59 protein-coding genes and 2 other annotated features (2 of these 61 only partly in view) are annotated in these 57671 nt (G+C 37.3%); of the genes, 7 read left to right on the forward strand and 52 right to left on the reverse strand.

Features of this window, described 5'->3' with window-relative positions:
* Positions 1-149: the final stretch of an orotate phosphoribosyltransferase gene (gene pyrE / locus GYM71_RS06630; RefSeq protein ID WP_220219907.1), read on the forward strand. Its footprint begins 490 nt before the window's first position; 149 of the gene's 639 nt are visible here — the last part of the coding sequence; the start codon falls outside the window, past its left edge; the stop codon is at positions 147-149.
* Positions 150-193: 44 nt separating this feature from the next.
* On the opposite strand, the gene GYM71_RS06635 is transcribed toward pyrE, so the two are convergent.
* The 10 genes from GYM71_RS06635 to GYM71_RS06680 form a co-directional block, all read right to left on the reverse strand.
* Positions 194-1372: an MFS transporter gene (locus tag GYM71_RS06635; protein ID WP_220219908.1), complete on the reverse strand. Its 1179-nt coding sequence runs from the start codon at positions 1370-1372 to the stop codon at positions 194-196.
* A gap of 246 nt (positions 1373-1618) precedes the next feature.
* A complete protein-coding gene (gene glnA, locus GYM71_RS06640) occupies positions 1619-2956 on the reverse strand; it encodes a type I glutamate--ammonia ligase (RefSeq protein WP_220219909.1) in 1338 nt (445 codons plus the stop codon).
* Positions 2957-3141: 185 nt separating this feature from the next.
* Complete coding sequence (locus GYM71_RS06645; RefSeq protein ID WP_220219910.1) at positions 3142-4389, reverse strand: methionine gamma-lyase family protein; 1248 nt, start codon at positions 4387-4389, stop codon at positions 3142-3144.
* A complete protein-coding gene (miaA, locus tag GYM71_RS06650; protein ID WP_220219911.1) occupies positions 4382-5302 on the reverse strand; it encodes a tRNA (adenosine(37)-N6)-dimethylallyltransferase MiaA in 921 nt (306 codons plus the stop codon). The genes GYM71_RS06645 and miaA overlap by 8 nt, the downstream gene beginning before the upstream one ends.
* Positions 5303-5380: 78 nt before the next feature.
* Entirely contained in the window at positions 5381-5785 is a 405-nt protein-coding gene (locus GYM71_RS06655) for a rhodanese-like domain-containing protein (RefSeq protein ID WP_103751849.1), read from the reverse strand.
* 49 nt (positions 5786-5834) lie between these two features.
* Entirely contained in the window at positions 5835-6053 is a 219-nt protein-coding gene (locus tag GYM71_RS06660; protein ID WP_220219912.1) for a YqgQ family protein, read from the reverse strand.
* Positions 6050-6733 (reverse strand): rhomboid family intramembrane serine protease, encoded by a 684-nt coding sequence (locus tag GYM71_RS06665; RefSeq protein WP_220219913.1) that lies wholly within the window; start codon positions 6731-6733, stop codon positions 6050-6052. Before GYM71_RS06665 ends, GYM71_RS06660 begins: the two co-directional genes overlap by 4 nt.
* A gap of 11 nt (positions 6734-6744) precedes the next feature.
* On the reverse strand, positions 6745-7317 hold the full coding sequence (locus GYM71_RS06670) for a 5-formyltetrahydrofolate cyclo-ligase (protein ID WP_220219914.1): 573 nt from the start codon (positions 7315-7317) through the stop codon (positions 6745-6747).
* A gap of 54 nt (positions 7318-7371) precedes the next feature.
* Positions 7372-7521, reverse strand: a complete 150-nt coding sequence (gene rpmG / locus GYM71_RS06675; RefSeq protein ID WP_081945351.1) for a 50S ribosomal protein L33 — start codon at positions 7519-7521, stop codon at positions 7372-7374.
* 84 nt (positions 7522-7605) lie between these two features.
* Entirely contained in the window at positions 7606-9633 is a 2028-nt protein-coding gene (locus GYM71_RS06680) for a peptidoglycan D,D-transpeptidase FtsI family protein (protein ID WP_220221194.1), read from the reverse strand.
* 326 nt (positions 9634-9959) lie between these two features.
* On the opposite strand from GYM71_RS06680, the gene GYM71_RS06685 reads away from it, so the two are divergent.
* Positions 9960-10874 (forward strand): N-acetylglucosamine kinase, encoded by a 915-nt coding sequence (locus GYM71_RS06685; RefSeq protein ID WP_220219915.1) that lies wholly within the window; start codon positions 9960-9962, stop codon positions 10872-10874.
* A gap of 68 nt (positions 10875-10942) precedes the next feature.
* Here GYM71_RS06685 and greA read toward each other — a convergent pair whose 3' ends face one another.
* The 5 genes from greA to GYM71_RS06710 form a co-directional block, all read right to left on the reverse strand.
* A complete protein-coding gene (greA, locus tag GYM71_RS06690; protein WP_103751854.1) occupies positions 10943-11419 on the reverse strand; it encodes a transcription elongation factor GreA in 477 nt (158 codons plus the stop codon).
* A gap of 77 nt (positions 11420-11496) precedes the next feature.
* Positions 11497-13914: a phenylalanine--tRNA ligase subunit beta gene (gene pheT / locus GYM71_RS06695; protein ID WP_220219916.1), complete on the reverse strand. Its 2418-nt coding sequence runs from the start codon at positions 13912-13914 to the stop codon at positions 11497-11499.
* Positions 13914-14963, reverse strand: a complete 1050-nt coding sequence (gene pheS, locus GYM71_RS06700; protein WP_103751856.1) for a phenylalanine--tRNA ligase subunit alpha — start codon at positions 14961-14963, stop codon at positions 13914-13916. The genes pheT and pheS overlap by 1 nt, the downstream gene beginning before the upstream one ends.
* A gap of 40 nt (positions 14964-15003) precedes the next feature.
* Positions 15004-15207, reverse strand: a binding site (T-box leader).
* 52 nt (positions 15208-15259) lie between these two features.
* A complete protein-coding gene (locus GYM71_RS06705; protein WP_103751857.1) occupies positions 15260-15610 on the reverse strand; it encodes a winged helix-turn-helix transcriptional regulator in 351 nt (116 codons plus the stop codon).
* A gap of 77 nt (positions 15611-15687) precedes the next feature.
* Positions 15688-16455, reverse strand: a complete 768-nt coding sequence (locus GYM71_RS06710) for a TrmH family RNA methyltransferase (protein ID WP_220219917.1) — start codon at positions 16453-16455, stop codon at positions 15688-15690.
* A gap of 104 nt (positions 16456-16559) precedes the next feature.
* Between GYM71_RS06710 and GYM71_RS06715 the strand changes: the two genes are divergently transcribed.
* Both GYM71_RS06715 and yidC read left to right on the forward strand, forming a co-directional pair.
* Positions 16560-16889: an acylphosphatase gene (locus GYM71_RS06715; protein ID WP_220219918.1), complete on the forward strand. Its 330-nt coding sequence runs from the start codon at positions 16560-16562 to the stop codon at positions 16887-16889.
* A gap of 36 nt (positions 16890-16925) precedes the next feature.
* Positions 16926-17894, forward strand: coding sequence for a membrane protein insertase YidC (gene yidC / locus GYM71_RS06720; protein WP_103751860.1), 969 nt, complete (start codon positions 16926-16928; stop codon positions 17892-17894).
* Positions 17895-18079: 185 nt separating this feature from the next.
* Here the strand turns inward: yidC and GYM71_RS06725 are convergent, their stop codons facing one another.
* From GYM71_RS06725 to GYM71_RS06895, 35 genes are all read right to left on the reverse strand, one after another.
* Positions 18080-19651 (reverse strand): HAMP domain-containing sensor histidine kinase, encoded by a 1572-nt coding sequence (locus GYM71_RS06725; RefSeq protein WP_220219919.1) that lies wholly within the window; start codon positions 19649-19651, stop codon positions 18080-18082.
* The gene (locus tag GYM71_RS06730; protein WP_103751862.1) at positions 19629-20342 is read right to left on the reverse strand and encodes a response regulator transcription factor; all 714 of its coding nucleotides are present in this window, start codon (positions 20340-20342) and stop codon (positions 19629-19631) included. The genes GYM71_RS06725 and GYM71_RS06730 overlap by 23 nt, the downstream gene beginning before the upstream one ends.
* A gap of 144 nt (positions 20343-20486) precedes the next feature.
* The gene (locus GYM71_RS06735; protein WP_220219920.1) at positions 20487-21050 is read right to left on the reverse strand and encodes a DUF177 domain-containing protein; all 564 of its coding nucleotides are present in this window, start codon (positions 21048-21050) and stop codon (positions 20487-20489) included.
* Position 21051: 1 nt separating this feature from the next.
* The gene (locus GYM71_RS06740) at positions 21052-22206 is read right to left on the reverse strand and encodes a nucleotidyltransferase (RefSeq protein ID WP_220219921.1); all 1155 of its coding nucleotides are present in this window, start codon (positions 22204-22206) and stop codon (positions 21052-21054) included.
* Positions 22207-22212: 6 nt separating this feature from the next.
* Entirely contained in the window at positions 22213-22560 is a 348-nt protein-coding gene (gene rsfS / locus GYM71_RS06745; RefSeq protein WP_220219922.1) for a ribosome silencing factor, read from the reverse strand.
* A gap of 12 nt (positions 22561-22572) precedes the next feature.
* Positions 22573-23169, reverse strand: coding sequence for a bis(5'-nucleosyl)-tetraphosphatase (symmetrical) YqeK (yqeK, locus tag GYM71_RS06750; RefSeq protein WP_103751866.1), 597 nt, complete (start codon positions 23167-23169; stop codon positions 22573-22575).
* Complete coding sequence (locus GYM71_RS06755) at positions 23162-23803, reverse strand: nicotinate-nucleotide adenylyltransferase (RefSeq protein ID WP_103751867.1); 642 nt, start codon at positions 23801-23803, stop codon at positions 23162-23164. The genes yqeK and GYM71_RS06755 overlap by 8 nt, the downstream gene beginning before the upstream one ends.
* A gap of 8 nt (positions 23804-23811) precedes the next feature.
* The gene (yqeH, locus tag GYM71_RS06760) at positions 23812-24927 is read right to left on the reverse strand and encodes a ribosome biogenesis GTPase YqeH (RefSeq protein ID WP_103751868.1); all 1116 of its coding nucleotides are present in this window, start codon (positions 24925-24927) and stop codon (positions 23812-23814) included.
* Positions 24920-25444, reverse strand: a complete 525-nt coding sequence (locus GYM71_RS06765; RefSeq protein ID WP_220219923.1) for a YqeG family HAD IIIA-type phosphatase — start codon at positions 25442-25444, stop codon at positions 24920-24922. The genes yqeH and GYM71_RS06765 overlap by 8 nt, the downstream gene beginning before the upstream one ends.
* Positions 25445-25550: 106 nt before the next feature.
* The gene (gene rplT / locus GYM71_RS06770) at positions 25551-25907 is read right to left on the reverse strand and encodes a 50S ribosomal protein L20 (protein ID WP_103751870.1); all 357 of its coding nucleotides are present in this window, start codon (positions 25905-25907) and stop codon (positions 25551-25553) included.
* 36 nt (positions 25908-25943) lie between these two features.
* Positions 25944-26144 (reverse strand): 50S ribosomal protein L35, encoded by a 201-nt coding sequence (rpmI, locus tag GYM71_RS06775; protein WP_103751871.1) that lies wholly within the window; start codon positions 26142-26144, stop codon positions 25944-25946.
* 27 nt (positions 26145-26171) lie between these two features.
* Positions 26172-26681, reverse strand: coding sequence for a translation initiation factor IF-3 (gene infC, locus GYM71_RS06780; RefSeq protein WP_103751872.1), 510 nt, complete (start codon positions 26679-26681; stop codon positions 26172-26174).
* A 37-nt stretch (positions 26682-26718) separates the two neighbouring features.
* Positions 26719-26832 (reverse strand) — a sequence feature (ribosomal protein L20 leader region).
* Between the two features lie 72 nt (positions 26833-26904).
* Positions 26905-27561: a putative bacteriocin export ABC transporter gene (locus GYM71_RS06785; protein ID WP_220219924.1), complete on the reverse strand. Its 657-nt coding sequence runs from the start codon at positions 27559-27561 to the stop codon at positions 26905-26907.
* Positions 27562-27569: 8 nt separating this feature from the next.
* Positions 27570-29585 (reverse strand): DUF1430 domain-containing protein, encoded by a 2016-nt coding sequence (locus tag GYM71_RS06790; RefSeq protein WP_220219925.1) that lies wholly within the window; start codon positions 29583-29585, stop codon positions 27570-27572.
* A 249-nt stretch (positions 29586-29834) separates the two neighbouring features.
* Complete coding sequence (locus tag GYM71_RS06795; RefSeq protein WP_103751875.1) at positions 29835-30491, reverse strand: amino acid ABC transporter permease; 657 nt, start codon at positions 30489-30491, stop codon at positions 29835-29837.
* A gap of 17 nt (positions 30492-30508) precedes the next feature.
* Positions 30509-31147 (reverse strand): amino acid ABC transporter permease, encoded by a 639-nt coding sequence (locus tag GYM71_RS06800; protein WP_103751876.1) that lies wholly within the window; start codon positions 31145-31147, stop codon positions 30509-30511.
* Positions 31144-31971 (reverse strand): transporter substrate-binding domain-containing protein, encoded by an 828-nt coding sequence (locus tag GYM71_RS06805; protein ID WP_164715354.1) that lies wholly within the window; start codon positions 31969-31971, stop codon positions 31144-31146. Before GYM71_RS06805 ends, GYM71_RS06800 begins: the two co-directional genes overlap by 4 nt.
* 3 nt (positions 31972-31974) lie before the next feature.
* Positions 31975-32712, reverse strand: a complete 738-nt coding sequence (locus tag GYM71_RS06810; protein ID WP_272876715.1) for an amino acid ABC transporter ATP-binding protein — start codon at positions 32710-32712, stop codon at positions 31975-31977.
* 215 nt (positions 32713-32927) lie between these two features.
* Positions 32928-34859, reverse strand: coding sequence for a threonine--tRNA ligase (gene thrS / locus GYM71_RS06815; RefSeq protein ID WP_220219926.1), 1932 nt, complete (start codon positions 34857-34859; stop codon positions 32928-32930).
* A gap of 385 nt (positions 34860-35244) precedes the next feature.
* Complete coding sequence (dnaI, locus tag GYM71_RS06820; protein WP_220219927.1) at positions 35245-36138, reverse strand: primosomal protein DnaI; 894 nt, start codon at positions 36136-36138, stop codon at positions 35245-35247.
* Positions 36139-36146: 8 nt separating this feature from the next.
* Entirely contained in the window at positions 36147-37496 is a 1350-nt protein-coding gene (locus tag GYM71_RS06825; protein WP_220219928.1) for a DnaD domain protein, read from the reverse strand.
* Between the two features lie 2 nt (positions 37497-37498).
* Positions 37499-37966, reverse strand: coding sequence for a transcriptional regulator NrdR (nrdR, locus tag GYM71_RS06830; RefSeq protein WP_103751882.1), 468 nt, complete (start codon positions 37964-37966; stop codon positions 37499-37501).
* Positions 37953-38570, reverse strand: a complete 618-nt coding sequence (coaE, locus tag GYM71_RS06835) for a dephospho-CoA kinase (protein WP_220219929.1) — start codon at positions 38568-38570, stop codon at positions 37953-37955. The genes nrdR and coaE overlap by 14 nt, the downstream gene beginning before the upstream one ends.
* Positions 38567-39397: a bifunctional DNA-formamidopyrimidine glycosylase/DNA-(apurinic or apyrimidinic site) lyase gene (mutM, locus tag GYM71_RS06840; RefSeq protein ID WP_103751884.1), complete on the reverse strand. Its 831-nt coding sequence runs from the start codon at positions 39395-39397 to the stop codon at positions 38567-38569. The genes coaE and mutM overlap by 4 nt, the downstream gene beginning before the upstream one ends.
* Before the next feature lie 13 nt (positions 39398-39410).
* A complete protein-coding gene (gene polA / locus GYM71_RS06845) occupies positions 39411-42086 on the reverse strand; it encodes a DNA polymerase I (RefSeq protein WP_220219930.1) in 2676 nt (891 codons plus the stop codon).
* 209 nt (positions 42087-42295) lie between these two features.
* Positions 42296-43567 carry an SLAP domain-containing protein gene (locus GYM71_RS06850; protein WP_220219931.1) on the reverse strand — a complete coding sequence of 424 codons (1272 nt, stop codon included), beginning with the start codon at positions 43565-43567 and terminating at the stop codon, positions 42296-42298.
* A gap of 150 nt (positions 43568-43717) precedes the next feature.
* Positions 43718-44473, reverse strand: coding sequence for a DeoR/GlpR family DNA-binding transcription regulator (locus GYM71_RS06855; protein ID WP_220219932.1), 756 nt, complete (start codon positions 44471-44473; stop codon positions 43718-43720).
* An 80-nt stretch (positions 44474-44553) separates the two neighbouring features.
* Positions 44554-45930 (reverse strand): PTS transporter subunit EIIC, encoded by a 1377-nt coding sequence (locus GYM71_RS06860; RefSeq protein ID WP_220219933.1) that lies wholly within the window; start codon positions 45928-45930, stop codon positions 44554-44556.
* A gap of 33 nt (positions 45931-45963) precedes the next feature.
* Positions 45964-46902: a sugar phosphate isomerase/epimerase family protein gene (locus GYM71_RS06865; RefSeq protein WP_309505890.1), complete on the reverse strand. Its 939-nt coding sequence runs from the start codon at positions 46900-46902 to the stop codon at positions 45964-45966.
* A 549-nt stretch (positions 46903-47451) separates the two neighbouring features.
* On the reverse strand, positions 47452-48762 hold the full coding sequence (murC, locus tag GYM71_RS06870) for a UDP-N-acetylmuramate--L-alanine ligase (protein WP_220219934.1): 1311 nt from the start codon (positions 48760-48762) through the stop codon (positions 47452-47454).
* Positions 48763-49093: 331 nt separating this feature from the next.
* Positions 49094-49741: a YtpR family tRNA-binding protein gene (gene ytpR, locus GYM71_RS06875; protein WP_220219935.1), complete on the reverse strand. Its 648-nt coding sequence runs from the start codon at positions 49739-49741 to the stop codon at positions 49094-49096.
* Positions 49742-49761: 20 nt separating this feature from the next.
* Positions 49762-50082 (reverse strand): thioredoxin family protein, encoded by a 321-nt coding sequence (locus GYM71_RS06880; protein ID WP_220219936.1) that lies wholly within the window; start codon positions 50080-50082, stop codon positions 49762-49764.
* A gap of 32 nt (positions 50083-50114) precedes the next feature.
* On the reverse strand, positions 50115-50774 hold the full coding sequence (trmB, locus tag GYM71_RS06885) for a tRNA (guanosine(46)-N7)-methyltransferase TrmB (protein ID WP_220219937.1): 660 nt from the start codon (positions 50772-50774) through the stop codon (positions 50115-50117).
* Positions 50775-50777: 3 nt separating this feature from the next.
* The gene (locus tag GYM71_RS06890; RefSeq protein WP_220219938.1) at positions 50778-51977 is read right to left on the reverse strand and encodes an ABC transporter permease; all 1200 of its coding nucleotides are present in this window, start codon (positions 51975-51977) and stop codon (positions 50778-50780) included.
* A complete protein-coding gene (locus GYM71_RS06895) occupies positions 51970-52710 on the reverse strand; it encodes an ABC transporter ATP-binding protein (protein ID WP_103751892.1) in 741 nt (246 codons plus the stop codon). Before GYM71_RS06895 ends, GYM71_RS06890 begins: the two co-directional genes overlap by 8 nt.
* Positions 52711-52800: 90 nt before the next feature.
* Between GYM71_RS06895 and GYM71_RS06900 the strand changes: the two genes are divergently transcribed.
* The 3 genes from GYM71_RS06900 (at position 52801) to GYM71_RS06910 (ending at position 54609) form a co-directional block, all read left to right on the forward strand.
* Positions 52801-53232 carry an HIT family protein gene (locus GYM71_RS06900; RefSeq protein ID WP_103751893.1) on the forward strand — a complete coding sequence of 144 codons (432 nt, stop codon included), beginning with the start codon at positions 52801-52803 and terminating at the stop codon, positions 53230-53232.
* A 9-nt stretch (positions 53233-53241) separates the two neighbouring features.
* On the forward strand, positions 53242-53583 hold the full coding sequence (locus GYM71_RS06905) for a hypothetical protein (protein ID WP_103751894.1): 342 nt from the start codon (positions 53242-53244) through the stop codon (positions 53581-53583).
* 126 nt (positions 53584-53709) lie between these two features.
* Positions 53710-54609: a peptidylprolyl isomerase PrsA gene (locus tag GYM71_RS06910; RefSeq protein WP_220219939.1), complete on the forward strand. Its 900-nt coding sequence runs from the start codon at positions 53710-53712 to the stop codon at positions 54607-54609.
* 49 nt (positions 54610-54658) lie between these two features.
* Here GYM71_RS06910 and GYM71_RS06915 read toward each other — a convergent pair whose 3' ends face one another.
* Both GYM71_RS06915 and GYM71_RS06920 read right to left on the reverse strand, forming a co-directional pair.
* A complete protein-coding gene (locus tag GYM71_RS06915) occupies positions 54659-55636 on the reverse strand; it encodes a 3'-5' exoribonuclease YhaM family protein (protein ID WP_220219940.1) in 978 nt (325 codons plus the stop codon).
* Positions 55629-57671 carry the 3' portion of an AAA family ATPase gene (locus GYM71_RS06920; protein ID WP_220219941.1) on the reverse strand. It continues 459 nt past the right edge of the window, so 2043 of the gene's 2502 nt are visible here — the last part of the coding sequence; the start codon falls outside the window, past its right edge; the stop codon is at positions 55629-55631. Before GYM71_RS06920 ends, GYM71_RS06915 begins: the two co-directional genes overlap by 8 nt.

The raw sequence follows: 57671 nt of genomic DNA on the forward strand, positions 1-57671 counted from the left end.
AAGCTGATGTTAATTTCAGTCCCTTATTAACTTATCCTGAACTATTAAAAAAAGAGCAAGAAATGAATTATATCAGTGTTAAGGAATATGAAGCATTAAAAACCTGGCACGAAGACCCGTGGGCATGGGGTGAAAAATTTAATCACTAAAATAAAAATCCGATTACCAATTGATATTGGTGATCGGATTTTTATTAATGATTGTTAATGGCATTATTGAGCCGTTTACGGTAACGGAAATAGACCAAGAGCATGAGCGGCAGTAAAATCAATTGAATAGAGTAAAAGTACTTTACAGGTAAGATATCATTGACAAAGCCCATGATAATTGGGCCAAAGGACATCCCAACATCCAGTCCAAGATAAAATGTACTACTTGCCAGCCCCTGCTCACTGATCGGAGCTAATAGTAACGCGGTCGACTGTAAGATTGAGTAAATGACACCGTACCCAATAGCCATAAACGCCGCTGCCAAGGCCATGATCCAGTTATTTTTCATCACAGATAGCAACATAATGTAAATAAAAGTAGAAGCTAAACTAATCCAGAACCAGACCCCAAAAGGCACAGTATCAAATAAGTTCTTTAGCACAACCCTAATTAAAAGGAGTACAAGCGCATAAATTAAAAAGAATGAGCTGACAGCAACATGTAAATGCCTCTGTTCAGCATATGTAACCAAATCAGCTTGGGTGGCAAAATAAGGAAAAGCAAACAAAGTAGTTAACAGTGCAATCGGTAATACATTTTTCTGAATAATTTTAAGATGGTGTGGTGAGCCCTGTTTTTTGACTCGCTTTTGCGGATTCGCCCGATTACCAACAAATTGAATCATGATTACCATTAAAAAAGATGAAACAGCAGACGCAATTATGGCTGCCCGGTAGCCAGTCTTTTGGTAAATATTAATTGCTAAAGCTGGTGCAACCGCCATTGCCAACGCATTCATCAGACCATAAAAACCCATGGCCTGACCGACATGTTGCCGCGGAACTAAAAATGCTAGCCAAGTAGTCATACAAACAGTACATAAGACAAAGCCGGTTCCATTAATAATGCGCAACAGTAACAGCCAACCGCTAGCCGGTGCAAAAACATAGCCAATGACACCGATCATAATCAAAATTCCACCAATAAAGGAAAGTTGATATTTTGAAAATTTATCGGTTAAATTACCAGCAATTGGTCTTAAAAACATTGCTGCAATACTCATAATACCAACAATAATACCGGCAAATGCGCTGCTTGCACCTAAGCTTTTGGCATAACCATTGATTAATGGGTTAACGAACATCGTACTAAACATAAAGAAGAACGATGCTGCCATCACTAATATAACATCCTTAGTATAAATCGATTTTCCTTTAGCCATTTTCTCCTCACTATCTCTTAAAAAATAGTTAATATTAATATTCTAGCACTTCTAGGCCCTATAAGTAATGGGTTCTACCTAAATAGGCGGTTCTTTTTTGCTAATACAAGTAGCTAAATGGATGAAACTGTGCTCTTCTTTTAGAAAATTGGTCTACCTCGTAATACACAAAAAAACACTGAATCAATTAGATCCAGTGTTTTATTATTTTATATTTACCAGTAAGAAAGTCTTTGGTTTTCTTAATTAGTAACCCATGTATCTGTTTCTTTCCCAATCAGAAACAGTTTCAGCATATTGTGACCATTCAAGTTCTTTAGAGCTTGTAAAGCTTTGGGTCAAGTGCTCTCCAAGAGCATCTTGAATTAACTTGTCTTCCTTAAAAGCTTTAAGAGCATTGTGCAAAGTTGAAGGCAATGGCTTAATTCCCATTTCATTTCTCTTCTCTTCACTGACATCAAATAAGTTGCAATCGATTGGATCCATTGGCATCTCTTCTCTCTTGATGCCATCAAGACCAGCAGCTAGGCATGCGGCCAATAATAAGTATGGGTTAGCCGTTGGGTCAGCTGAACGCATTTCCAATCTGGTATTAACCTCTTCAGCTGAAGGTACGCGAACCATTGGTGACCGATTCTTTGAAGCCCAAGAAATATATACGGGTGCTTCATAGCCAGGAATCAATCTCTTGTATGAATTGACTGTTGGGTTAGCTACAGCAGTGATTGCACGTGCATGATCTAAAATACCATTTAAAAAGTAGAGCGCTGTATTGGACAAGTGGAATTTATTATTCTTGTCGTAAAAAGCATTTTTACCATTTTTGAATAATGACATGTTCGTGTGCATTCCGTTACCAGCTTGTCCCTGTAATGGTTTAGCCATGAATGTAGCGAATAATCCATGCTTTTTAGCAATTTCACGAACAACCATCTTAAAGGTTTGAACCCGGTCGGCTGTGGTTAATGCGTCATCAAACTTAAAGTCGATTTCTTGTTGACCGTCACCAACTTCATGGTGCGCTGCTTCAACTTCAAACCCAATACTTTCCAAAGTTTCAACGATATCACGTCTGCAACTAGCACTTTCATCATTGGAAGTAAGATCAAAGTATGAAGCATGATCAGGAACCTTTGTGGTCCAGTTGCCATTTTCATCAAGCTTAAGTAAATGAAATTCAGCTTCAAATCCAATATCAAATGCGGAAAAGCCCATATCCTTCATTTGTTCAACAATCCGCTTCAAATTGTTCCGCGGATCCCCTGCAAATGGCTTACCATCTGTCATATGAACAGAACAAATTAAGCAGCCAATCTTACCGCCCTGGCTATCTGTCCAAGGTAATACTGACCAAGTCGAAAAGTCTGGATATAAAACCATATCGCTTTCTTCTAAGCGAACAAAACCATCAATTGAAGAACCATCGAACCGAACATCATTAGTGAGTACTTTTTCCAGTTGACTATTAGGTACTTCAACTGCCTTGAGTGTCCCATTAATGTCAGTAAAAGTTAGTCGAATAAAACGAACATCGTCATTAGCGACGCTTTTTCTTATATCATCTGCTGTAATTTTCTTTGTCATGCTTTTCCACCTAAAAAAATATAAACAACTTATAATTGGTATAGCCCAGGCAAGTACTCAACTACCTGCCTAAAACTTGATTAATAGATTAGCAAAACATTAAATAAAAGTCAAAGTGGTCTAACCACTTTTTGCTAATCTTTACCAAAGTTTTACTTTAATTAAAGCCCTTTTCAATGCAAAAATTAATTTTGGAAAAAGAGCTCATTAACTGCATTAGTGATAGCAATCTTGACATGAGCATATGTCAAGCCACCTTGCATATAAATCGCGTATGGCGGCCGAATTGGTCCATCGCCTGAGAATTCGATGCTTGCACCTTCGACAAATGAACCATCTGCCATGATTACCTGATCCTCATAACCTGTATCATTACTTGGGACAGGATCAACGAATGAGTTAATTGGAGAATTTTCTTGCAGTGCTTTAGCAAATCTAATCATCTTATCTTTATCATGGAAGATAACTGCCTGAATTAAGTCTGTCCGATCATCATCCCACTTTGGTGATACTTGAGCACCCATTCTGGCCAATAAGGCAGAAGAATAAATTGCCCCTTTAATCGCATTACCAGTGACACTTGGTGAAATAAACAAGCCCTCAAAATAATCAAGGTTGTTGTTAAGACTGGCACCTTCTTCTCTACCAATTCCTCCAGCCGTGAGTCTGGCGGCAGTATTTTCAATTAATTCATGTTTACCAACAACATAACCACCAACTTTGGCCAATCCACCGCCAGCATTTTTAATTAATGACCCAGCCATTAAGTCGGCCCCAAACTCAGTCGGTTCATGCTTTTCGGAAAATTCTCCATAGCAATTATCAACAAAGACAATACTATTAGGACTAACTTCACGAATCATCGCAATCATCGGCTTGATTTTTTCAACCGTAAAGCTTTGACGTGTGTCATAGCCACGAGAGCGCTGAATGACAACCATCTTAGGTTGGTGCTCAGATAACAACTTGCGAGCTGCTGCAAAATCAACGTCTCCGTCTTTTAAAGGAACATGGGAAAACTTAACGCCATATGACTTTAAGCTTCCTCGGCCGTCGCCCGCAATTCCGATTACTTGTTGCAGTGTATCATATGGCATACCAGTAATATAAGTTAGTTCGTCTCCTGGCAGCAAATTGCCAGCCATCGCTGTTGCTAAGGTATGAGTACCAGAGACAAATTGTGAGCGAACTAAGGCATCTTCAGTATGAAAAATTTGCGCGTAAATGCGATCAAGCTTATCGCGACCACTATCATCCGATCCATAACCAGTACTTCCGATTAAGTCAGCTTCAGCAACTGCTTCATCCTTAAAGGCTTGTAAGACCTTATTTTGGTTAAAAAGGATATTATCATCAATTTTACTTAATTGCGGTGCAATCTGTTGATCAATTTCGTTAACAATTTGTTGTAATTCTTGCGGCCAATTATTCATTCAACCATTCCTTCACTTTCTGTTCTATCTTTATCTGACATTCTGGGTCGTCTAACGGGTCAAACCAGACAACGGGCAATTGATTTCTAAAGTATGTTAGCTGTCTTTTGGCATAGCGCCGAGATGCAGCTTTAACTTTTGCGATACAATCCTCTAATGTGCTTTCACCAGTAAAATACGGAAAAAATTCTTTATAGCCAATCGCTTGCAAAATCTGGTACTCTTTTTCCCGATTTTGATAAACAAATTCTGCTTCGCCTAACAGTCCCTCTTGCATCATCTGATCTACCCGAAGATTAATTCTGCGATAAATTTCCTGTCTGTTTGCATTAAGACCAATAATTAAATAATCATACCGTGGCATTATTTTTTCCTGTTGTTCAGAAAACTTTTGTCCGGTTCGGTCAATAACGGTCAACGCCCGTAGTACACGTCGGGTATTATTAAGTGGGATTTTCTCGGCCGCTGCTTGATCTCGCTGGTTTAATTCCTGCCATAATTTTTCCGCTCCATTTAAAGCTAAGAATTGTTGCCACTTTTCATCAATTGCCTGCTGCTGTTCCTTTTTCTCACCTAATTGCATCTGGTTTAACAGTGCATTGACATAAAAGCCAGTTCCACCTACGAGCATTGGTAACTCTTTTTTGGTCGCAATTGTATTGACCGCCGTTTCGGCTTGTTTAACAAAATCAACAACGGAGTATGGCTCAAAGACCGAGCGCGTGTCGACTAAGTAATGATGGACTGCTTTTTGCTCTTCAGGTGTTGCTTTGGCTGTCCCAATTGCCACTTCACGATAAACCTGCATCGAATCGCCCGACACAATAGCCGCATTAAGCTTTTGTGCCAAAGAAATCGCCAAACTGGTTTTACCAATCGCTGTTGGTCCTACGATTGCTATGATTTTCTGCATTTTTCGCTTCCCTTTTGTACTTTTTTAATTATATATTAAAAAAACACGTTTGAAAAAAATGACAAACATGTTCCTTAATTAATATTTAGATGATTTCGTCCGTCCATTCCACTCATCAAAGCCATTTTTAAGCCATTTAATTGAAGAGAAGTGCTTTTTTTGTAAAAATCTTGCTGCACGAAGAGTTACAGATAACGAATCTGAATAAAGGTAAACCGGAAGATCTGCTCTTAATTCAGTATATTGGTACTTCAACATGGTATAAGGCAAATTCCGTGCCCCATCAATGTGCTTTCTTTTGAAGGGAGCTTTTTCCCGTAAATCAACAATCTGAGCCTTTCTCATGCCCTGATTGAACTCATCATTAGTCAAATCACCGTTACCTAAGCGCTTAGTTTGAATTTTATTCCATAGCCAAACCAGAACAAAGGCAAGGATGATAACAACCAATACCACGTCTACAATAATTAAAAAAGTTGACATAAATTTTCTTCTCTCCTATCAAAGTTTATAAAAATAATATACTCCTAAATTAGGAGTGATGCTTATTTTTCTCAAGCTTTTCTTCATATTCGTGTTCCCGGCGAAGAATTAGCTTAGCAATTAAATAGTCATGCTGATCAATTAAATGCGCACGATTAATATTATCAAGCTCCAGCGCCATTAATTCAATATCCCAAATTCTTTTGCCAACATGGACCATAATGCCATATTTTTCAAGAAGTTGTTGAACATCGTATAAAGTTTTCATGATAATTTGATAACCATACCCATTCTGACAGTAGCCACACAATAGACAATTAATACGGTGGCTGCCACCACTCTTTCCTTAACAGAGTAATGGTGGGTTGTCCGATCTCCGAGGATAATTGCAATTAGAAAGCCGACTGCTAAACCGCCAATATGGCCTTGAATATCGATATTAGGCGAAAACAAATCAAGCACAATATTAATCACAGCTAGCCAAAAAGCCTGCTTACCTAAATAAGAAATAACTGGATTGGCACGATTCTTAACTGCAACTGCAGTCATGGCACCAAAAAGGCCAAATAACGCAGTCGATGCACCAGCACTTAAAGAACTGTCACTACCAAGAGCCAAGCTAAGCAAATTGCCCCCAACACCAGCGGATAGATACAGAAGTAAAAAACGCCAGTGGCCCAATAATGGTTCAATATAAGTACCAATGTAATAGATCATCACCGCATTAGAAGCTAAATGCATGATCCCAATATGTAAAAACTGAGCCGTAAATAAACGCCACCATTGGTTTTGTCCCACAACAGCAAGATTATTCATTGCGCCCATTTTTACTAAAACATAGGCATTCTCTGATCCACCTTGCATCACTTCAATTAAAAAGACTACCAAAAGTGTCAGTAAAATGGCAACAGTAATATAACAGTTTTTCAAATATTGTCGTTGATTCATCTTAACCTCATTTATTTTTGCAAGATTGAATTAGGCGTAATAATAGTTTGAATCGGGATATCTGTTTGTTCAACATTCCAAGTCGCGGTTTCAAAAATCATTTGTGAGTTTGCCAAAGCAACAGTTGCTGCATTCGGATGTTTAGCTAAAAATCTGTCGTAGTATCCCCCACCAAATCCAACACGTTGATGGGAATCGCGAGCAAAGGCCAAACCAGGAACAATGACTAAGTCAAGCTGGTTATTGACTTTTGCCTTAGGATCTTCAACTTCCTCAACACCAAATTTTGTTTTACCAAGCTTCGTAGTGTAATTATATGAAAGAAAATCTTGTGAACGTTCAGGATTGTCATTAGCGCGGGCTAAATAGACATCCTTACCCTGATCCCATAAATAGGCAATTAATTTAGAGGTATCGACTTCATATGATAAAGAAGAAGTTACTCCAATACTTTCCTTGCCATCTAAAATTTGTGAATTAATGAAATTCGTGAGCAAAGCTTGATCTTCAGTATCTTTTTCAGTACTATCCGCAAAACTGCTCAATCTTTCTTTTTGTTTTTGCCGTAGTTCTTTTTTATTCATGCTTATTCCATACAAAAAATAGCAGGAGCATAGGCCCTTGCTATAGTTAGTTTATTACTTAGTTTCACGATGAAGAGTCGTATGTCTTTCAACTGGGCAATACTTCTTCAAACTTAAACGTTCCGGATGCTTACGCTTGTTTTTCTTAGATAAGTAACTTCTATCTCCACATTCGGTGCATTCCAAAATGATGTTATCTGCCATTTCTTTCACCACCTAAATTCTTTATTCTGACTGTATAAGTTTAGCATTTCTCTGGACTTTTTACCAGCGATAATTACCAAATTTCTATTTTTTATGTAGTTTAAAGTAATCTTGAACCATTGCCTTAGTCATTTGCAGCGTATAAGACCCTTCTAATTCTGGGTCTAAACCTGGAAAGACAACAGCCGTAGCAATTTCCGCATTGTTAGAAGGTGCATACCCGACAAAGGTGGCATTAACCAATTCCGGCGGATTTTTCTGGTTAGGGTGATCAGGATCATAGTAAAAGGTTTGCGCCGTACCAGATTTACCTGAAATCGATGGTTTGACATCCTTTAGTTTGTGGGCCGTTCCCCAAGAATTGGTTCCATGAACTACCCGCCAAAAACCTTGCCGCACAACATCCAATTCACTTGGGGTCCAAGGAATTTTCAGCTGGACATTAGGCTTTTTATTATAGTCAATGTAAACCTTTTTGCCATTACTTGCTGTTCGACCAATTGACTGCACAACATATGGCTGCATCCTATAGCCACCGTTGGCAATAGTTGAAACATATTGCACCATTTGAATTGGCGTGTAGGCGTCATAGTTACCGTATGACAGGTCAAGAACAGAACCAGAAAGAATATTTCCGTGTTCATCAAAAGACTTACCCTGAATACCTGATATTTCACCCGGCAAGTCAACGCCGGTTTTTTGACCCAACCCAAACATGTTAAAGTTATGCCGCAAAGTATCAAATGCGGTCGAAGGCATATGAATGTATTGTTTAGGAATGTATTTTGCATGTACCCAGTTCATCGCCAAGTGCATCATGTAAATGTTACTGGAAACTTCCAAAGCGGTCGAAGCATCAAGAGCACCAAAGGTTCCAACCGGATAAACTGATTTTTTAATCGGTGTTCCTGGAAGATAAACTGGCGTATCCGGTAAGACATTATTAGTTGGCGTGATTACGTTATTGATTAAACCGCCACTAACCATTGCTCCCTTAACAGCAGACCCCATAACAAATGCTTGGTTAATTACACCGAGAGCATTGTTAGTTGTTTTATTCTTCTTCGGATCACGACTAATGCCGGCTACAGCTAATAATGCACCTGTTTTAGGATTCATTGCAACCGCATAAGCACCATTAGAATAGCGAGCCGCACCAGAAGCAATTGCTGAAGAATATATTTGTTGTAAAGAGTTCTGCACTTCTTTTTGATATTTGGCATCTAAGGTCAAAACTAAGCTTGCTCCAGCCTGACCAGAGTAAACTGACTTAGTTTGTTCAATGTTGCCTGAACTCTTAGTCCAAATTTTGCTAGTGGATTTAGTTCCCTTTAATAAAGGCTCATATTCTTGTTCTAAGTAGGAAGTACCCACGCGATCATTACGAGAATAACCGTTAGTTAAATAATATTGTAAATTATCACTTGGCAAGCCGGCCTTTTCTGTTGATACAGATCCGATAATACTCTGAATTGAAGACCCGTTAGGATATGATCTCTGCCAATCTGTTCCAATTCCAACACCGGGTAAATCGGATAAGTGCTCCCCAACTTCAGCTATTTCTTTATCAGTCAAATCGCTGTTTTTTAAATAAATTGTCGATAAAGTATAGGCACCCGAGATTTTGTTATAAATCAGAGCCGCCGTTTTTTCCCGATCGGTTAATTTAATGTGTTCAGCCCGCACTTGGTCATGAATTCGATTATTGATTAGTTCATCATCTTCTGTTGCCCTGATTGACTTGGGCACTTTAGCGGTTTCTTTTGTACTATTTTTCTTATCACCCAAGTAATAATCAATCACTTGTTGTTCAGTTGGTTTTTCGTTCTTGATGCGAATATACTGGCTAAGCTTATTTGAAATAGAATAAATATCATCAGCAGTTGTAGAAACACTTTTAGTATAAGTAATAGCATTTTTGGCTTTATTACCAACCAAAATACGGCCCTTGCTGTCATACATCACTCCCCGAGGTACTTGGCTGGAAACGACGGCGGAATTTGATTTTTGTACTTCGGCTTTAAACCGCGACCCATAGCCAATTTGCAGATAAGCCAGCTGCCCAATTAAAGTCGCAAAAAGCACAAAAATAATCGCCAAAATGATTTTCATTCTGATTGGCGTTGAAGGTTGATTTTTTGTACTATTAGATTTAGTTTTTCGATTATTCTTAAAAAATTTCACGTAACTCAAACCTCACTAAACTAGTGGTTATTTTACCAAAAACTAGGGTGCAATTCTATTAGTTGGACATTGCTTTGACAAAATTTTACCAGATTTTAGTTAATCCGCATAATTGCGCTGTTTTAATTATCATCATTCTCTGTCAGGATAGAAGAACTTGAAAGCCTTTTGCTAAAATATCTTCTGTATTTATTTCTTTTGTAATAAAATAAATAATATAAAGACTTAGATTAAAATGGAAAGAAGAAACAAAAATGACACTTGAATACCAAATTGGTGTTGATGCTGGTGGTACTCATACTACCGCAATCGCCTATGATATGAGCGGTCAAGAAATTGAACGCAGTGAAGCTGGCCCCGGACAAGTTAATACAGATTACGACAATGCAATTAGTAATATTACCGGAGCTATTAACCAACTAATTGACCAAATTGACGGTGATTGCCAACGGATTTTATGTGGTATGGCTGGACTTTCAGTAATCGGGCATGCACCTGAAGTAGCTGCAGAAATTTCTGCCAAGGTTAACAATTTGCCTACTAGAGCTGTAACAGATTCACTACTTGCCCTGTATAGCGGGCTTGAAGGTGAAGATGGTGGACTAGTAATTGCTGGTACTGGTTCAGTCTTTAATGGCCTGCAAAAAGGGCGAATCATTACCACTGGTGGTTATGGCTCAATTTTAGGTGATGAAGGTTCTGGTTATGCAATTGCCTTAACTGCCTTAAAAGCCGCACTTTTAAGCTGGGACAAACGCGAAGAAAATGCCTTAATTCCAATGTTTAATGACCTATTTAAGACTGATAATATTGTTGATGGGACCGCTAAATTTTACCAAATGTCCAACCCAGAAGTTGCCTCAATGGCCGTTAGCGTGGCAAAGCTTGCCGATAATGGTGATCAAGATGCTATTGCTGTAATTAAAGAGCAAGCTGAATTGCTTGCCCGCGATATTATTATCGGAATGGATCGCTATGAGGAGCCTAAGCCAATGCGGATTGCTCTGACCGGATCAGTTCTAGCTAATAATGCAATGCTACGCAACTTTTTAGAAGAAAAGGTTAAGGAGCATTACCCTAATGCGGAATTCTCTATTTCAAACGGCGAAAATGCTCGCGGCGTTATTTACGATAAAAGTAAGGATTACCGCTACTTTACAAGTCGGTAATATTTACTAAAAAATACTAAAAAACAGATTACTGGTTGCAGTAATCTGTTTTTTTTAATTAAAGAGTTTTATTCTTCAACCTTGTTGATAACAACGTCAAACTTACCACCTGGGGTGGCAATAGTGACTGTTTCGCCTTTTTTCTTGCCTAAAATTGCTTGTGCAATTGGTGAATCGTTAGAAATCTTTCCACTTAATGGATCAGATTCATCACTTCCGACAATGGTGTATGTTTCTGGTTCGTCTTCACCAACCTCAGTATAAGTAACAGTCTTACCAACTGCTACTTCATCGGGGTCACTTGAATTAGCATCTACCACATGAGCATACTTTAACATTTCTTCAACAACGTTAATCCGATCTTCAAGATGACTTTGCTCATCCTTAGCAGCATCATATTCTGAGTTTTCAGATAAGTCACCGTAAGAACGCGCAACCTTAATTCGCTCAATTACTTCAGGACGTTTAACAACTTTTAAATTTTTTAATTCTGCCTCAAGTTTTTCTTTTCCTTCGGCAGTCATTGGATATGATTTCTCAGGCATAAAATTTCCTACTCCTTAAAGTTAAAATTCTTTTTGCACTGGTCTATAATATTGATTTCTGTGCTTAAAGTCAACCTCTAACGAATTTCCGCACCAAGTTGATTCTCTAAGCTACTTGTAATTTGAGCCGTTACTTTATTAACAACTTCATCAGTTAACGTATCTTGCTCATTTAAGAAATGAAGTCGGTACGCGAGACTCTTCTTATTATTTTCAATATGTGACCCTTGATAAACATCGATTACGCGCAAGTCGTGCAAATACTTGCCGCCATTTGCTTCAATTACATTTTCAATTTCTTGATTGGTAATATCTTGCTCAACTAAGATTGAGAGGTCGCGATCAATTGCCGGGAATTTAGGTGCTGCTTTGGAAACAGTCTTAGGATTAACAATTAACGGCACAATCAGATCAAGGTCTAATTCATAGCCATATAATTCGCTACCTCTCATTACCTTGCTTGAACGGGTAACGTCATGACTAATCATACCGATCATCCCCACGTACTGCTTTTTGATATAAATTCCAGCGGTCCGAGTCGGATGCATCTTGGCAATTACCTCTGCTTTATATTCAACATCACTAGAATTGATACCAATAGCAGTGAATAAATTAGTTAATTGCCCCTTCACATAATAAAAATCAATTTTTTCTTTATTATGTTGCCAATTTTCAAAATACACATTACCAGAATATAACGCTGCAAGATGCTCATGCTCATTGTAGGTATTGTTTTCAAAGTCATAAACACGGCCTTGCTCAAAAATTGCTAGTTGATTCTGCTTCCGCGCCATGTTGTAACTGGCAGCATCAACTAAACCAGTTAGCAAGTTTTGCCTTAATGTAGAACGACTTGAATTCAGTGGCATCTGAACTTGAACCATTTTTTGGGGTTCTCTCATAAAAGATACAGCCTTTTCAGGTGAGGTTAGCGAATAAGAAATTGCTTCAATTAATCCCTGTCCCTGAACAACATTTTTAATTCGTCTGATAGCTTCTTCTTTTTCAGAATAGCCCCCAAGAGTTTCTGCTAAAACTGGCTGGGTTGATTTAATATTATCATAGCCATAAAGTCGGCCGACTTCTTCAACTAAATCAGCAGCAATAGCCACATCCCAACGTCTTGCAGGTACTTCAACAGTTAAATTATCGCCATCGATTTGTGCGGCAAAATTAAGTCTTTCAAACAAGTGTTTAATTTCAGCGGCAGAAATTGATGCGCCAAGTGTCTTATTTAAATATGAAATGGTCGTATGAATAACATCTTGCTTACGCTCAGTTTCAGTAGCGGTAACGACACCTTCATTGATTGTTCCGTTAGCATCATTGCGTAATAATAAGGCAGCTATATCAAGCGCTCTTCTAGTTGCATCCCAATTAACGCCCTTTTCATAGCGACTGGAAGCTTCAGTTCGATTAGCGTGGCGTAATGCTGCTTTTCTGATCAAAGTTGGATCAAAAATTGCTGACTCCAGAATAACATCTGTAGTGTCGTCCTTAATTTCTGAATTAAGTCCACCCATTACACCGGCCATCATAACCACTTCGTTTCCGTTCGTGATTACAATATCTTCTGGATCAAGGTCAACATTTTTATCATTAAGGAGCGTGAGTTTTTCGCCCTTGTTAGCTTTTCTAACTACCAGCTTGTTAGTTGCAAATGCTCTGGCATCATACGTATGCATCGGTTGGCCAGTTAGCAGCATCACGTAGTTAGTAACATCAACGACATTATTAACTGGGCGAATTCCGGCATTCCACAAGCGTTTTTGCAGCCAAAGCGGACTGTCAGCAACTTTTACTCCGCTAATCTTGCGTAGGTAAAACTTCGGGGCAAGCTGAGAATCAACCTCGGTGTTAAAATTGCTTGTCCAATCAGGACCATCTACCCTTAAAGTTACGTCTTCAATTTTAACCGGCTCGTCGACAATGGCACCTACCTCGTAGGCAGAACCTTCCATTGACAGCGTATCTGCCCGGTTAGGAGTGATATCAAAATCAAAAATATAATCATCCATTCCGAGCGGTGCAAAAGCAGCTTCACCAGGCTTAACATCAGCATCTTGAGGGAAAACATAAATGCCATCGGTATATTTTTCTGGAACAAGATTATCAGCAAAACCAATTTCTTGTAAACCACAGATCATACCATCAGATTGATAACCACGTAATTTACCCTTTTTAATTTTAACGTTGTCGGCAATGCGGGCCCCAGGAAGGGCTACAACAACATCTTCGCCTGCAGCAACATTAGGAGCACCACAGACAATTTGATGAGGTTCATCTTCACCAACATCAACGTGAGTTAAATTAAGGTGGGTGCCCTCAATTGCCTCACAGTCTAAAATATGACCGATGACGATTTTTTTCAAACCTTCTTCAGGGTGCTTTACTTCAGCGACTTCGACACCTGTCCTAGTAATTTTTTCACCTAATTCATTTGGATCCTGATCCAATTTTAGAAAATCTTGTAGCCATTGATATGAAACTAGCATTATCTTTCCTCCCTACTGAATTGTTCTAAGAAACGGACATCATTGGTATAGAAATCACGAATGTCATCAATGCCATATTTAAGAATCGCAAACCGGTCGAGTCCAACACCAAAAGCAAACCCGCCATATTTATTTGAATCAACACCAGCATTTTCAAGTACATTAGGATGAACCATTCCTGCTCCCAAAACTTCGATCCAGCCAGTATATTTACAAATTGGGCAGCCCTTGCCGTCACAGTTGAAACAGGAAACATCCATTTCGACGGATGGTTCAGTGAATGGGAAGTAACTTGGACGCAAACGGGTCTCACGATCCTGACCAAAAACATGTTTAGTCATCAATTCTAGCGTTCCCTTCAAATCACCCATTGTAATATTTTCATCAACAACGAGCCCTTCCATTTGCATGAATTGGTGTGAGTGCGTTGCATCATCATCATCACGACGATAAACCTTACCTGGGCCAACCATTTTTAAAGGACCTTTAGTAAAATCATGTTTTTCTAAAACTCGCGCCTGATCACCAGAAGTTTGCGACCGTAATAGGTCTTCCTTATCAACATAGAAGGTTTCTTGCATATCGCGAGCTGGGTGATCCTTAGGCAAGTTCATCATTTCAAAACAGTAATGGTCAGTTTCAATTTCAGGACCTTGAACAACTTGATAGCCCATTCCAATAAAATAATTTTCCAAATCATCAAGAATGATATTAATTGGATGCTTTACGCCCAAATGAGTTACCCGACCTGGCAAAGTAACATCAATTTGCTCCTTTGCGAGCTGCTCTTCAACCAACTTTTCAACGATTTCATTTTTGGCATCATCTAGTTTTTGGTTAAATAAATCCCGGACTTTGTTGACGTTTTGCCCAACTTCTCGTCTTTTTTCAGGTTCAACCTCTTTCATTGAATGCAAAATTTCAGTTAATTCACTTTTGCGTCCGACAAGTTTAACCCGAACATCATTCAGCTTTTCCTCAGTCTTAGCTTGAGAAATTTCGCTTAAGCCCTGCTCACGCAGCTCCTTCAGCCTTTCAAATAAATCCATAAATAACTATTTCCTTTCAAATAAAAAAGCTCCGTCCCCTAAAAGGGACGAAGCTTCGCGGTACCACCCTAGTTTGGGCATTAATAACCCACACTTAAGTTTTCGATAACGGCGAATACCGGAATTGATTAGATCCTACTAGTAAGATGAAATTCACAGATCCGTTTAAACTTTTCTTTCAGCTTAATAAAAAAGTCTCTCTGAATAAATGATCGCTGCTACTAGTCTTACTTTCTGTAATTAACTATAAGAATAATTCATTTCACTCAAACTTGCAAGTAAATATCAAATTCTCATTAAACCCATTTATCTGCCCAATTATGAATTTGATCAAAGACTGGCTTGAGATCTTCGCCTTTTTTAGTTAGACCGTATGAAATGATTTTGGTTTTACTGTCAACTGAACGCTTGACAATTTTTGCTTGCTCTAGTTCTTTCAGACGCTCAACTAAGACACGGTCAGAGCATGCCTTAACGCACTGAGCCAAATCCTTAAAACGCATATAATCACCAGCACAAAGGGAACTAATAATTAGCCCATTCCACTTTTTACCAATGATTTTAAATGCATTTATAAAATGCTGACAGTGCTCATAATCTGTCCCTAAACAGTCAGAACAACCCTTAGTTTTATCGTCTTTAGCCATAATCCATTCCTCCCACAGCAAAGCAATGATATCAACTTATTATAAAAAAAACACTTACTAAAAACAAGGACAATCCATTATGCAAAGTGGTAAATAATAATACCAGCCGCTACGGCGGCATTCAAGGATTCTGCTTGGCCTTTAATCGGGATATATAATTTTTCATCACAAATTGCCGCAATCTCGTCACTAACCCCATGTGCCTCATTGCCAATAACCAAACCAAGCTGCGCTACTTTGGCAAACTCTTGTAGCTGCTTGGCAGTTTTATCTAGCATACTGCTATAAACCGGTATGGCATTGTCATTTAGTGCATTGATTACTTCAACTAAGTCAGCATTGATGATATTGATATGGAACTGGCTTCCCTGCATTGCACGCTGCGTCTTGGGATTATAAATATCAACACTATTGGGCGATAAAACTACGCCGTCAAAACCAGCCGCATCCGCAGTTCTAATTATTGTACCGGCGTTGCCAGGATCTGATACATTATCTAGCAAAACCCATTTACCAAAATTAAAAGGGTATTGCTTGGGTTGCGCTATCTTTAAGACCATAAAGATGTTTTGTGAATTTTTGGTACTAGATAAATGATGAGCAATGGCTGAATTAATCAAATAAATATTTTTACCATCTAGGTCAACCTGATAGTCTTCTGCTACTTGATTTAACGCCTGCTCGGTTCCCAGCAAATCGACAAAATTTAAATTAGCTTTAAACGCTTCTTCAATTAAGTGAAAACCCTCAATTAAATATAAGCCAGTATCTTCACGGTATTTCTTTTGTTTTAATTTAGCTAAATCTTTAATCAGTTTATTATTAACTGAACTAAGTTGTTCCATTTAGTAAGCATCTTCTTTCAAACTTTATTATAATGTAATATCTATCAAATAAAATGGTAAAATCGACTTAGACTGAGTTTAATTTTTATTAGAAAGGAACCATCATGGCATTTTTCAATAATCGACACGAAAAACAGTCACAATCAGCGCAAGATTCATTTGAAACATGGAAACTAACCGCTTCAGGTGTAGTTCAAGGCGTTGGTTTCAGGTGGAGTGTTCTAAATCTTGCCAACAAAATGGGGCTTACGGGTAATGTTTGCAATAATAGCGATCAAACCGTAACAATCACTTTACAGACAAGTCTTGACCACGTCAACCAATTTATTAAGGAGCTGCCCCAAAATGTATCTCCTTATGCCCAAATCTCAACGATTAAAAAAGAAAAGCTGGCAAATGTAGCCAAAATGCATGGTTTTCATGTATTATATTAAGTATTGACTTTAAAAATAAACATTATGGTGAATTGAATGAAGAAATTTCGCAAATATATTGGATTGGCTGCACTTTGTTTTGCAGTCATGTTAATTGTTACCGCTTGTGCGCAAAATGGCAAAGGAGTTACTAAACCTCCTACAGACTTTTTCTATGGCACAATCTATAATTTTATTGGAAAACCATTACAAAATGTCATGCTCTATTTTTCCCACGTTATCGGTGGTGCTAACGGAGCTGGTTGGGCCATTATCTTAATGACCTTTGTTGTTAGAATGGTTCTTCTTCCTCTAATGCTTAACCAGCAGAAGAAGTCGACGACACAACAGGAAAAAATGGCTCGCGTTCAGCCGCAAATGAAGCTAATTCAGGAGACAATGAAGCGCAAGGACTTAACTCAAGACCAGCAATTGACTCTTGGCACTTGGCAACGCGAATTGTATTCGCAGAATAATCTTTCGTTAACAGGCGGAATGGGCTGTCTGCCACTGATTATTCAGTTTCCAATTATGATTGGGATTTACCAAGCTGTAATGTATTCCAAGCCACTTGCCCATTCATTTTTCTTTGGCATTTCACTTAGTGAAAGATCTATTTCGGTAACAATCATTGCAACAATTTTTGCCTTTTTACAAGGATATATTTCTTTAATTGGCATTCCGAAAGAACAGAAGAAACAAATGCAATCAATGATGCTGATGAATCCGCTCATGACACTATTTATTTCACTGTCTGTATCAGGTTCAGTTGCATTATATTGGGCAGCCGGTAATATCTTTTCAGTTATTCAACAATTAATTGTTACCTTTATCATTATGCCAAAAGTTAAAAAAGAAGTTGATGAAGAATTAAAGCACGAGCCAATTAAGGCCGTCGTTACTCAAGAAAAAATTGATGAGTTGCTCAATCAATCTTCTGCGGCACCTAAGGTTAATAAACAGACGCAAGAATTACATCAAAATCTGCGTAACCGGAATAAAGGAAAACAGCATCATAAACATTAAGTAGCTTGCAAGCAAAAGATAGCTTGCGGTAAAACGATAAAAGCCTCGGAGTTAGAAACAACTTCGAGGTTTTTATATGGGTAAATTATCTAAGCAAGAAAAAATTAAAGTAAAACTAAGAGGACTAATCCCGATTAAATATCGGCTATTAGTCCTCAATTAAATTTATTAAACTGTCCTAGTTTCTATTTACCCTTTTTAGCTTTCTCAGCTTGATCACGTTCACGCAACTTTTGGGCTTGCTTCTTCGTCAGAGATGGGAATGCAATTATAAATTGGCTTCCTTGTCCTTCAACTGAATCAACGCCAATTTTGCCGTGATAACTATGTACTAATTTTTGAGCAATCGATAAGCCTAAACCGTTACCGCCCTTTTCGCGCGTCCGTGCCTTGTCAACGCGGTAGAACCGGTTAAAGATCTTGCTTTGATCTTCTTTAGAAATTCCTTCACCAAAGTCCTGAACAATAATATGAACCTCGTTTTGCGCTAATCCAGCAGAAATGTTGATTTCCTTGCGATCAGTTGAATACTTGATGCCATTATCAACCAAGATAACAAGTAATTGTTCTAAGTGTCCCTGATAAATTTGAATTTGCGTATCTTGCGGCATATCATCCATATCAAGTCTGATGACAAAGTCTTTATGAACCATTGACATGTCGCCAGCAACACGTTTCAAGACATCAGCGACATTGGTAACAGCATTCGGGTATTGAACATTAATCTGTTCAGCTCTAGTTAAATCTAGCATTTCCTGAATTAAATGCTGCATTCTCTTGGCTTCCTGAAGAGAAGCTTTAATTGACTCCTCAAGAATTTCCGGATCATCTTTACCCCAGCGTTCAAGCATATTCAAGTGCCCTTCAATTACCGCCACTGGAGTTCGCAACTCATGCGAAACATCCCCAACAAATTCTTTTTGCTGGTCAATATAACGCTGCATGCGATCAAGCATTTGATTAAGCGAAACCGCTAATTCCTGCAGTTCATCATGCCGGTGAAAGTCGCTGATTCGGGCAGTACTGTTTGGATCCGCATTAACTTCCAGAGCAACTCGCGACATTTCCTTAATTGGCTTCACGATCCCACGTACAATGATAAATGCAATTAACGTGAAAAAGATAATTGCAACTGCAGATATGCGAATCATCCATTTGAGAAGGTCCTTCATCAAGCCGTTATAGTAAGACATTTTATTGGCAACAACAATGTAACCAGTTACCTTACCCTTATGCGCATCACGAACCTTCTGGTAAGTTAGCAATTCTTTTCGCCGGCCCTTATAGACGGTTTCTGAATGAAAATTACCCTTAAATTGTTTAAATTTAGGAATTACGCCGCCGTTATCAAATACATCTTCTTTTTCAAGGTTATAAACGACCACGTTTAAATCTTTGTTTGTTAGTGAAGATAACAAGTCATCATTGAAGGCGTTATTGGGATGCTCATCAGGATTAATTGGCGGATTGCCTTGCAAAATTTTTCGTGCCGATGGTGTAAGCGCAGGAACAACATTAGATATCTGCAATTCGCCATGAATTTGGTTTAAACTGTCATTAAGCTTAACCACCATTTCACGCGAAGTTTCTTTTTGCTGCACCATTGATTGCTGACCAACAATCGAATAAATAATGACCGAAAAGATAATAAAAGAGACCATAATTGTCAAAGCGACAATACTGACCCAACGTACAATAATAGATGAGTGCTTGGTCCCTAATTTTTCCTGTTTCTTACTTCTTTTCATCATCTTCATCTCTTACCATATATCCGGTACCCCGAACGGTCTTGATATATGATTGTTGACCAGGGATGTCGATTTTATTTCGAAGGTATCTAACATAAACTTCAACAACATTGGTTTCAATATTAGAACCTGGTCCCCAAATCTTGGATAATAATTGGTCGCGACTTACAACATTGTTCTTGTTCTTAATTAACGTCATTAACAAGTTGTATTCACGTTTAGTCAAGTCAACAGCCTTACCGTCACCGCGACGAACGATCCGGTTTGCAGTTTCAATTGTTAAGTCCTTAAACTTGATGACCTTCTTTTCGATTGTGTCATCGGAAGCTTCTTTTTCGATCTTAACTCGGCGTAAAACAGCACGAAGCCGTGCCAATAATTCTTCAATCGCAAATGGCTTAACAATGTAATCATCAGCACCATGATCAAGTCCAGAAACACGATCAATAACAGAATCACGCGCCGTCATCATTATAATTGGCGTACTCTTAACTTGACGTACACGACGAGCAATTTCCAAACCGTTTAAGTCAGGCAACATCAGGTCAAGCAAAATTGCATCAAAGTCTTCGTTAAGTGCAAGGTCTAAAGCTTTACGTCCGTTGCTCTCAACAACTGTGTCATACTTTTCGTGTTTTAACTCCAACTCAACAAAACGAGCTAAGTTTTTTTCGTCCTCAACAATTAAAATTCTTGCCATTCTTCTCATCCTCTATATTCACTATTAAATGCTTAATCAAGTTAAATTTCTTTTAATAAGTTAAGCATACTTTAAAAAAGCTCTTAAAACAAGATTAATAAATCAGGATATGAATATCACTGATTTTTGCACTATTTTATACTATTATTTATCTTTATTTTCACCGTTATTATTTTCATCAAATAATGTCTTTAGCTTTGTAAAAGCTGGGTTTACGCGATCTTTTTTGCTCTTATCAAACGCTTCTTCTGAGATAACAGACCAACCATCGCCTTCGGGATAAACATTTTCTTTTTCTTCCTCCGGAGTCAAAATGGTAATTGGAATATTAAGCAAAATATTGTCCTCAATTGCAGTCTGTAAATCGATTTTATCATCGTCCACTTTAACAATTGGAATCTCACTCTCGTCTAGCTTTTCCTTAGATACTTCATCTTCGGTGTAATTTTCCGTAAAATGAAAATCTTGCTCGAAATCAACCGGTGCTAAACTGCGGCTCGAAGGAACGACGAGCTTCGTTTTAACCTGAAAATCTCCTGTTACATATGGCGAATTATAAAATAATTGGCCAGTAACAAGCACATTTTTTACTTCGTAAACCAAATCTTTACTGCGCTCTAAAAATTCAGGACGCACTTGGACTTCCTGCTTAAGTGAAGTGATTGGTTCCCTATTATTCTTAATCTGTGAAAAGTTAATCGTAAGCATCTTAAACCTCCAACGGACGTCGACCAAAGTTCTGATCAACCTGCATTATTTGTTCAAATAAGCGGTCAACCCGTAATTGTAAGTGCATTGAGCCCTGACGGCTATTTTTTTGATCAACCTTAGAAATGATATTAGCAGCTGTAGCTTTTCTAATCTGCTTTAAGTAATTTCGCCCTAATTTGCTATACCCTAACAAAAATAATGCTTCATCATTGAAACTGGCGATAATATCATCCTGTGTAACGTTTAGCAGCGTATAAAGTGCAAGACGGCGCAATCGCGAATAGGTATAGCGCTTGGACTTTATCCGTCGTAAAAATTCCGTAAAGTCACGTGCTAAATGAATTTCCTGCTTAAGCTTATATTCAAGCCCTTCACTCATTTGATAAATATCATGTAGCTGCTCAACCGACGAAGACTCAAGCCGATATTTTAGAAACGGAAACAAAATATTCCAATTCGGATATGCCTTTTGCTGGTATAAGTTTTGAACTTCTTTCTTAGGCATCCACTGCTCTAATTCAGCATTTACCTGACTATGCAAGATGATATTGCGAATTGCGCTCGCGCTTTGAACTACACCATTACTTTGCAAGTCATCATCATGACCAGCACCAATTCGGTTAATTGGGTGCAGAGACAGTGGCGTACCCAAATTATGATTAGCTACGGCATAAGCCAAAGCCAAGATAGCATTGGGCTCGTTAACTTCATGGCCGACTTCACGGGCAACCATTTGATTATATTGCGTCGAATATGTCTGACTATAATCGTTAAAGTCCATGTGACTTTGTGGTATTTCAGCAATCTTACTGCCTAAATAAGCAAAATTTTGCGTTGCATCTTCTACACCAAAGACTAAGTCAGTCACACCTAACTTAGCCAATTGATCAATACTACCTAAAGAAAATAGGTCAGCAGGCTGCACCGCCGTCGAAAAAGGTAGTTCAAAGACTAGATCAGCACCACTTTCAAGTGCAGCTTTTGCTCGCGACCATTTATCCATGATCGCCATTTCGCCTCTTTGAACATAATTACCAGACATTATCACCACTATTGGATCTTTGTCTCCCGCAATATAACGAGCTTGGTTCATTAAAAACTCATGTCCACTATGAAAGGGATTATATTCAGCAATGATCCCGACTACACTCATGCTTTGCTAATCTTCCTCTAACTCTAATTTTTTACCACTAGTCCATAACTTTTCAACATTGTAAAAGTCACGCGCCTCTTCGGTAAAGACATTAACAACAACATCGCCAAGATCAAGCAAAAGCCAGTTAGACTCGCTAGATCCTTCAACACGATAATCATAAAAGTCAGCTTTATGTGCTTCGTCAATAATTGCATTGGCAATCGCATGTAATTGGCGATTTGAGCCTGCACTGGTAACAACATAATAATCAGCTAAAATGCTGTAGCCTTGCATATCATAAGCTGCAGTATCCTCACCATGGCGATCGCTGATTGCTTTTAACGCAAAAGCTAAGATTTCTTTACTAGTCAATTTTTCTCCTTACTATTTTTTGATACTCCACACATTATAGGAATCTAATGTAAGTGGATAGATTTTACTTCGTTTACTAATTAAAAATTCGAGGGTATGTGCTAACTGATAGCCTACGCCTTCATCAAGATTGGCATAGGTTACATCTCTTGCTTCTTGCACTCCTGCAAAAGTTCTTCCCGGTTCAATATAATCAGCCATGTAAACTATTTTATCAAGCGTGGTCATTTGCGTATCAGCGGTTGTATGCCGCCTCACAGCAGTCAATATCTCTTCATCCGTAATTTTTAAATCACGTTTAATAAAATATGTTCCTACGATGCCATGCCAAATTGCGGGGCCCCAGTTGAGTAAATCGAGATCAAACCCTTGTGTTTTAATGGCAGTTTGAAAATCTGCAGGTGAAACCTGCTTAGCATAGTCATGAATAAAGCCAGCTAAAGCTGCTTTATCTTCGTCATAGCCATTTAAGTTAGCAAGTTTTCGTGCAGTTTGACTAACACCAATGCAATGATCAAAACGGTGCTGATCCATATTATTTTTTTCCCGGTTAACAATCTCATCGCTACTTAGCGGCGAAAACGTTTTTTTAAAAAACAACTCATTCATGGTATAAACCCTTTTTTTGAATATAATTTCTAACTGAATCAGGTACAAGATACCTAATTGAGCCACCCATTGCAATAGTTTGCCTAATTGAAGTTGAACTCACGTCCAATCCGGGTACATCAACCCAAATCATCGGTAATTCAGCTGATTGTGGGTAGCCAGCACGCTTTACACCAACTAAGGTAGCTAATTGCGCAATTTTGGTTGGTTCTTTCCATTGCTGGAAGTTATTAACTTGGTCACTTCCCATAATCAAGAAATATTGATTTTCAGGGTGTAACTCATGCAAATAACGCAACGTATCAACGGTATAAGAAACCCCGCCACGGGTTAATTCAAACATTTTTACTTGAAAATGCGGATTATCTTGTGTGGCTAATTCAAGCATGTTTGCCCGATCTTGCGCTGAAACGACCGGAGCATCTTTTAGTGGGGGAATATTAGTTGGAATAAACCAAATTTCATCAAGATGTAGTTTACTCAAAACTTGTTCACCCACAATTAAATGTGCTGTATGTACCGGATTAAAAGTTCCGCCTAAGATACCAATCTGTTTACCTTTTTTAGGCTCAATTTTTTCTTCTTTTAGCTCAACCGCCGGAGTTTTTTCAAAACTTTTTGCAATTGCAATCATATTTTCCTCTAAATTAACGCACGTCTAATCCCTAAGCCAATTTTACCAGGAGTATAGATTTTAACTAAACAATCTGCCGGAACCGTCACAAAACCAATTCCACCAAAAAGTAAATCACTCTTATAAGAAGTATGCAATTCCTGACCCTTAAGTTCTGGTAATTCGCTGGCTTCTTCTGGCGGATTAAGCAATTCTCCTACATGCCTTTGGTAAAATTCTGTAGCGTTTTCTGTTTTTGTCCGGTGAATATATAAACCACGTGCAGCATAAACAGTAAAGCTAGCAGGGTTACCCTTTAAAAAGTCAATTCGGCCCAAACCCGCTAAAAACAGCGTATTACCAGGTTTTAATTGGTAAGTAGCCGGTTTAAGAGGCTTTTGCGGTGATATTACTGCCAATTCTTTAGCATTTAACCGCGTAGCCAGTTGATTTTCCGTCATTATTCCCGGTGTATCAACCAAAAAATGACCATTTTCCAACGGAATTTCAATTTTGTCTAAAGTAGTACCAGGAAAACGGGAAGTTGTAATCAGATTCTTCACGTCTCCCATTTCATCAATAATCGCGTTTAATAAAGTCGACTTACCAACATTTGTCATTCCGACAAAATAGACATCTTTATCTCGTGAACCCTTATTTAGATATGAAATTAACTCAGTTAGGTTCTTTTTGTTTTTAGCACTAACTAAGAAAATCTTTTTGGGAAATAGTCCAACTCGATTAGCTTCTTGACGCATCCAATCCTTAATTTTACTTTGTTTTGAATTTAGGGGAAATAAATCAAATTTATTTCCAACCAAGATGAATTCATTATCACCCACAAATCTCTTTAATGAAGATAAAAGTGAATTAGTAAAATCAAAAAGGTCGACCACATTGACAATCAATGCTTTTTTAGAAGCTAGTGAATTGAGTAAGGCCAAAAAGTCATCGTTATCAGCATCCACTGGCATTATTTCATTATAATGCCGTAAACGAAAACAACGCTGACAATAGATGTCGTTACCCTCATCTTCACTTTCGATTGCCTTTTTTAAACGCGATGCAGGCAAGTAGCCCGCTTCTTCGGGGTTATCGGATTGTAAAACAGCTCCACAACCGATACAAATAATATTATCATCCATTTTTTAATGTCTCCTTGAATGTAACTGGATGTGAAATAGCTAAAAAGAAAAAGATAATTTTCTCAAAAAAACGATTTATTCTGGTATTCCATTTATCTGTTTGAATTAATGGCTTAACCAAAACTGATTTTACTCCAGCTAAATTTCCAGCTTGAATGTCAGTAATTAATTGATCGCCAACCATCATTACCTGCTTTTGTGAAAGATTCATTTTCTCCCGCTTTTTAGTTATAGCAAAGGGTAACGGCTTTTTAGCTTTTGCGACATAAGCAATGTGATAAGGATCTAGCACTTTGCCAATTCGCTCAGCATTATTATTAGAAATTACCACCAATTTAATATCAGCAGCAGCCAGGCGGCGATTAAGTTCATCCATCTTCTTGGCTGTTTCGAATTCATTCCATGCAAGAAGCGTGTTATCTAAATCTGAGAAGACAGCTTTAATTCCCATCTGTTTAAGCACGTCAGTATCTAAATGATAGATTGTGTCAATTGTATAACGTGGCCTGAATAACATTCAACTTCCCCTTCATTTAACATTTCCCTAATCTAATATATCAAAAAAATAGCACGAAGTGATAAATTTTGACATAAAAAAATGGCGCTAATGCGCCATTTTTAAATTAATTTAAAGCCTTTTTAGCAGTTTCAGCTAATTGTGCAAAGGTCTTTGAATCGTTATAAGCAATATCAGCTAACATTTTACGGTTAATGTCAACACCAGCTACTTTCAAGCCGTGCATTAACTTAGAATATGAAAGATCATTTTGTCTTGCTGCCGCATTGATTCTAGCAATCCATAATTTTCTAAAGTCGCTCTTGCGTCTTCTACGGTCACGGAATGCATATCTGTAAGAAACAAATAATTGTGTACTTGCAGCTTTAAATTGCATGTGCTTTGCGCCACGGTAACCCTTGGCAAGCTTCATAACCTTCTTACGACGTTTACGTGTAACTGTTCCACCCTTAACTCTTGGCATCTAAAATTCCTCCTAAATATCGTTTTTATTTAATGATTAACGCATTTGAGAGAGCATCTGTTTGATGCGCTTCAAGTCGCTGCGTGAAACTAATGCAGCCTTTCTCAAATGACGACGTTGTTTCTTAGTCTTGCCATGGAAACGGTGACCAGTAAAAGCGTGATGACGCTTTAATTGACCAGAAGCAGTTCTTTTGAAACGCTTAGCAGAAGCGCGGTGGGTTTTCATTTTAGGCATTTTCTAATTCCTCCAAATTAACTTTAATTATTTTTTATCACTCTTGGGAGCAAGCATTAAAAACATTGACCGACCTTCCATCTTCGGTTTGCTAATCACTGTAGCAATATCTGAAGTGGCTTCGGCCATCTTTTCTAATACTTCGCGACCTAATTCCTTATGAGTAATTGCTCGACCCCTGAACCTGATTGAAACACGAACTTTAGCTTCCTCTTTAGTAAGGAACTTCCGAGCGTGTTTTAATTTAGTGTTGAAATCATTGCCTTCAATTGTTGGACTTAAACGGATTTCCTTTACACTGACGGTTTTGGACTTCTTACGAGATTCCTTAACCTTCTTTTGTTGTTCAAACCGGTACTTACCGTAATCCATAATGCGGGCAACTGGTGGCTTGGCATTAGGCGAAATTAGAACTAAATCTAAACTTGCAACATTAGCTTGGCGCAAAGCTTCAGCCTTTGTTACAACACCAACTTGTTCACCATCTTCATTAATTAAACGAACCTCGCGAGCGCGTATTTGGTCGTTTAATATCAAATTCTTTGGTATAATTCTTCACCTCCATGTTAATTTGAGGACAAGAAAAAGGCGGGTAAGAAGTTACCCGCCTTTAATCAACAGAAAATATCGATTAGCCCAGAGGTCAACTTAACTTAGGCGAGAAGCGGGAAAGCTTCTTCTTGTTCTCAACTAAAGTGATTATACGCTTTACTACTTATTAAGTCAATATAAAAAGCGCAAATCGGATATTAGACTTAAATCAAATCTTATCTCTAATTATTATACCAGAATTATTTATTTCAATTACATAATCACATTTTTGCCAAACATTTTGATCATGCGTAGCAATTATGATTGTTGCCGCAGGATCAAATCCGGTTAACAATGTTTTTAAAACCACTTGGCCGTTTTCTGCGTCGAGGGAGCCTGTTGGCTCATCAGCAAAGATTACTTTAGGTGATTTTAAAATTATTCGAGCCAAGGCTACTCGTTGTTGTTCTCCACCACTAAGTGTGTAAACTTTTTGCTTCAACTGTAGCTTATTTAACCCAACATGAGAAAGAGCATTCTTCATTTTAGTCTCTTTTGCAGATTTAGATAGCTTTTGATTAGCAAAACTTAAGTCCAGATTTTGTCTAACCGTTTCGGTATCAATTAAACCAAAATTCTGAAAAATAAAGCCGAAATAATCACGGTACAGTTTTTTGCGACTTTTAGAATTAACCTTGATATCAGCGACCTTCACCTCTCCCGCAGTGGGCCTTTCTAAACCACTCAAAAGATTTAACAACGTTGTCTTACCGGCTCCACTTTTACCAACAATGGCATAACTTTTACCAGACTCAAGATTGCAATTTATATCGTTAAAAATAATTTTATCGTTAAATTTCTTAGTAAGATGTTCTACTTTAATCATTTAGACTCCTAGTTTCCATGGTTAAGCGAAGTTAATAGGTCACGTTGCGCTTGGTAATATGTCAGCCAAATAATAATTGCTTCAAGCAAAAGATAGCCTAGACCATATGACAGTAGATTTAAGCGATTTAAGCCAGCTAAAGTAACCGTAATAATCAATATATCAAGTATTAAATTACCCGTTAAAAATGTTCCAACAAGTTTGGCATTTGATTTGCCAAATACTTGGTATACAGCAATTTTACGACGATTATTCTGCAAGAATGTTGAACTAACAAACAAGATGATAAAAATAAGTTGCAGAAGCGTCAAAACAGTTGTAATGGTCAACATGAGTATTTGTTTATTAGCTCTAATATTATAGTCCCATAATAGTGTCTGTCGACTAGTTATACTGACAACATATGGATTCAATCCTAGCTGCTTAACTAATTTTTTCAGTTCCTTAAGGTGAAGAAACTGAATTGTTCCTTGGCTAATAGTCGCCAGATAAAAATCATCGGAAAGCTGCTTATCATTTGTAACGGCAATCAAGGGATCTGTTGAGATTGACGATAAAATATCATATACAACCGTATAATTAAAAATTTTCTGGCCGCTCTCAATTGGTATTACCTGAATCTGTGGATGGAGAACTTTTGAATAGTAATTGGGAAGAGTGTTTTGAGTATTAATAAAAGAGCGCAGTTGTTTTTTTGCCGTTCTTACTTGATCTAAGCGATTCTTTGGTACCAGAAGCATAATTTGATGCTTATCTATCTTGGACAGTTTAGGTTTAAGTTCACTATTTTTAATAAAATTATGATTGGCAATAATCACATTTCCACTATTTTGAGGGTTAGTTGTACGTATTCCTGGTTGAAACTGTTGTGAATTTTGCGCGACAATCACGTCTGATGCCTGTACAACCAACTGATGGGCTTTTTTAGCTACTTTCTGATCCTCATTATGATCATTAACATTCCAGCCCAACCCTAGTAAATAACTATTTTTTTGTCTGTGCCATTTCTTAACAATATTTTGATCTCTGTCATAGAGTTCATGATGATTGAGTAAAGTTGCCACGTTAACTATCATTAAGGCTAAAATAGCTATTTTTAATACATACCCAATTAGGAGAAATGAGTGAGCACTCTCTTCTCCTTTAATTGCCAAATACGGATTCATTAAAGCCAAAACCACGTAAGAAATGCTATTTAACAGGAAAAAGCTAGCAAATAATATTAATAAAAGAACTGATAGATATGGCAAAAAGAACCGCCAGCCACTTGCTGTAAAAGTCTTAAGACTCCAAATAATCGTCATCAGGATGATTATGCCAAAGGAAGCTTCCAACAGTGCAGATTCATTTTTCAGATCATGCTTAAACATTTGCCAATTGCTTAGACCATTAATTTTCATCACGGCGTATGCTTTAAAACGGTAAAGCTTTTCTAGTACCATGACAATAAATAGTACTCCAATTATTCCCATTCCAACGATCAAATCAAATTGCGAAACATTTTCTAAAAATATCATCAACAAGGTTTTTGGAGTCAATGAGGTATCTTCAACTTGTATCAAAAATTGGTTTTTCCTTAGCCATGATACCAAGTGCTTTAATGATTTCCCTTTAGCATTAGTCGAGTATAAACCATACATATCTTCTAGCATAAGTTCTTTATCAGTTAGCTTTTTAATGGATTCATTTTGATAAAGTGAAAAGTCATTACTATTACCGTCAAAATCATAAACTATTTTTGTGCGATGGCCGTTAAAATTATTAATTCGCATTTTAACCAAAGAAACATTTTCATTACGAGTAAATTTCTTCAAGATAGCAAAAAAAGCTTTTTTATTGTGCTTCTTATTCCATTTTTTAGTGTCTTTAATTCTTTTATTAATCGGCTTTGAAGCATAAATGTTTATAATAGTAGAATTATTTGGAATGGAATTATTATCGTATTCACGCATGAATCCAGCAAAGAAAATAGCTGTAACGATTGTTATTATCGTATAAAGCAAGATTTTTATTTTTCGAAGCATTTTCAACCCCTAATTACTATTGCAAACCCACTGGCCTTATTTAACAATTTAACTTATGCAAATCGTAAAGATATGCTTGACCATCTTTATAAGTTTAACTTTATCATACTAGTTTAAATTAGACCATTTACCTTCCAAAAGCTGCTAAAAATTAAATAAACAAAAAAGCCGCTTTTTAGAAAAACGACTTTTTCATACTAACTTGTTTTTACCAAAATATTTAAATGTTATTTGACTACCTAAACTAATTTAGTTTGCCATGTGGCGGTGCAAATAGCTACCTGCCATCGACAACGTAAAACAGATTATGAAATATAGCAGTGTTAATGCTGCAAACATTGGCACAATATAATTAGCATTTTGGCCATAAATCACTTGTGCATGCTGCATTAACTCTGGAACCACGATAATCGTGGCTAATGATGTATCTTTAATTAAAGAAACGAACTGGCCAATGATAGTTGGAATCATGTGCCGGTATGCTTGCGGCAAAACGACGTGCCACAGAGCCTGAACGAATGACATCCCGGTTGAACGAGCACCTTCTATTTGACCAACCGCGACTGATTGAATCCCGGAGCGGACAATTTCCGCTAGCATGCTTGATTCAAAGATTGTCATTGCAATTACTGCTGAAAGAATTGCACCCGGTCTTAAACCAATATTGGGAAGACCAAAGTAAGTAAAGAAAATAATCAACAATAAGGGTAAGTTACGAACTAAATCAACCACAAAACCAATAATCGCTGAAATAAACTTTATTTTAGAGTAACGGATTATACCTAAAATTGAGCCTAAAACAAAGCTTAGCACAATCGCAATTACCGAAATAAATAATGTCACGGCTAAACCTTTTAGTAGAAAACCAAAGTTTAGCCAAGATAAAGCTTCAATCCATGTTTGCATCTTTTTAGTCGCCTCCCTTAAGCTAACTTCTTTTCTAAATATTGCATGTAGTAGCTCAGTGGCATGGTGATGAGCAAGTATAAGACACCAATTACCAAGTAACTGTTGATTGTATCAAAAGTAACAGACGCAATTGCATTTGCCTGATACATTAAGTCAAATCCTGCCACAAATGCCAGTATTGAAGAGTCTTTGATCAGATTGACAAATTGATTGCCTAAAGGTGGAATCACAATTTTTATCGCTTGTGGCAAAACAATATACTGCATTGCCTGCTTATAAGTCATTCCAGTTGAACGAGCTCCCTCCATCTGTCCACTTGACACAGATTGAATACCTGAGCGAATGATTTCAGCAATAAAAGCCGCTGTATAAAGGAATAAGCCAATAGTTCCAGCAGTAAAGCCGTCCATTTGCACAAAGTACTTGGGAACAATCAAGTAAAAGAACATTACGATAATTAGTAAGGGAATATTTCGAAAAATTTCGACATACGTCTTACCTATTTTATTAGCAAACTTATTCGGAATAACTTCTAATAATGCTATTAACACGCCAAAGATTAAGCTAAAAATCAGTGTTAATAAACTGGCCAATAGCGTCCAGCCAAAACCATCAAAAAGCTGATTACCAAAGTGACTGAAAATATTAATCATTTGTAATACATCTCCTTATAGTTAAAACCTGGTACTTGACCAAACCACTTCTTGATTAATCGGTTATATTCACCACTACTGTAAATATGGTCAATCGCACGATTAATTGCTTTATGAAATGGTTCCTGATTTTTATTAACTGCAATACCATACGGCTCCCTGGTAAAAGTACCGCCGCGAACTTCTAAACTGTCTGGGCTTTGAGCGGCTAAACCATATAAAACACCGTTATCACTTGTTAAGGCATCACCTTGGTGTGATTTCAAAGCAGAAACTGCTTGACCATAGTCCTGCATGGCCACCACTTTGGCCTTAGGCGCCACTTTTTTGATTACCTCAACAGAATTGTCGCCCACGATTCCGATAACCGTTTTACCATTCAAATCGCTTGCTTTTCTAATTTTTGAACCTTTAGGGACTAGTAATGACTTACCTGCCTGAAAATAAGACTTAGAAAAACTAATCACTTTAGCCCGTTCAGGGGTAATTGTAAGTGTCGCAATAACCGCATCAACATTGCCGTTTTTGAGCAAAGGAATTCTTGATTGTGAAGTTGCCAAAGTAAATTTTGCTTGACCCTTAGGGCCTAAAATTTCTTTGGTTATTGCCTTTGCCATATCAATATCAAAGCCCTTTTCTTGGTCATCTCTAATATCAATTAAACTAAATAATCTTTTATCACCTTCAACAGCCCAAGTTATTGTATTGGTGGAACGAACGTTTTTTAAAGCTGACTGATCAGTCACTTTCTTACCACAACCAGTCAGCATGAACGCACTGAAAATTATGACTAGGGGCCACAGTAGTTTTTTCATGCTGGCCACCCCCTAGTGCGAAATAATTTTGCTCAGAAATTGCCGAGCTCGTTCTGTCTTAGGCTGCTTGAAGAAAGCCTGACTTTCATCATCTTCTACGATATGACCCTGATCCATAAAGATAACCCGGTTAGCAACTTCCTTGGCAAAACCCATTTCGTGGGTCACAATCAGCGATGTCATATCACTTACTGAAGTTACCTTTTTAATTACCTGTAAAACATCGTCAATCATTTCTGGATCAAGAGCTGAAGTAGGTTCATCAAATAAGAGTAATTTAGGCCGCATAGCTAAAGAGCGTGCAATCGCAACTCTTTGCTTTTGACCACCAGATATTTGAGCAGGCATATTTTGCGCCTTATCTTCTAGGCCAACCATTTTAAGTAAATCCATCGCCTGTTTTTTATTTTCTTCTTCCGGCATATGGCTAACTATACGCGGTGCAAGCATAATATTTTCTAACACATTTTTATTTTTATAAAGGTTGAAGTGTTGAAATACCATTCCTACATCTTGACGCAATCGGTTCGAATCGGTCTTAGGATTTGATAAATCTTGATTATTAACTATTAACTTGCCGCCCTGAATTGATTCCAAACGATTGACCGTACGAATTAATGTACTTTTACCCGAGCCAGAAGGACCGATTAAAACTACTGTTTCACCCTTATCTATCTCCAAATTAATATCGTGTAAAGCGTGAAATTTTCCGTAATATTTTTGCACGTCGTGAAATTCTATCATTGACATTTTTAGTGCTCCTTTGTGTTATGCCGATCATTAACCAACTAAAACACATCATGCTTTTCTTAACAATTGATTGAAAAATCAAAAGTGCATCCCGTCAACACTACATTTTGTTACCCGACCTGCAAAGTTCCAGCAGATTTTATCATTAATGTTCAAGTTGCTATTCTACAATTGTTGGCCTCTTAAATAAGTAATTAAAATTTAAATTTGCTATTTTAGTCATTTCTTGAATATGACTTAACATCTTGTTTAATTTCGGATAAGAATTCGTCAAAGCTCTTAGCTACTTCTTCTTCGGTACCATAGCGACGAACGTTGACATTATTTGCTTCCATTTCCTTGTCACCCAAAACTAAGGTATATGGTACTTTTTGGGTTTGCGATTCACGAATCTTATAGCCCAATTTCTCATTGCGCAGATCAGCTTCAGCCCTGAAGCCTTGCTTGTTGAGCTCATCGCGAACCTTCTTAGCATACTCTGAATGAGCATCGAGATTGACTGGAATTACTTCCACTTGAACTGGTGCAAGCCAAGTTGGGAAAGCACCCTTATAAATTTCAATCAGATAAGCAATGAAACGTTCCATCGTACCAACGATTCCGCGGTGAATCATGACTGGACGGTGTTCTTCACCATCTTGACCCACATAAGATAAGTTGAAACGTTCTGGCAACATAAAGTCTAATTGAATAGTTGACATCGTTTCGTCTGCACCCAAGGCAGTCTTAGTTTGAATGTCAAGCTTAGGACCGTAAAAGGCAGCTTCACCTTCTGCTTCAACGTAGTCAAGACCCATATCATCCATTGCCTTTTTCAGCATTGATTGACTTCTTTCCCACATTTCATCATTAGCAAAGTACTTCTCGGTATTCTTTGGATCACGATATGAAAGTCTAAAGTAGTAATCAGTGATATCAAAGTCCTTGTATACTTCCATGATCAATTTCAAGATCTTCGAAAATTCTTCTTGAACTTGATCAAGAGTTACAAATGTATGACCATCATTTAAAGTCATTTCCCGAACACGTTGCAAACCAGATAAAGCACCGGACTTTTCGTAACGATGCATCATTCCCAATTCAGCAATTCTAATAGGTAATTCACGGTATGAACGAATATGATGCTTGTAAATTTGAATATGTGATGGGCAGTTCATTGGCCGAAGTTCAAGCATTTCACCGTCACCCATGTCCATTGGTGGAAACATATCATCACGGTAATGTGCCCAGTGGCCTGAAGTCTTATACGCATCAACATTCATTAAGACTGGCGTATAAACATGTTGGTAACCATCAGCGACTTCCTTATCGATAATATAGCGTTCAACAACGCGACGAATTGTTGCTCCCTTTGGCATCCAGTAAGGAAGACCAGCACCAACCTTAGGATCAACAAAGAATAAGTCTAAATCACGGCCAATTGTTCGGTGATCACGCTCTTTGATCTCTTCACGGCGCTTAATGTCAGCGTCAAGATCTGCTTTTTTAAAGAAGGCAGTTCCGGAGATTCGTTGAAGCATTGGGTTAGAAGATTGACCTTGCCAGTATGCTCCGGCAACAGATAGTAACTTAAACTGCTTAATTTTACCTGTATTTGGCAAAAGTGCTTCAAAACCAAAATCAACAAAGTCGCCTAGCTTATATGCGTGGACTTCTTCATTTTCTTCTTTTAATAATTCTAATTTAAACGGATCATCCTGATATCTATCAGCTAATTCTGCTTTTGGTAAAATTACTGATTCAATTTTTTCACCAGCTTTAACCGCCTTTTTGACAGCATTTTCTAGTTGTGGCAGTTCACTGATTTTAATTTGGTTTTCCTTGTCAGTATCAACGAAAAAGCCATCATCATCAGCAGCATGTTCTCCAAAATGAAGTTCAGGATATGCCTTTTTAGCAACAGCTTCAAATACAAATGCCACCGTTGCACGCAAAACAGCTAAACCTTCTTCATCTTTATCAGTAATAATTGCCACTTGGGCATCTTGGTTAAGTTCAAAGTCAACCGGTTGCAGCTTGCCATCAACTTTCCCGGCTAATGCCGCCTTACCAAGTGAAGTTGAAATGCCGTGTGCTAATTCACCGATTGTAATTGCCTGGTCAAATTCACGCTTTGATCCATCTGGCAAAGTAATTGAAAAACCCATATATACCTCCAAAATTAAAAACAAAAAAAGTCCCAGTGCACTTAATTGCACTGGGACGCATTTAACGTGGTTCCACCCAAAATTCAGTTAGTCAGACTAACCCTCTTAATATGAATTGATAGTGGAATTCACCCATTTTAATTACTTTTTAAGTTTGAATGATTGGGGTAAAACTCATTTGTGCAACTTCCAGAATACTGTTCCACTCTCTGAATTGAGTCCTATCATGTTCATTCATTGCATATTATTATACATGCTTAATTAGTAATTGCAAGAAATTTTTAAAATTAAGTGAGTAAAATGTGTGATCTAGAATTTATCAGAACTTTAATCACTCTTGTAACTCGCGCACTAAGTCCCTTTTTCAACAAGAATCAAAATAATCTTAACGTCGCCTGTTTGGTCCAGAAACAATGACTTCTTTAGCCAAAGTACGTACTCGCTCCATCAATCTGGCAGCCTTAATTGGATCAATGGCATTTTTGGTTTCTTTAAAGTGCTCTTCCAAATCATCCATTGAAAAGTTGGAAGAGAAAAATGTCGGTAGTTGATTATCCATTCTTGATTGCAAAATAACAGCTAAAACTTCATCGCGTGACCACTGGCTCAAATTTTCAGCGCCAATATCATCCATAATTAATACATCACAGTTTGCAATCCGGTTAATTTCAGTCATTAGACTATTATCATTAAAGTGACTGGATAAGCTGGCAATAAAATTAGGAACATGCATAAAGATGACATACTTATTCATCATCGCTAAAGAATTAGCTAAACCGGCCAAGATAAATGTTTTACCGACACCAAAGTTACCGGATAAATACAGGCCTTTTTGATGCGTATTCTGCGAGTAAGCTGCCAAAAATTGCCCAATCTCAGCCATTGCTTGCTGGCGCTGCGGTGTTATTTCCACCTGACTTAAGCGGACATCATGCAAGCTGCTAGGCAAATTAATCAAGCGCAAGTGCTTTTTAGCTGCAAGTTCACGATCATGTTCCAACTTGCTATTTTCAGGAGCATAAATGATATCAATTGCATTCGTATTCAAGATTAATTTAGGCCGATAACCCTTGGTCACTGGATCTTTTTTATTCTGCTGATCTAGGTAAAATTCGAATAAAGCAGACATGCTTTTATCAATCATTTCAGAGGTGATTTTATCTTGATTTTCACTAATAAACTGTTTAATTTTTGGCTCGGATAGAATCTCGGCCCGAATCTTAGCTACATCAAGATGGTCGGCTTTTTTCTTGTCTAAAAAATTATTGATTGACTTCATTTTTTCACCTACTTCATGCCATTTTGATCTTCAAATTTTTTGAAAAAGTCTTTTAAGTCAGCTGAAGAAACATCGGACTTAACACTAGATTTTTTCTTACTCCAATCAGTACCTTTTTCAACGCGTTTATTTTGCACATAACGGGGGTACTTAACCTTATTTTGCTCCCTTTTTTGCATATATTCAATTGCTTGGGCCCCATCTTTAACACCATGTTGAAGCCAATCATGTAAAATCCGATTAGCCAAGCGGTATGAAATATTCGGTGCACTTTTTAAGCAGGCATAAGTTAAGATATTAAGCAAATCAGCCGGGATTCCCTTTTCATTATATAAACTATCAAGTACTTTATATTCACTGGCATCAACATAATCATGCCGATCAGTCTTCAACCGGTACAAAAATTGAGCTGGTGATTTACTTTTAGCTAGTTGCAATACTTGCTGCTCATTTTTACTCAATTTAGCATTTATCGGTTGATCATCATTATATTTCTTAGTTTCTTGCTTAATTCGAGTCCTAGTATGAGAGCCGTGAATGCCACTAGCAATCGCTTGTTTAATTTGCACCATATCCAAGTGATAATCACCGTGAATACTTGTCAGGGCCTCATCGACAAATTCTTGTTCTGTTAACCCGTAAGTGCGCATTACAGAGCGGATTGCTTCCCGATTACGGTCAATCTCCGTTCCTGGAATCTGGTAAATTTCAAATTGCTGTTTCATGAAATTCCAGTCAACCGTATCATGCTCATTAATAGTAGCTTTGATATTATTGTCCGTTTTATTTTCTTTTGCGGCATATTTGACATCAACTGAAGGCTCAATTGCTTCTTGCTCAGGCAAACGAAAAACTTCCATAAACGAAGCAGAGATATCATCAGCATTCTGCATACCATTAACTTGGTTCTGCTTAGACTTACTTTCACGAGCAAAATCCTTACTTAATTTTTGAAAGGCAGAAATACCAACTTTTTCTTTAAGTAAGCTTGCTAAAAGAGGCGTTGAAAAAAATTCACTGCTGCTAGGGATGCAGGTTAAGCGAAAAACAAGCACTTGACCCATGATTTCATTATTAAGTAAACGCGTCTGAACTAGGCCAACACCCTCGAGCTTATGTAAAGCAGAAAATAAGTGCTTAACATCACAGTCAAGCTGTTCTTGCAGAGCATAAATACCCGTTGAGTCCGATAGCATTGCATGCGCATTAAAGTCCTCATTTAAACTAAAATATAAGGAAAATGCTAGTGAACCAATCAACGGCTGATAAAGTTTAACCAGAACCCGCACATCTTCTGGGAAAATATCAACTCGGTTAGCAATAAAAAATGGTTGTTTGGGATTAGGGGTCTCAAACATTTCTAGTTCCCCTTCTCTCGCTTAGCAATCATATCCTCCATTGTTTTCATGAAACTAGACATATCTTTAAATTCACGGTAAATGGAAGCAAAGCGAATGTAAGCAACATCATCTAGTTCAGCCAATTCATCCATTACTAGTTGACCGATTTTCTTCGAAGAAATCTCACTTACTCCCTGCTGTCTAACCTTATTTTCAACATGATCAACCAATTGCTCGAACTGCGAGCTTGTAATTGGACGCTTTTGACCAGCTGCCATGACACCATGCAAAATCTTTTTTCGGTTAAAAGGTTCCCGGGTATTGTCATTTTTGATTACCAATAATGGTGTTGTTTCAATTCGCTCAAAAGTAGTAAACCGAAAACCACAGTTTTCGCATTCACGCCGTCTTCTAATAGCACGATTTTCATCACTCGGTCGAGAATCAATCACGCGCGAGGCATTTTGCCGACAATTAGGACATTCCATACTGGTCCTCCTTTATTAATTTAAGTAGCAGCTCGTTTAATTTGTCTTCTAGTTCTTTTATTGTACCAGTATTTGTAACAACATAATCAGCTAATTTTTGCTTTTGCGCTAAAGGCATCTGACTATTAATTCGCTTTAATGCTTCAGCTTCAGTTATGTGATTACGCGCCAGCAAGCGTTTTACTTGCATTTTTTCAGGTACAGCAATCAGCAAACTGCGGTCACAATAGCTTAAACCACCTGACTCAAATAATAACGGTGCATCTACTATGATAAGTGGCTCATTTTCCTGTTTATGTTGGCTAATTTTAGTCTCGATTTCTTGAAAAATCAACGGGTGGGTAATTTCATTTAATTTAGCTAAGTCTTTAGGTGAATTAAAAACTAATTTACCTAACTTTGCGCGATCAATTGTTTTGTTTGCTGCTAAATACTGATCGCCAAAATAATTAATTACTAAATTGTAGCCCTTTTCACCTATATCTAAAATATGGTGAGCAATTAAATCACTATCAATTACTGGAATATGCTTTTTTATAAAAAAGCTATCAGCTGTACTTTTACCGCTAGCTATTCCCCCAGTAAGACCTAAGACAATGGTCATTGATAATTCACCTGACACTTAGGACAATATGTTGTTCCACGACCATTTACCTTGATTTTTTCAAGAGGGGTTCCACATCTTGCACATGGTTCACCTTTATGTCCGTATACCCGCAACATTTTCTGAAAGCCGCCAGTTTCACCATTAGCATCCAGATAAGTGTGGACGGTTGTCCCACGCTCAGCAATAGCTAATTTGATCAAAGAATTAATATTGTCATGCAATTGTTTCACTCTGGAAGGTGGAATCTTATTGGCCATACTTAACGGATGAATTCTAGTTAGCCATAAAACTTCATCGACATAAATATTGCCTAAACCGGCAACTACAGATTGATCAAGAAGCGTATTTTTAATATTTTTCTTTTTATGCTTAAGACAATTTGCAAAATAAGCAACCGTGAATTTATGAGAATTAGGTTCAAAGCCTAGTTTACTAATTCCTGTTGTTCTTTTTTCTGTTCCAGTTTTAACTAATTGCATTCGGCCAAATTTGCGGACATCATTATAACGCAAGGCTGTATTATCAGTAAAAGCAAACTGCACGTGATCATGTTTATCTTTCGGTGCAGCCACGTCAACTAGACGATACTTTCCTTCCATGCGTAAATGGGAAACTACAGTTAAATCATTCGTTAGCCGAATCAATAAATACTTTGCATACCGGTCAATTGCCACTACTTCTTGACCCGTAAGCTTTTGAACGAATTCTGTTGGATCACTAGCAATAATTTTGGGATACCACAGCGTGATTTCTTTAATCGTTTTTCCTTTAATTAAGGGGAGAAGAGTACGGCGAACCGTTTCTACTTCCGGCATTTCTGGCATTTATTATTACTCCTTATTTTGCATCAAACCAATTATGACCGTACCCTGAATCAGCGACAAGCGGAATATCAAGAGTAACGGCAGACTGCATTACCTCTGGGACAATCTTTTTAATTGTTTCTATCTCATCTTTTGGCACATCAAAAATCAACTCATCATGAACCTGAACCACCATTTTAGTCTTAAGGTGTAAATCATTCAATTTCTTCTGCATATTGATCATCGCAATTTTAATAATATCAGCAGCGGAACCCTGAATTGGTGAGTTAATTGCAGTTCTTTCCGCAAAAGACCGCACATTATAATTCTTTGCATGAATATCAGGCAAGTACCGTCTTCTATGCATAATTGTTTCTGCGTAACCTTTTTCGCGAGCAAATTTAACGGCCTTATCCATATATTCTCTAATTTGCGGGTATTGCTCAAAATAATTATCGATAAATTCTTTGGCTTGTTTTCTACTAATATTCAGATTTTTCGATAAGCCATAATCCGAAATTCCATAGACAATACCAAAATTGACTGCCTTTGCTCGGCGCCGCATTAATGGCGTAACATCATCGGTTGACTTCAAGTGGAATATTTTCATTGCGGTATGAGCGTGAATATCGTAGCCGGTCCTGAATGCTTCTTGCATTTGTTCATCACCAGAAACTTGAGCTAAAACACGCAATTCAATTTGAGAATAATCACAAGAAAAGATATAGCCATCAGGTTCACTTGGAACAAAAGCCTTTCGAATTTGCTTACCTTCTTCTGTTCTCGTCGGAATGTTTTGTAAATTAGGATCAACCGAAGATAGGCGTCCAGTTGCCGTTAGAGTTTGCAGATACCGTGTATGAACTCGACCATCTTTTTGAATAACATCTAGCAGGCCATTAACATAAGTTGACTGAATTTTAGCAATTTGCCGGTAAGAAAGGATTTGCCCGATAATTGGATTTTCATCTTTTAACTGGTTCAAGACATCAACTGATGTTGAATAACCGGTTTTAGTCTTTTTAATTGGCTTGAGGCCCATTTTTTCAAACAGAATATGACCAAGTTGTTTCGGCGAATTAATATTAAATTCTTCACCAGCCTCATCATAAATCTGCTTTTCCATCTTTTTAAGTTCAACAGCAAATTCATCTTGCAGCTCAGTTAAAGTATCAGCCTGAACCTTGATTCCATTTATTTCCATAATCGCTAAAACGCGTGCCACTGGAATTTCGATACTTGCAAACAAATCATCTTGTTCATGCTCTTTTAGTTTGGCAAGCAGCGTTTCTTTCAAGGTTTCAATTGCTTCGACTTTGGTGGCTAAATGATTATACAGCACATCGTCATCAGTAGGAATCTTTTCACTTTTACCTTTGCCATAAACGTCAAGATCACTTCTGACAGTGTCATTCCCATACATCCGGCAGACTTCGGCCATGTCATCCGAATTATTTTCATTATTAATCAAATAAGAAGCTAGCAGCATATCATATTCAATCCCATGTGCGTGGATTCCTAAACGATTGAGCCCCACAGTTGTCCGCTTAAGGTCAAAAACATCTTTACTAATTTTCTTATTTTCTAAAATCTGTTTTAGCTTGGCATCCTGTAATAGCGTTACGTCACGACTTAGAAAAATCTGTTTGCTAATCTTAAAGGCAAAACCGACGAACTCGGCCAAATGATAATTTGGTCCCAGCATCCCTAAGTAAAAAATGACCTCATCGCCTTCATTAACCGTAATTTTAGCCAAGTTGTTCTTGGTTAACTCGGTGTATTCCATTTTGACATGCGAATCTTGGGATGTCTCATTTTTACTAGAATCTCCGTCAGGAGTTAATTCACTCAAAAACTTGCGGAAATTCATTTTCTCGTAAAAACGCCGCAACTTTTGGTAATCAACTGGCCGTCTTTTAATATCATCAATTCCAATGGTTACTGGCGTATCACAGTTGATCGTAGCCAATTTTTTACCTAACAGGGCTTTATCCTTATCATTAAGCAAATTTTCTTTTAGCTTTGATGCTTTCATGTCATCAATGTGATCATATAAGTTTTCAACTGAACCATATTCTTGAATTAACTGCGATGCTTTCTTTGGTCCTACTTTGGTGACACCCGGATAATTGTCCGAGTTATCCCCCATCAAGGCCTTCATATCAATAAATTCAGTTGGGGTAACACCATTAACTTCCTTCATATGTTCAGGCGTATAGGACTCAAGGTTCATCACACCTGACTTGGTTACCATCACCGTGGTGTGCTCAGAAGCAAGCTGCGTTAAATCCTTATCCCCAGTTACGACGGTTACATCAAAACCATTTTTTTCACCAATTTTTGCAAAGGTTCCGATAATATCGTCGGCTTCATAGTTTTCTAATTCATAAGTCGAGATGCCTAAATCGTGCAATAGTTCTTGCACATATGGTAGCTGCTCCGAAAGTTCACCTGGGGTTTTTTGTCTGCCACCCTTGTAATCAGCATACATCTTATTTCTAAAAGTAGTTTTACCCGCATCAAAAGCAACTAAAACATGATCTGGCTGAACATTGTTTAAAACAACATCAAGCATATTCTTAAAAGTATAAATGGCATTTGTATGCAATCCTTCAGGGTTTCTGAAATTTTCAAGTTGACGATAAAGTGCATAAAACGCACGAAAGGCAACAGAATTACCATCAATTAAAAGTAATTTTTGATTAGCCATTAGATCTCCTCACAATTATCACTGGTTTTTAATTCAACTACCATTTTACCAGTTTTTACGGCATTCTGGCATAATACTGTTTTTATTCAGATTTGCTATACATTTTAGCCAATTAACTTCAATTCAGAAGCCAAATTTTAAATTTAGAACCCGTTTTTTTGGCTAGTAAAAAGCATTGAAAACTTAATTTCAATGCTCTAACTCGCTATTTATTGAATAAAATTCTGACGCTCTAACAAATATGGCGTACTGGTTCCTAACAACTGATCGCCTTTTTCTTGTTTTGGTGTGCAATTCAACACGTTACTATGAGCTTTTTGCAAAATTGCAGTCGCTTCTTTTACCTCAGCAATTGTGGCCTTTTCAGATTTTAAGGTATTTTGTGCTAATTGCAACGCATAACCAAATCTAAAACCACAAAGGGTAAAATTATTGTCTTTTTGGTATGGTGTAATCAATTCTTGATCAACTAAAGTCTGTAATTTTTGTTTATCTTCTTTAGTAGCAATTTTAGCATCCGCTTGCGCTTGTTCTGGAGTGTTATTTGGTTTCAAGTATGGGCCTGAAATGTAATTTGTTCCCTCAACCTTAACATAAGTTAAACTTGGCGTTGCTGCTGGCTGATAATTTGCTAGTGAATAAAAACGTGGTTTAGCCCATGAATCTTTTAACAGGTAAAATAATTCAGCCTTCTTTTCACTAGAATTCCATAAATAAGCAAGTTTTTCAACTGGATACATGTCACCAGTGTTAAAAGTCGAATTTGCACTTTCAGTCGGAAGTGCTGTTGCGGTGATGTCATAAGTCCCAGCTGTTTTTAAAAAGCCGACATATGTAGCTTGCGTATACAGTTTCAAATTCTGCCGGGGGTTTATAGCCAAATCTTTCTTAGGAATAAAAGCTTCGATCGTACCGCTAATTCGGTAATTAACTACAGGCTTAGAATCGGTCGTTAATGCAGCAATACTGTCTACCCGATAAGTTTTTCCGGGCTTGATAACCGTCTTATCTTTACCAATTCCTGCTGTATAAGGTTTTACCTTTTTAGCGATTTTGACCTTTGCCTCATGAGTATAAAGTGGCTTATTGTTAACTTGACCAACATTTACTGCCTTAACAAAGCCGCCTGAACCCAAGCTGTAAAAGTATTCTCCACCAATTTTATGGTAAGGCAGCCATGATTGATGATAATTATCATCATTTAAAAGATAAAACTGTTTGTCATTATGCTCAATCGGTTCGATTTTACCGACAAAAGGTACACTTAAGCCCTTTTTTAAATGCGCCTTTTGCTTGCTTCCTTGAAACTTGCTTAAACGCTTACCGTGTTTATTATAAACATAGGCGTTATGTGCTAGTGTTATTTCATTAGTTTCTTCGGTTGCCTCGATTGGCTGGGCACCCAAACTTAAATTAGCTACCAAGCCAAGAGCAAACATACTGACTACTGAACCAATTGCTGCTTTTTGCTTTAATTTCATATAATACCTCTACCTGTTTTAGATTTTAGTATTAATTTTATAACAAAATCGAAATTAATAAAGAAAAAACTCACATAAAATTAAAAGCGTTTAGTAATAAAACGCTTTTAATTAACTAATTTAACTTAAACTATAAAAAACAAATGACAATTAATTCTGACCTTTACTTTTAGGGAAAATAATTTGAGTTTGTTTAGCAATTTCGGGATCACTGCTATCAGAAATCAGGGTGGCATCCTTCAATTCCAAGGCTTGAACATTTGACGATATTCCAAATTTACTACTGTCAGCAAGAATAAAGGATTGTGTAGTACGCTTTGCAATCAGCTGCTTTTTTATCGCCTCGTCAAATTGTGGAGTAGTGTAACCACTATTAAGACTAATACCGTTCATACCAAAGAAAGATTTATCAAACCGCAACTTAGAAAGCAAATCATTAGTTAAGGCACCTGTAAGTGAAGACGTAACTCCATTATATTTACCGCCAATTAAAATAATTTCTGCCTTAAAATTGCCACCTATATGACAGACCTGTGTGTTAGTCGTATAAACTGTTACTTTCTTGTTCTTTATCTTATCAAGTAACAGTGTACAAGTAGTACCAGAATCAATGTAAATGGCATTATTATCGTGAACTTCTTTTGCTGCGAGTTCAGCAATTAGCTTTTTTTCCTTTTGATGATTGTGCTCTTTTTTGGCAAACTCAACCTCACCAGCACCATCGCAAAGCCTCACAGCTCCACCAAAAAGATATTCAATTTTTCCTTCATTTTCTAAGGCTTTAATGTCTCGTCTCAATGTTGAAATTGAAACGCCTGGAATTTGCGCGTGAAGTTCCTCAAGTTTACTCATATCTTTGTTTTCAAGAATTTGCAAAATTTGATTTTGTCTTTCAATCGGAAGCAAGTTAATTCCCCTTCTTTATAATTTTCATGCTCCCTTTATTATACTCTTATAATATGTTATTTCATTTGCTTTTAATCACATTAGGCAAGATGTTCATCACGCCTTGTAACTATAAAACCTAGTGCAATTCCGACAATAGTGGAAATTGCTAAGCCAATCATTGCATTAAGAAAATTATTACTGTTTTTAGCAATGAAAGCGGGAAAAGTGGTTACTGACCCAAAAACAAATGCATTTGTATATACCTTAGTTAGTCCTAAGTATGCGCCGCCCAAAGCGCCAGCAATTATTTGCGCTGCCCAAATTCTACGATTTTTTACTAAGAGTCCGAACAAAGTTGGTTCAATAATTGCCGACAAACAAATAGTGATTACACCAGTCAGCGAAAAGCTCTTCAATTCTTTATTGCGCGTCTTAAGCCAGACCCCAAGAGCAGTGCCAATTACACCAAAGTTGCAGGCAAACGTTAGTGGACAAATAAAGTCAAACCCTTGAGTTGCAATATTATTAATCATAATTGGATTGACGGCCCAATGGATCCCCAGTGAAACGAGAAAACTCCAGCCCCCGCCAACAACAACACCAGCTAATAGCGGAACATTTTTAATTAACCAATTAACAATATTAGCAACTAATTGTCCGCCATAGACACCAAGAGGACCAATAACAATTACCGTTAAAGGTACCATAATAAGCAGACAAACTAATGGGACAACGACTAATTCCAGGTTCTTGCTTACATGCTTATCAAGCCATCTATATAGATAAGAATACGCCCAAATTGCTATTAGAATTGGAACAACCGTTGAATTGTAATTCATTAATACAACAGGAATTCCTAGAAATGATGTCATTGCCCCGTTGCCGTGACTTCCCATTAATTGGATAAAGTCTGGATACAAAAGGGCACCAGCAATTAAAGCAGCAATATAGGGACTAACTTTAAATCTTCGTGCAGCCGAAAACGCCAAGAGAATAGGTAGAAAATAAAAAACAGCTTTTGATGCAGCGGTCAAAATAACAAATGTACCGCTCTTTTGGCTAATCCACCCCAGTTCGCTGCAAAGAAGCAATAAGCCATATAGAATACCTGATCCAGCTAAAGCTGGCAATAGTGGCGCAAAAATACCTGCTATTGCAGTAAATAATGCATTAACATATCCCTTAAAACCCTCAGGCTTGAGATTGGTACTGACTGTTTGAGCGCTATTACCATTTACTAGTTTTTCAAATTCACTAAAAACTTTAGGGACTTCAAGTCCAATCAAAACTTGGTATTGACCGCCTCCCCGCGAAACGTTAATTACACCGTCTACTGCTTTGACTTTGTCATCATTAATTTGGTCATTTTTTAAGTTTAATCGTAATCTTGTTGCGCAATGCGTCATATTAGAAATATTATCAGGCCCGCCAACAGCATCTAAGACACCTTGTGCCGTTTTTTTATAATCCATCATATGCCTCCTTGAAATAAATCTAGGCTTTGTTAGTTAGTTTTTCATAAATTCAAGTAATAGTTCGCGTGCCTTAATTGCATCATTTTCTTGAATTATGGTCTCGATATGATCCATTCCAATTCGGTCTAAAAGGTTCAACAGATACTTCAGCATTTCAATATTTTTCGCAGTTTCCTGACTAGGATTTTCAATTACCGGAGCGGTATCAAAGTAATACATCCCATCAAAATCATATTTTTTCATGTAATACAAAAATTCTAAGGTTTTAAATGGTGTAACAGTTCCAACCATTAGACCATCATCATGTACGCCATAACCGTCATTAATGTGAACACCAAACAATTCTTTTTGACTTGCAAATAAAGCAGCACCCATGGCAGGATTTTCATGTTTCATTAGCATATGACAATAATCTAGTAAAACCCCAAAATTTGGTCGGTTAATATCTTTCAGCATCATGCCCAAAATTCCCATACTGTCAACAAAGGCATAGGCACGAGGCTCATATGGTTTATATTCAATACTAAATTTAATGTCAGGAGCATAATCTGCAATTTCTTGACATGCTTTGACGATTCGTTGCCATACCTTTAAGTAATCAATTTGGAAGCTGTAATCAAAACCGTCGTGAGCGCTCCAGATATTAATCATTGTTCCACCAATTGCATGACAATAATCAGCGGCTTTTTTACACATCTCAATGGCATCTCGATAAATTCGATCATCCAAGTTGCTTAGATCGCCATTAAGATAATGATCCTCAAAGCGCATTTCCATTCCATTGGGACACAAGTCATTTTGCTGAAGCATTTGCTTCATTTTTGTTGCTGGAATACCAATTGTCTGCTGCGGAAAGTTAATATCAACATAATTGATTCCTACCCTTTTTAATTCCTTAAAAACCTGATTGATATCATTATTGTAATGTGGCAGATATGCATTTAATCTTGTTGCCGTTTTAATTGTAGTCATTGCTTTCTCCTTGTATTTCAATTGTTATCGTTTACATTTTCATTATATTCCATAAATTTCCATTTTACAACCACATATTTTCAATTTATTTTATTTTATTTCAAAATATTTCATATAAATGACTAAACCTTTTACATGCTAAAAAGTAAAAATAAGAGAGCTTGCTAAGACTTAAATAGCAACAAGAAGATCAAAAGCTAAAATACGCAAAAAAGCGTTGAGTTTATTTCTCAACGCTTTCTTTAAAAAAATCTACCGCAGTCTTTATAACCCGATTATTTTCGCTCGTGGCTACTAAAAAGCTCGTTGTTAATTTGGCTTTATTAATCGCATTTTTATTATGCTTATTTATGTGAAGCTTGCTAGTTAAAGTAACGTTAGTATGCGGCTGTTTAGTCCTACTATTTGGTCTTAATTTTTAACCCATAACCTAGAATATCTTTGGCACTGACCAGCAACTTTGTTATGACAACATTAAACAAGAAAAATGGAGTTTACGTTAATTAAACATAAACTCCACTTAAACTATTAACAAAATTTTAGATACAATTACAGCAGCTTTTCTAAAGCATCTTCATATTTCTGAATATCGCCTGCACCCATAAAGACAATAACACTATCTTGGTTTTGAGCTAAGTCAGCAATATTATCTAGATTAATAACTTCAGAACCAGGGATGTTAGCAACTAAATCATTACTGGAAATATCTCCACTTGCTTCACGAGCAGAGGCATATATCGGCGTAATGTATGCCTTATCAACACCGCGTAGAATTTCTTCAAAATCTTTTGCATATTTCTTTGTCCGGGTGAATGTATGAGGTTGAAAAACAACTACTAATCGCTTGTTAGGAAACTTTTGACGTGCTGCTTGAATTGTTGCTCGCATCTCAGTAGGATGATGAGCATAATCATCAATCACATTAATGTCACCAAAATCTTTTTCTGAAAAGCGTCTTTTGGCCCCTGTATATGACAATAACCCCTTTTTAATGTCATCTAATGGAATTTTTTCAGTGTAAGCAACGGCAATAACGGCGGTAGCATTTAAAATATTATGGTCACCAAATAGATGAATGGTGAACCTACCAATTTCCTTACCATGTGTAATAACAGTAAATTCAGCCCCCGCAGTCGTTCTGTTGACATCAACAGCCTGAAAGTCATCATTGTCCTCAAAACCATAAGTATATTTAGGGATCTTAGCTTCTAAAGCCTGCAAACGCTCATTGCCTCCCCAAACAAACAAAGCCTTTTTAGTCTGATTAGCAGCAGTTTGAAAGGCTGAAGTATAGTCATCTTGGTCTTTGAAATAATCCGGGTGATCAAAATCAATGTTGGTCATAATTTGGTAATCAGGATGATACGCCAAGAAGTGTCTACGATATTCATCAGCTTCATAAACAAAAAAGCGCGAATCTTTCACTCCCTTACCTTCCCCATCACCAATTAAATAGGAGGTTGGAGCAGCTTCACCCATGACACGGGCAAGAATACCAGTTGTAGATGTTTTCCCATGCGTTCCGGAAACTCCAATACTTGTATGCATTTGAACGATTTCTTCAACAGTATCCGGATAACTTTGCCAGGCAATCTGCTTATCTTCACAAGCTTTAACCTCGACATTATCATTCTTAAAAGCATTACCTTTAACAATTACTTGTCCTGAATCTTTAATGTTATCTGGCGAAAATTGTGTTACCGGTATGCCAGCTTTTTCTAGTGGTACCTGCGTAAAAGTATATTTTGCAATATCACTACCAGCTACATCATAACCTAAATCCTTAAGCAATAAGGCTAATGAAGCCATTCCGGTACCTTTAATTCCGATAAACCAAATTTGTTTATTTTTATCTAACATTTTCTAAGCTCCAAAATTCTATTTAACATCGTTTCTTATTTTACCATTACTACAATAAAAAGAGCTTAAACTCCGAAAAACTGCCGGAAAAATTTTGACAGTTTAAGATCATAATTGTTCGCAAACGATAGTTAATTAGTACCATTGCGGTACATTAATTATACTTAGCTCTAAGTAAAACATCCGTTGTTAAATTTCAACTTTACCACCAAGACGGTAGTGGTCCAATTAGCTATAGTACAAGCCAGTTAACTTGGAAATTTTTTTAACTATTAATACCACTAACTTTTTTCAAGCAAAAAAGGCCCCACATTGATGGAGTCTTTTTACTTTATAAACTAATTTTGCCGCTGGCAAGCAATTCATCACATTTCTCAGCGTCAAATGCATCCCCAACGGAGAAATCATCAGGTACAACCATGATGCCACGCTTTTGTGGTGCATGTTCTAAGCCTAATTCACGAGCAGAACAAATCATGCCATATGAATCAACTGACCGTAATTTACCTGGCCAAATCATCTGACCATTTGGCATTAATGTCCCTGGAAGGGCCACAACTACTTTTTGCCCTTGAGCAATATTTGGCGCACCACAAACTATTTGATGCTCCTCACCATTACCAACATCGATGGTTGTAACATGCAGGTGATCAGAATCAGGATGTTTTTCACAAGTTTTCACATAGCCGTAAACTAGTGTCGGCTTACCATAAGCAAGCTTATCATCAAAACCTGCATCGGCAAGTTTTTGATTTAAAGCAGCTAAATCCTTTTCAGAAAGTTTAACCTCACCATTTGGTAACTTGTCATAATCAATTACTTGGTCAACGTTAAAGAAATTGTAGCCTGTGACATTACCTTTTTCGTCAGTAATACGCGTAATATCTTCTTTTTCTTCGTATTCACTTTTACCTTGGTCTTGACCTAAAATCACAATCAAGGTATTAGGATAACTTTGTTTATTAATACTAGTAATCATTTACAATAATCCTCTTTCACTTAGTCAAGTGACCGCAAAAAGTCTTCGACTTCTTCCTTGGTTTTGCGATCCTTATTAACTAGTCTACCAATTTCTTGACCATCTTGGTAGACAACAAAAGAAGGAATTCCCATAATATTTAACTTTTTAGCGACATCTACTGCACCATCACGGTCAATTTGATAAAATTTGCTATCAGCAAAATCACTTTCAATTTCCGGCATTAACGGGTCTAAAAAGCGGCAATCTGGGCACCAATCAGCTGAAAACTCGAGGACTACTCGACCAGTTTTGGTAATTTCAGCTAATTTTGCATCATCAAATTTTTTTATTTGTTCCATTTGTAAACCTCTCAATTCAAATCGCTTCTCAACTATTTTACTCCAAAGTCTGCATGGAGGGCATAAATTGGATTACCTTTAGCTGCAAATTTATGTTCATATTCAGTTTCAATATTTCGCGTCACAATTTCATCATTTTCATGATGTAAATCAACGGAGACAAAGTCAAAGTGCATGCCAAAATTGTTCATGCTCAAAACAGAGTATGCATAAAGACCAGCATTATCTGTTTTAAATTCTAAATGGCCGTGTGGCGCCAAAATTGCTTGGTATTTTGCCAAAAAAGTCTTATAAGTTAAGCGCCGCTTTTCATGACGACTCTTTGGCCATGGATCACTGAAATTTAGGTAAATCGTTTCGGCGCTATGCGGGCTAAAAAATGAATCTAAATTAGCTGCATCAGCGCAAAGAATCTGTAAGTTATCGAGCTTCTTTTCCAGTTTTGTTCGTAAAATAATTCCTGCCGCCGTGATTTGCAATTCTACGGCAACAAAGTTCTTTTCAGGATGTTGTTCAGCCAGTGTTGTAATAAAGCGCCCTTTACCTGAGCCAACTTCAATTTCAAGCGGCCTAGAAATATCTGTAAATCTTTTTGACCAGTCGATTTTACTTGCTGGATCAGGTCGATCTAAGACGCTTTCTGGGTGTTCACCGACCAATTTAACAGCCCAAGGCTTATTTCGTAACCTCATTAATTATATCTTCCTTTTCTTGATTTTTGCGGGTAAATAAATCTGTCCGATTAGTAAGCTAAAGATGAGCAAGGCAATGCATGCTTCTAATAGGTTTAAATTAATTGGCAGCAATAGCAACCAAAACAAACTAATGATTAACCATTGTAAAACTAAAGCTAGTGCCAAAACGATTACTAAGTCTTTCCCACGATTATTTCGCTGTATTGGATATATCCGATACATAATATTGTTATCAAATTCATTGGCCATTGGCAGCAATTGGTAAACCGTCAAGAAGATTACTAAGCATGACAGTCCAAGCGCCCATAACCAATTTTGCACAAGCCAGGAGACTAAAACGGCAAAAGCAGTCATCCGCACCAATAAGCTGATATTTTCGGGATTTCGTAGAAGCGATCTCCGATACAAAAAACGGTTAGGATTTTCACGTGCAAGTGATTTAGGCAATAAAAAGTCCAAGTACTTACGCCGCTTGATTGTCACTCTTTTTTCTTTTACATCGGTAAACATGCTAAAAGCACTGTAAACCCTGCTTTTGCGTTTTTGCTCTAATTCAACCGCATATTGCCAATCAAAAAGTGCATCATGACGCGGTTTAAAAATCAGTAGCCCGACACAAATTACCAATAAAAAGAATACGACATAAAAAATTTTGACCGAAGTCAGACCTAAAATAAAAGCTAATAATAGCACTAGATTGACAGCTAGTAAGGATATTTTGCGATTAAAGAACAGATTATGCTCCATTATTTTCAACTGTAAAATTTTAGCAATAAAAACACCAAAAACAGCTAGAATGTATTCTAACGGTGCTATCTTTGCCTTAATAGTCGCAAATGGAAACAAAATTCCAGCCAGCAAAATGAGGATAATCCCAGGTACAACCAAACTATAATTAAACATTGGCTTTAAATAGTCATCTATTTGCTCATCTTGCGGCAGTAAAAACTGTAAATCAGCTGGTTTCAACATCGTAACCAGTTTTCCAACCAATAGTGGCAGCCATAAAATTGCCCCAACCAAAGGACGATAAAACCAGCGCTGGCTTGGCATTGTTTTCATTGCCTGCGCATACCAAAACATTATGGCACCGAACAAAAAGATTAATGCCAAAATAAAAAAGTCATTAAATACTAAAACCAGATATTTGAGTGATTGTTGTAAATTGGATTGCAGTCTTTTTTGAGCTAATTTACGCATGTCTTTGCTCCTCATTCAAGATTTGATAGATCTTGTCAAAGGAATCGGACTCATTCAAGCCATAATGCTTTCTAATGTCTGTTAAGCTTCCAATTACCTCAATCTTGCCATTGTTCAAGACAGCATAGTTAGAAATTGCTTGTTCGGCGTCTGCCAGTATATGCGTTGACATTAGTATCATCTTTTTCTGCGCCACCGCTTTTTTAATTAAATCAATCAGGTTGCTAACAGCAAGTGGGTCAAGGCCAGTAAAAGGCTCATCAATTACCAGCAAATCAGTATCTGCCAAAAAAGCAGTCACAATCATCACTTTTTGTTTCATCCCTTTTGAAAAATAGATTGGCATCCAATCTAGCTTATCATCAAGCCTAAACATTTTTAGCAGTTCATTGGCCCGCTTCCAAGCTTTCTTTTCATCTAATTGATAACTCATCATGGTGAGTTCTAAATGTTCTTTCAAAGTTAATTCTTCATACAAAACCGGAACTTCCGGAATGTATGCAATTTGCCGTTTAAATTCAGTCGGCTGTTTAATCAATTCAACCGAATTTAATACAATTTTGCCTTTTTGTGGTCTTAGTAAACCAAGAATGTGCTTAATTGTAGTTGATTTGCCCGCACCATTTAGGCCGATAATTCCTAATGCTTCACCTGGCTGAATTTCTAAATTAATATCTTTAATGACTGGTATACCAGTATATCCACCAGTCAAATGCTCTATTTTGAGAACCATATTTCCTATCTTTCTTTTAATGAATTTCCTCATTTAATATGATAGCATGATATTAATGGAAACTACATTTCAAAGTTAAGAGGTTTAAAGATGGCTGAATTAGATAAAGATTGTTTATTCTGTAAAATTATTCGTGGTGAAGTTCCTAGCTACACTATTTTTGAAAATGATGATGTCAAGGCATTCTTAGATTTGTCGCAAGTAAACCCTGGTCATACTTTGATGGTCCCAAAAAAGCACATTGCTAACTTTTTTGATTACACAGCTGACGATGCGCAGAGATTCTTAAAATATATTCCTGCGATTGCTAATGCAATCAAAAATTATGACCCAAAAATTACAGGGATGAATATTAGCACCAATAATGGCGCTAGCGCAAATCAGGTGGTAATGCATTCACATATTCATTTTGTTCCTCGTTTCGAAGGTGATGGTCTAAAAATCGTTACCAGAAACAACGAGGCAAACTATACTGAAGCAGATTACCAAAAAATTGCAGAGCAAATTAAGGCCCAGTTTTAAGGAGAAATTATGAAGAAATTTAGTCTTGGACTAGCAGTCGGTGCCGGATTTGGCATGGTTTTATCATTATTTAGAGACAAAAACGGTCGACGTCTTGGTCAACCAATTCAAGATCAATTTCAGGGTACAAAGGAAGATATCAGCGATTTAACTAACGCAATTGGGAGCTTGCAAGAAGCTCGCCAAGAACTAAATGCCTCGCTACCTCCTGTTAAAAAGAATCTTACTGAATTGGAAAAAGATATTCAATATTATCAAATGAGCATTTCGCGGATAATCGCCCAATTGCAGAAACAGACACAAAAAATTAGTGAAGATATTACACAAAATCTGCCAAAGAAATCGGAATAATGCTAAAAAATTATAAAGAAAGTTTGTTTTTTTAGTGAAAACGATAAAATTAAAAACTAGAGCTGCCAGTTTATGTTATATTAATTGACGGTGACTTAATTTATTAAGGATGTGGAGAATTACTTTATGAAAAAATATTTTAAGAAAATTGCTGCAGTAGCCGCTGTAGCCGGAATTGCTTTATCAACTGCTGCTTGTTCTAATGATGGCAAGACAGTTGCCTCCTACAAGGGTGGTAAAATTACCCAAAAAGACTACTACGATGAAATGAAGAAATCGCAAGCTGGTCAAACCGCTCTTGCTAACATGATTATTAACCATGTTTTGGAACAACAATATGGTAATAAAGTTTCTAAGAGTGAAGTTAACAAGCAATTTGATAATTACAAAAAGCAATATGGTTCCCAATTTAACGCTGTATTGCAACAAAACGGTATGACTGTTTCAGGCTTTAAGCAAAACCTTAAGACTAACTTACTTAGTGAGGCAGCTTTAAAAGACGTTAAGAAGATTTCTAAGAGTCAAGAGGACAAGGCTTGGAAATCATATCAACCAAAAGTTACCGTTCAACATATTTTAGTTGCCAAGAAATCACAAGCTGAAGATATCATTAAGCAATTAAAAGATGGTAAGAGCTTCAAGAGCTTAGTTAAAAAATACTCACTTGATACTGGTACTAAATCCAACGAAGGAAAATTACCTGCCTTTGATTCAACCGATTCAACTTTAGACCCAGCATTTAAGAATGCGGCATTCAAGTTAAAGACCGGTGAAACCACCAGCAGCCCAGTTAAATCACAATCTGGTTACCATGTAATTAGAATGATTAAACACCCTGGTAAAGGCACATTTGCTTCACACAAGAAGGAAATTGATGATCAGATTTATCGTTCAATGTCACAAGATCAAGAAACAATGCGTAGCGTAATATCGACTGTATTGAAAAAAGCCGATGTTAATATTAAAGATAACGATCTTAAGAATGTCTTATCTTCATACATTTCTACTTCAGATGCAAAGAAATAAGCATAGTTTAATCGCGAATAAAAAAGAAGTTCAAATGAACTTCTTTTTTTTACTCTAATTTTCTAGCTTTAGTTAACGGTTCGTCTTTTTTTGGCCGATAAAATTTCCTGCCACCTTGGCTCATAATATTATCAGTAAAATTACCCGGCCGCGTATTTTGCAAAGCGTTAGTAATTGCATAAACAGCAGCATCCAAATCGTCTATGCGGTGTAACAATTCGGCTTCCAATAATGCTGGTAATTTAGGTGAGCCGTACTCAAATTTACCATGGTGCGATAAGACCATGTGCCGTAACAACAAAATATCCTCGGCTTCTAAATCGAAATTAAGTTCCTTAGCCGCCAGCATAATTTGTTCATCTATTAATACTAAATGCCCGACCAAATTACCTTCAGTGGTATATTGCGTTGCAGCTGGTCCAGTTAATTCAAGAACTTTACCCATGTCATGCAAAATACAGCCAGCATATAAAAGCGACCTGTCTACCTGCGGATAGTTGTCGGCAATTGCCTTGGCATCCCGCAGCATTGACAGCGTATGATAGGCTAAACCGCCTCTAACCGCATGATGATTGCTTTTTCCAGCGGGATAATCATAGAAACGCTCACCCCATTTTTTCAGTAAAAAACGAACTATGCGATTCCATGTCGGATTTAAGATTTCAAATACATACTGATTAATTTCCTCTTTCATGACAGAAATTTTTTCAGGTGCCGACTTAATAAATTGCTTAAGATCATAGCCTTCTTCAGGACCAACAACTCGTAAACTATAAATCTTGATTTGTGGTTGTCCTTGATATTCCTCACGTTTGCCATCTAATTCAACAATGGTGCCAGCACTAAAAGTCGCAGCATCCTGATTATTGGCATCCCAAAAGTTACCACGAATTTCACCTGACGAATCACCAAAGGACATTGCTAAATATAGCTTGCCCTTTTTCGTATGTCGCAGTTGTGAATTTTTAATTAATACAACTGCCTCCAATTCTTCACCATCATTATAATCCAGCAAACGTTTATACATTCTCGGTTCCTTTCCTAAAAGTTAGTGGCTGAATATGCAATTTTTCAACTAAAGTGGATTGCGCAGTAAAAATTAACACCTGATTGTTTTGCGCTACTTGATCCAATAGTTGCTTAATCTGGTCAACTCGTTGATCATCAAAATTGACAAAAGAATCATCAATTAAAATTGGTAAGTTGATTTGATCTTTTATTTGCTGAACAAATGCTAGTTTTAATGCAAAGTACAGTTGTTCAGAAGTACCACGAGACAAATACTGTATCTTGATCTTCTTGCCATCATAACGAGTAACTGTTAGTTTCTTGTCAATTTCAATACTATTATACCGATTATTTGTTAATAGTCGCAAATATTCTTTTGCCAGTACTAACATTTTAGGAAAGCGTTCATTTGAAGCTAAATCTAGTGCCCGCGCAATCCATTTTGATACGGCTAAATCTGCTAAATATTCAGTACTTAAATTCTGAAACTTAGTTTTTAGGTTAGCTAAATCTTGCTTAGCTGAAAAGACGGCGTTTGAGTTAGCTAGGTTAGTCATCTTAACACTCAACTCAGCCTTTGTCGCTTGTAATTGGCGTATCTTTTCTTGCTGATTGGCAATTTGCTGTAATAATTCTTGAAGCTTGGATTGCAAAGCAGTATCTTGCTGAATTAATTTTAACTCAGCCATATCTTGCTTAAGATTTGTCGTTAAAACATTAATTTCAGCCTGGAGTTGTTCCTGCTTTAATTTAGCTGATTTAAGCGCCGTATAGCCCGCCATGTCAGTTACATTAGCTGCAGCAAAAAGTGCATTTAATTTTAAATCGAGCTCCTTAATACGAGAATTATTATCAGCAATTGTACTTTGCAAACTAGCTTTTTCTTCGCTACTTTGACGGGCAAGATTTTCCTGTGTTTCTAACTGGTCTAAAGCAGTAAGAATACTCTCAAAGTCTGGCTGGACTTCTTGGTGAAGAAGTTGACTAATCTTATCAGCAAGTTTACTAGACTGTAAAAGTAAATCTTCTTCTTGGCTTTCAACTACTTTTTCTTTTTGAATTTGTAATTGATATTGCCGCCACGCGTTAAGCAAATTCGGTAGATCCAATAGGTCCGGTTCTAATTCATACTTACTGGTAAAAGCGGCCCGCTGTTTTTGAGCTAAATCTCTTTGCTCTTCCTGCTGGGCCTTAACCTCCCTAGCCTGCTTTTGTTTAGTGAAACCACACATTCCACAGACAATACCGCCAAATAGCGCGGCTCCGCCAAATAGCGGTGAATTGACTACCAACAGAATTAAACCAAGAATGATGATTAAGCCAGAACCAATCAGCCAATATCTTCCATCAGTTTGAGTGTTTTGCCTTGAAGAGTCATCTTTTAAAGACAAATTTTGGTAATCTGTTTGCAATGTAACCATTTGATCTTGATTAAAATCAGCTACCTTGGCCAATGCGGGTTTAAGAGTAACTAGCTGTTCTTTTTCACTGGCAATTTGCTTCTGCTTTTGTAAACAAGAGCGATATTCTGAGCGCCATTGCAAAACTTCAGGCTTTTTTTGAACCAATTCATGCTCATTTTGGAGCGAATTATCTTGACCAGCAACTTTGGCTAGTCGTTTTTGCAAATTTTCCATCTGTTTTTGCAAATTTTGCTTTTCTATCAGCAAATTTTGCGCTTCTTGATATTGTTGTTCATCAAAGTAAACAGTTTTTACTTCTTGCTTTAACTTGGTAAGTTTTTGGTAGCTCGGCAGTAATCTTTGCAGTTGTTCAGCATGCTTTTGTTTATCTTGCAGCTTGGTTAAAAGTGCTTCCTGTTCAGTTAATTGTGCTTGCTGATCACTGAACTGCTTTTGCAATTCTTGGTAGTCGGAAAATTCTTCCTCTGCCTCATCAACCTTGATTTTCTGCTCTTTTAACTGCTTAAGCAACTGATTAAGCGGCGGATTAGTCCCACCTTTTTTAAATAATGTACTTGCTTTTTTGGCAAAATCGTCACGCAGATCAATCAGCTTGTCACTATTAGCAGCGCCTAAATAATAAATGCGTTC

Source organism: Lactobacillus panisapium (genome assembly GCF_019469265.1).
Lineage (GTDB): Bacteria > Bacillota > Bacilli > Lactobacillales > Lactobacillaceae > Lactobacillus > Lactobacillus panisapium.

Coding starts and splice junctions, on each gene's coding strand:
- GYM71_RS06635 (WP_220219908.1), bottom strand. CDS start 1,372: ATGGCTAAAGGAAAATCGATTTATACTAAGGATGTTATATTAGTGATG.
- glnA (WP_220219909.1), bottom strand. CDS start 2,956: ATGACAAAGAAAATTACAGCAGATGATATAAGAAAAAGCGTCGCTAAT.
- GYM71_RS06645 (WP_220219910.1), bottom strand. CDS start 4,389: ATGAATAATTGGCCGCAAGAATTACAACAAATTGTTAACGAAATTGAT.
- miaA (WP_220219911.1), bottom strand. CDS start 5,302: ATGCAGAAAATCATAGCAATCGTAGGACCAACAGCGATTGGTAAAACC.
- GYM71_RS06655 (WP_103751849.1), bottom strand. CDS start 5,785: ATGTCAACTTTTTTAATTATTGTAGACGTGGTATTGGTTGTTATCATC.
- GYM71_RS06660 (WP_220219912.1), bottom strand. CDS start 6,053: ATGAAAACTTTATACGATGTTCAACAACTTCTTGAAAAATATGGCATT.
- GYM71_RS06665 (WP_220219913.1), bottom strand. CDS start 6,733: ATGAATCAACGACAATATTTGAAAAACTGTTATATTACTGTTGCCATT.
- GYM71_RS06670 (WP_220219914.1), bottom strand. CDS start 7,317: ATGAATAAAAAAGAACTACGGCAAAAACAAAAAGAAAGATTGAGCAGT.
- rpmG (WP_081945351.1), bottom strand. CDS start 7,521: ATGGCAGATAACATCATTTTGGAATGCACCGAATGTGGAGATAGAAGT.
- GYM71_RS06680 (WP_220221194.1), bottom strand. CDS start 9,633: ATGAAAATCATTTTGGCGATTATTTTTGTGCTTTTTGCGACTTTAATT.
- GYM71_RS06685 (WP_220219915.1), top strand. CDS start 9,960: ATGACACTTGAATACCAAATTGGTGTTGATGCTGGTGGTACTCATACT.
- greA (WP_103751854.1), bottom strand. CDS start 11,419: ATGCCTGAGAAATCATATCCAATGACTGCCGAAGGAAAAGAAAAACTT.
- pheT (WP_220219916.1), bottom strand. CDS start 13,914: ATGCTAGTTTCATATCAATGGCTACAAGATTTTCTAAAATTGGATCAG.
- pheS (WP_103751856.1), bottom strand. CDS start 14,963: ATGGATTTATTTGAAAGGCTGAAGGAGCTGCGTGAGCAGGGCTTAAGC.
- GYM71_RS06705 (WP_103751857.1), bottom strand. CDS start 15,610: ATGGCTAAAGACGATAAAACTAAGGGTTGTTCTGACTGTTTAGGGACA.
- GYM71_RS06710 (WP_220219917.1), bottom strand. CDS start 16,455: ATGGAACAACTTAGTTCAGTTAATAATAAACTGATTAAAGATTTAGCT.
- GYM71_RS06715 (WP_220219918.1), top strand. CDS start 16,560: ATGGCATTTTTCAATAATCGACACGAAAAACAGTCACAATCAGCGCAA.
- yidC (WP_103751860.1), top strand. CDS start 16,926: ATGAAGAAATTTCGCAAATATATTGGATTGGCTGCACTTTGTTTTGCA.
- GYM71_RS06725 (WP_220219919.1), bottom strand. CDS start 19,651: ATGAAGATGATGAAAAGAAGTAAGAAACAGGAAAAATTAGGGACCAAG.
- GYM71_RS06730 (WP_103751862.1), bottom strand. CDS start 20,342: ATGGCAAGAATTTTAATTGTTGAGGACGAAAAAAACTTAGCTCGTTTT.
- GYM71_RS06735 (WP_220219920.1), bottom strand. CDS start 21,050: ATGCTTACGATTAACTTTTCACAGATTAAGAATAATAGGGAACCAATC.
- GYM71_RS06740 (WP_220219921.1), bottom strand. CDS start 22,206: ATGAGTGTAGTCGGGATCATTGCTGAATATAATCCCTTTCATAGTGGA.
- yqeK (WP_103751866.1), bottom strand. CDS start 23,169: ATGAATGAGTTGTTTTTTAAAAAAACGTTTTCGCCGCTAAGTAGCGAT.
- GYM71_RS06755 (WP_103751867.1), bottom strand. CDS start 23,803: ATGATTGCAATTGCAAAAAGTTTTGAAAAAACTCCGGCGGTTGAGCTA.
- yqeH (WP_103751868.1), bottom strand. CDS start 24,927: ATGGATGATAATATTATTTGTATCGGTTGTGGAGCTGTTTTACAATCC.
- GYM71_RS06765 (WP_220219923.1), bottom strand. CDS start 25,444: ATGTTATTCAGGCCACGTTATACAATTGACACAATCTATCATTTAGAT.
- rplT (WP_103751870.1), bottom strand. CDS start 25,907: ATGCCAAGAGTTAAGGGTGGAACAGTTACACGTAAACGTCGTAAGAAG.
- rpmI (WP_103751871.1), bottom strand. CDS start 26,144: ATGCCTAAAATGAAAACCCACCGCGCTTCTGCTAAGCGTTTCAAAAGA.
- GYM71_RS06785 (WP_220219924.1), bottom strand. CDS start 27,561: ATGATTAAAGTAGAACATCTTACTAAGAAATTTAACGATAAAATTATT.
- GYM71_RS06790 (WP_220219925.1), bottom strand. CDS start 29,585: ATGCTTCGAAAAATAAAAATCTTGCTTTATACGATAATAACAATCGTT.
- GYM71_RS06795 (WP_103751875.1), bottom strand. CDS start 30,491: ATGCAAACATGGATTGAAGCTTTATCTTGGCTAAACTTTGGTTTTCTA.
- GYM71_RS06800 (WP_103751876.1), bottom strand. CDS start 31,147: ATGATTAATATTTTCAGTCACTTTGGTAATCAGCTTTTTGATGGTTTT.
- GYM71_RS06810 (WP_272876715.1), bottom strand. CDS start 32,712: ATGTCAATGATAGAATTTCACGACGTGCAAAAATATTACGGAAAATTT.
- thrS (WP_220219926.1), bottom strand. CDS start 34,859: ATGGGTTTTTCAATTACTTTGCCAGATGGATCAAAGCGTGAATTTGAC.
- dnaI (WP_220219927.1), bottom strand. CDS start 36,138: ATGAAGTCAATCAATAATTTTTTAGACAAGAAAAAAGCCGACCATCTT.
- GYM71_RS06825 (WP_220219928.1), bottom strand. CDS start 37,496: ATGTTTGAGACCCCTAATCCCAAACAACCATTTTTTATTGCTAACCGA.
- nrdR (WP_103751882.1), bottom strand. CDS start 37,966: ATGGAATGTCCTAATTGTCGGCAAAATGCCTCGCGCGTGATTGATTCT.
- coaE (WP_220219929.1), bottom strand. CDS start 38,570: ATGACCATTGTCTTAGGTCTTACTGGGGGAATAGCTAGCGGTAAAAGT.
- mutM (WP_103751884.1), bottom strand. CDS start 39,397: ATGCCAGAAATGCCGGAAGTAGAAACGGTTCGCCGTACTCTTCTCCCC.
- polA (WP_220219930.1), bottom strand. CDS start 42,086: ATGGCTAATCAAAAATTACTTTTAATTGATGGTAATTCTGTTGCCTTT.
- GYM71_RS06850 (WP_220219931.1), bottom strand. CDS start 43,567: ATGAAATTAAAGCAAAAAGCAGCAATTGGTTCAGTAGTCAGTATGTTT.
- GYM71_RS06860 (WP_220219933.1), bottom strand. CDS start 45,930: ATGATGGATTATAAAAAAACGGCACAAGGTGTCTTAGATGCTGTTGGC.
- GYM71_RS06865 (WP_309505890.1), bottom strand. CDS start 46,902: ATGACTACAATTAAAACGGCAACAAGATTAAATGCATATCTGCCACAT.
- murC (WP_220219934.1), bottom strand. CDS start 48,762: ATGTTAGATAAAAATAAACAAATTTGGTTTATCGGAATTAAAGGTACC.
- ytpR (WP_220219935.1), bottom strand. CDS start 49,741: ATGATTACTAGTATTAATAAACAAAGTTATCCTAATACCTTGATTGTG.
- GYM71_RS06880 (WP_220219936.1), bottom strand. CDS start 50,082: ATGGAACAAATAAAAAAATTTGATGATGCAAAATTAGCTGAAATTACC.
- trmB (WP_220219937.1), bottom strand. CDS start 50,774: ATGAGGTTACGAAATAAGCCTTGGGCTGTTAAATTGGTCGGTGAACAC.
- GYM71_RS06890 (WP_220219938.1), bottom strand. CDS start 51,977: ATGCGTAAATTAGCTCAAAAAAGACTGCAATCCAATTTACAACAATCA.
- GYM71_RS06895 (WP_103751892.1), bottom strand. CDS start 52,710: ATGGTTCTCAAAATAGAGCATTTGACTGGTGGATATACTGGTATACCA.
- GYM71_RS06900 (WP_103751893.1), top strand. CDS start 52,801: ATGGCTGAATTAGATAAAGATTGTTTATTCTGTAAAATTATTCGTGGT.
- GYM71_RS06905 (WP_103751894.1), top strand. CDS start 53,242: ATGAAGAAATTTAGTCTTGGACTAGCAGTCGGTGCCGGATTTGGCATG.
- GYM71_RS06910 (WP_220219939.1), top strand. CDS start 53,710: ATGAAAAAATATTTTAAGAAAATTGCTGCAGTAGCCGCTGTAGCCGGA.
- GYM71_RS06915 (WP_220219940.1), bottom strand. CDS start 55,636: ATGTATAAACGTTTGCTGGATTATAATGATGGTGAAGAATTGGAGGCA.